Origin of the sequence: Streptomyces qinglanensis, assembly GCF_900111245.1 — a bacterium.
Lineage (GTDB): Bacteria > Actinomycetota > Actinomycetes > Streptomycetales > Streptomycetaceae > Streptomyces > Streptomyces qinglanensis.
Genome location: NZ_FOGO01000001.1, coordinates 1 through 55,209 on the forward strand (window position 1 = coordinate 1; position 55,209 = coordinate 55,209).

Sequence of the window (55,209 nt, forward strand, 5' to 3'; positions counted from 1 at the left end):
CTAATCCACCACCGAAGCGGCTTCATCGTTCGACTTGCATGTGTTAAGCACGCCGCCAGCGTTCGTCCTGAGCCAGGATCAAACTCTCCGTGAATGCTTCCATCCACAGGAAGAGCGGAACCGGAGGAGGAATAATCCCCCGGTTCACAGCGTCCTCGCTGTTGTGTATTTCAAAGGAACCTCAACCCGCCGAACACTCGGCAGGTCGGGGTATCAACATATCTGGCGTTGACTTTTGGCACGCTGTTGAGTTCTCAAGGAACGGACGCTTCCTTCGAAACAAATCGGTTCTGACGATGCAGTACCGGTTTCTCCGGACGTTTGCCCTTTCGGTGTTCACTACTTTAGCGGATTCCCCTGGAGACTCATAATCGAGTCCTCGGCGTCAGATTTCGGCGTGCCGAAATCGACCCCGATTCCGGGGTACATCGTAGGTAGTGAGTGGCCGCTTCCGGGGGAGCTCTCACCGGACCTGAGGTCCGTGGCAAGCCGTCCCGTTTTCAGCGACTCGTACAACGTTAGGGGGTCGACGGCCCTGCGTCAAGCGAGGTCCTGCGGTTCCGCGGCTTGTGTGCGCGGTAGGGGCTCACCGTCGGGTCGTCCGCGAACCAGAAGCGCCAGGGGAAGTGTGCGCCGTCGCCTCCCACACCGGTGCGCGGACCGCTCCGGATGCCGGGCCTCGGGCCCGCCGCCTCCACCGCACCGTCGAGGATGCCGAGCGGCGCGGCGGGGTCGCGGGTGCACAGGTCGGTGCCGTTCAGCTCGCGGTCCACCGCGAGCGCGGTGGCGAGGCGGGCCGGGCCCCTGGCCAGTTCCGAGTCCCTGCTCGCCTTGGGCCGGCGGTGCCGCGCCTGCTCCGTCCCCTCCAGCACCTCGCCCGCACGGATCAGTACTCCGCTCGCCTGCCCCTCCGGTCCGCAGACGAGGTTGAGGCTGAACCACATGCCGTAGATGAAGTAGACGTAGGCGTGCCCCGGCGGGCCGAACATCGAGGCGTTGCGTTGCGTCCGGCCCCGGTAGGCGTGCGACCCCGGATCGGCCTCTCCCGCGTATGCCTCGACCTCGGTGATGCGCAACCGCATGCGGCCCTCGCTCGTCGTGCGTACCAGGACGTGGCCGAGAAGGTCGGGGGCGACATCCAGGACAGGACGGTCGAAGAAGTCCCGGGACAGGTGCGGGTCGCCGCCGGTCGTGCTGGGCTTGCGGTCTCGGCCTGCGATCATGCCGTCCGAGCGTACAAGAACCGCGTACGGGAGAGTCCGGTACGTGAACGGTTCCCGTGCTTCCCGGCGGAAGGCGGAACCGGAGTGAACAGGGGAGGACAAGGGGATGGGCTTCAAGAAGCTGTTCGCGAGCATGGGCATGGGCAGCGCCTCGGTCGACACCGTGCTGCACGAGCCGCACGCGGTCCCGGGCGGTGTGGTGCAGGGCGAGGTGCGGATCGAGGGCGGCTCGGTCACCCAGGAGATCCAGGCGCTCTCCGTGGGTCTGCAGGCGCGGGTCGAGGTGGAGACCGACGACGGCGAGATGCACCAGAACATCGAGTTCGGTACCCAGCGGCTCGGTGGGGAGCTCACCCTGCACGAGGGTGACTCGCACGTGGTGCCCTTCGCGCTGGAGGTGCCGTGGGAGACGCCGGTCACCGCGTTCATGGGCCAGCAGCTGCGGGGCATGCAGATCGGTGTGACGACGGAGCTGGCGATCGCGCGGGCACTGGACTCCAGCGACCTGGACCCGGTGGACATCCACCCGCTCCCGGCGCAGCAGGCGATCCTGGACGCCTTCGGGCAGCTCGGGTTCCGGTTCAAGTCGGCGGACATGGAGAAGGGGCACATCCGCAACACCCGGCAGCAGCTCCCCTTCTACCAGGAGATCGAGTTCTACGCGCCGGAGCAGTACCGCGGGCTCAACCAGGTCGAGCTCTCGTTCGTCGCGGACGCGCGCGGCATGGACGTGGTGCTGGAGATGGACAAGAAGGGCGGCCTGTTCTCGGAGGGCAGTGACACCTTCCGGGCCTTCCCGATGGACTTCGACTCCTACCAGCAGACCGACTGGGCGGGGTACCTCAACCAGTGGCTGGCCGAGGTCGGCGGCAAGCGGAACTGGTTCTGAGCCCGCGTCGCACCACTCTGCGGCGGAGACCCCGCTCAGCCGAGCAGGATGCTGAGCGGGGTCTCGCGTACCGCCCAGAAGCCGACCGCCGCGGTGAAGACCTCCGCCGCGGCGGCGGCATCCGCCGGATCCGCGTGTTCGAACCCGGACCAGCCGGTGGCCAGCAGCAGGTAGCCGTCCGGCTTCCCGTACCAGGACAGGTCGGTGAGCAGGTCGGCGAGCGCGTCCCAGTTGCGGCCGAAGTAGTCGGGGAGCTCCAGTCCGGTGGCGCAACGCTCCATGAACTCCGCTTTGTTGTCGACGCCGGTCAGGTCCACGACCGCGCCGAACCAGCCCGCCGCGTCCGCCTGCATCAGCGCGTCGGGGCCCACCGAGGGCAACCGGTAGACGCCGGGGGGCACCGAGTCGTCGAAGAGGCCGGGGAGGTCGGCCTGGGGCAGCTCGGGCAGGTCCACGGGGCTGGTCATGGTCGCACCACCGCTTCGGGGTCTCGTCGTGGTCAGTCACCTGATGGCGTTGACTCCTGCGGGCACAGGGCTGGGATGTACGGGGTGTGCTGTCGCACCCCGTCATGGTGGCAAAGAGAGGCGGTCAGGATCGTTAGGCTGGCCGTTACAGCGATTCGCGTGACGAGGAGGTTCACGACGTGACCGACCAGCAACGGCGCCCGCTCCCCCATGACTTCCACCCCCCGGTGCCGTCGATTCGCGTGCTGAGCGACGATCTGCCGGACGGCGGCCATCTGGGTACCGCACAGGTGTACGCGGAAGGGAACACCTCTCCGCAGCTTCGCTGGGAGGGCTTCCCCGAAGGGACGAAGAGCTTCGCGGTGACCTGCTTCGACCCGGACGCGCCGACGGGCAGCGGGTTCTGGCACTGGTCCGTCTTCGACATCCCCGCCACGGTGACCGAGCTGCCCGAGGGCGCCGGAACGGGCGGGATGAAGGGGCTCCCCGAAGGGGCCGTGCACGTGCGCAACGACTTCGGGACGCGCGACTTCGGCGGGGCCGCGCCGCCGCCCGGGGACGGCCCGCACCGCTATGTGTTCACCGTGTACGCCGTGGACACCGAGAAGCTCGGCCCGGACGCCGACGCCTCCCCCGCCGTCGTCGGGTTCAACCTGCGCTTCCACACTCTGGCGCGGGGCCGGCTCATCGGCGAGTACGAGATCCCCGCCGAGGGCTGAGCACGCCGCCGTCCGGGATCCCGGGCTCCCGGTCCTCCTCGGGTACCGGGAACCCGGGACCGGGTGCCTGGCCCCGGACCGGGTACCGCGATCCGGGTCCGGGGCCCGGTTGGGCCGAAAGAATTCCGTTGCGCCGCGCCGAGTGCGCGGCGCACCGTATACGGGGCAGTCGGCACCGTGGCGCGGTCCATCACCGCGAACGGGGGCGGCGGGCACTCTGCGAGTGCTGCCGTTCGCCGGAGTCCGGCCGGGGGCCGGACGACCGCGCCGACTGCCTGCTGCCTCCGCCTTGCCCGGGACGGCCGCTGCTCTCCTCATCCTCCGGGCTCCGGGAGCCGGTCTCCGTCTCCTCTCCCCCTCCGGTCTCCTCGGTCTCCCTCGGTCTCCCTCGGTCTCTCTCCCCGTCTCCTCCGTCCCTCTCTCCCCGTCTCCCGTCTCCCCGTCTCCCCGTCTCCCCGTCTCCCTCCGGAGCCGGCGGCACCTGCCCCGACGCTCCTCCGCGACCTGGCGTTCCCGGGCCCTTCACGTGCCGTACCTCCTGGGGAAATTGCGTTGTCGGCCCGGGTGGACAGCGGCACAGTGGGTGCCACCCGGCGCGAGCGGTCCGGGACGGGAGAAGGGGAGGCGGTCGGGATGCGGGAGACGCTGGTACTGAACGCGAGCTTCGAGCCGCTGTCGACGGTGTCGCTGCGGCGTGCGGTGGTGCTCGTGATGCGGGACAAGGCCGTCGTCGAACAGGCGCATTCCGGGTTGCTGGTGCGTGCGGCGCAGGTGGAGCTGCCGGTGCCGCAGGTGATCAGGCTCCGCCGGTACGTCCGGGTGCCGTTCCGACAACGGGCACCGTGGTCGCGGCGGGGCGTCCTGGTGCGGGACCGGCACCGGTGCGCGTACTGCGGACGCCGGGCGACCACGGTGGACCACATCGTCCCGCGGTCGCACGGCGGCGGGGACACCTGGCTGAACACGGTGGCGGCGTGCGCGGCCGACAACCATCGCAAGGCGGCCAGGACACCGGGCCAGGCGGGGATGAAACTGCTGGTCAAGCCGTTCGAGCCGACTCCGGCCGACGCGCTGCTGCTGGCGCTGGGACTCACGGAGGGGGAGTCGCTCCCGGAGTGGCTGACGCTGCCGGCCACGGCCTGAGGGCAAGCGGCGGGGCGGACCCGTTCACCGCAGCAGGAGCTGCACGATCGCGGCGAGGCCGACGACGACGATGACGCCCCGGAGTACGCCGGGGGCCAGCTTGCGCCCGACTCGCGCGCCGAGCTGGCCCCCGGCCGCCGAGCCGAGGGCGATCAGCACCACGGCAGTCCAGTCGAAGTCGGCGACGAAGAGGAAGAAGACGGCGGCCGTGCCGTTGACCACGGCGCCCAGGACGTTCTTCACGGCGTTGATGCGCTGCAGGTCGTCGGGGATGAGCAGCCCCATCAGAGCCAGATAGATGACGCCCTGGGCCGCCCCGAAGTAGCCGCCGTAGGCACTGGCGAACAGGATGCCGCCCTGGAGCGGCACACCGCCGTGCGGATGGCCGCCGCTGCTGTCCCGCTCGCGGCGCCGGCGGACGGCCGCGGCCAGCCGGGGCTGGAGGACGACGAGGACCAGGGCGAGCGCGATCAGTACCGGGACGATCGTGTCGAAGGCGCTGGAGGGCAGGGTGAGCAGCAGGATGGCGCCCGCCAGCCCTCCGAGGAGGGCGACGAGGCCGAGCCGCAGGACACGGCGGCCCTGGCCGCGCAGCTCCCGGCGGTAGCCGATCGCTCCGCTGATCGAGCCGGGGACGAGCCCGAGCGAGTTGGAGACGTTGGCGGTCACCGGTGGCAGGCCGACGGCCAGCAGCACGGGAAAGGTCAGGAGCGTGCCGGAGCCGACGACGGTGTTGATGCCTCCGGCGCCGATGCCTGCCGCGCAGACGGCCACGGCTTCCCATATGGTCACGCGTCAGCCCCTCCGGTGTTCGCTTCCAGTGGAACCGATCATGCCCGAAGGGGCTGCGGCTGTGTACCGGGGTCCGGCTGGTGGACGGCGCCGTCCGGGTTCGCGGACCGGACGGCAGACGGGTCAGGAGTCCAGCGGGGGCTGCTCGCGCGGGGGCCGCGGGGGCTTGGCGACGCTGGGCGGAGCGGGGGTGCCGCCGCCGTTGCCGCCGGAGTCCGGGCGGAAGGTGTCCAGGGCGCCGCCGAGGCCCTTGAGCGCGTCGCCGATCTCGCTGGGGACGATCCAGAGCTTGTTGGCGTCGCCCTCGGCGATCTTCGGGAGCATCTGGAGGTACTGGTAGGAGAGCAGCTTCTGGTCCGGGTCGCCGGCGTGGATGGACTCGAAGACGGTGCGGATGGCCTGGGCCTCACCCTCGGCGCGCAGGGCCGCGGAGCGGGACTCGCCCTCGGCGCGCAGGATGGCCGACTGCTTCTCGCCCTCGGCGGTGAGGATCTGCGACTGACGGACACCCTCGGCCTGGAGGATCGCGGCGCGCTTGTCGCGGTCGGCCCGCATCTGCTTCTCCATCGAGTCCTGGATGGAGGTCGGCGGCTCGATGGCCTTGAGTTCGACGCGGTTGACGCGGATGCCCCACTTGCCGGTCGCCTCGTCCAGCACTCCGCGCAGCGCCGCGTTGATCTCCTCGCGGGAGGTGAGGGTGCGCTCCAGGTCCATCCCGCCGATGATGTTGCGCAACGTGGTGACGGTGAGCTGTTCGATGGCCTGGATGTAGCTGGCGACCTCGTAGGTGGCGGCGCGGGCGTCGGTCACCTGGTAGTAGATGACGGTGTCGATGTTCACCACGAGGTTGTCCTGGGTGATCACCGGCTGCGGGGGGAAGGGGACGACCTGCTCCCGGAGGTCGACACGGTTGCGGACGGTGTCGATGAACGGGACGACGATGTTCAGGCCCGCGTTGAGCGTGCGGGTGTACCGGCCGAAGCGCTCCACGATCGCCGCACTGGCCTGCGGAATGACCTGGATCGTCTTGATGAGTGCGATGAAGACAAGCACCACCAGGATGATCAGGACGATGATGATGGCGTCCATGGCCTTGCCCCCTGCATGATCTCAGAAGTCGCTGACTGAAGAATCACTGCCCGTGTTCGGCTGCTCATAGCCATCACATCACGACAGCCGTAGCTCCGTCGATCTCGACCACGTCCACCTGGCTGCCCGGCTCGAAGGCGGTGTCGGTGTCCAGCGCCCGCGCGGACCAGACCTCCCCGGCGAGCTTGATGCGGCCGTTGTCCCCGTCGACGCGCTCCAGCACCACGGCCCGCCGTCCCTTGAGGGCGTCGACGCCGCTGGCCAGCGCGGGGCGTTCGGTGCGCATCCGCCGTGCGACCGGCCGTACGACCAGGATCAGCGCCGTGGAGACGAGGGCGAAGACGACGACCTGGGCCACCGGCCCCCCGCCGATCCCCGCCGCTCCGGCGGCCGCCACCGCGCCCACCGCCAGCATGCCGAACTCCGGCATGGCCGTGATGATGAGCGGGATCCCCAGCGCTGCGGCGGCTACGAGCCACCAGACCCATGCGTCCACACGGCCATGGTAGGCGCCCGCTCAGCGCAGTGGCAGGCCCTGTGCGGTCCAGCGCCCGTTCTGCTCCTCGACGACCAGCGGCAGGCCGAAGCACAGGGAGAGGTTCCGGGAGGTCAGCTCGGTCTCCAACGGCCCGGCGGCCAGTACCTGGCCCTGGCGGATCATCAGGACGTGGGTGAAGCCCGGCGGGATCTCCTCGACGTGGTGGGTGACCATCAGCATCGAAGGCGCATACGGGTCGCGGGCCAGTCGGCCGAGGCGCCGGACGAGGTCCTCGCGGCCGCCCAGGTCGAGTCCGGCCGCGGGCTCGTCCAGCAGCAGCAGTTCGGGGTCGGTCATCATGGCGCGCGCGATCATGGTGCGCTTGCGCTCGCCCTCGGAGAGGGTGCCGAACCTGCGGTCCAGGTAGTCGGACATGCCGAGCCTGTCGAGGAAGGCCCGAGCGCGGTCCTCGTCGACCTTGTCGTAGCTCTCCTGCCAGTGCGCCGTCATGCCGTAGGCGGCGGTGAGCACGGTCTCCAGCACGGTCTGGCGGCGCGGCAGCTTCTCGGCCATCGCGATGCTGGCCATTCCCACCCGGGGGCGCAGCTCGAACACGTCGACGCTGCCGAGGCGTTCGCCCAGGACGCCGACGGTGCCGGAGGTCGGGAAGAGGTAGCTGGAGGCGAGGTTGAGCAGTGTGGTCTTGCCCGCGCCGTTGGGGCCGAGGATGACCCAGCGTTCGCCCTCCTTGACCGACCAGGAGACATCTTCCACCAGAGCACGTCCGTCGCGGACCACGGATACGTCCACCAGCTCCAGTACTTCGCTCATGAGCGCGTTGTCTCCTATTGCAGTCGCGTCGAGGTGCCTATGGGCACATTCCCCAGGGGAAAACCTACGCCACCGTGTGCGAAGCCCGTTCCCTAGGCTTGGTCCATGCTCACAGAACCTCGTTCAGGGCGGCTGGCCGCCTGGGGAAACGCACTGCTCGCCGGACTCGTCGCGCCCGACGAGGCGGCCGAGCGCATCGTGGCCGAGGACGCCCGGCACCGCGTCGCGCTGCCGGGGGACGACGGCGATCCGGTCGGGCTGACGCTGGCGCTGGGGAAGCTGCGGTCGCTGGGTGCCGCGGGGCTGCGGGTCGCGCTGCCGGTGCCGGGACATCCGCTGGGGCTGAGCGGGCCGCCGGAGTTCAACGCGCGGGCGATGGAGGCCGAGGAGGCCGTGCTGGTGCACGGGACGGCGCTGGGCCTGGTGCCGGAGGTGCACGCGGCGGGGCCCGCGGACGGGGACCCGGAGGACGTGCACACGGAGGTGCGCTGGGAGTGCCTGCCGGTGCGGGAGGCGCCGCCGGCCGATGTTCCGTCGCTGGCGGAGGCCGAGCGGGAGCTGGCGGAGGCCATGCGGGAGGCGACCGAGGTGCTGACGCGGCTCGACGTCGCGGGTTCGGGGCCGGTGGCCGACGCGGCCCTGGAGGCGTACCGGGCGCGGATGGAGGCGGGCCGGCAGTTGCTGGCCCCGGGCTATCCGCCGCGTGCGGTGCGGGTGCTGGAGCTCGGGCAGCGGGTCGCGGCGCTGGTCTCCATCGCGTACGGGGAGGGCGGGGGCGACGGACGGGAGCACGGCGGCGCGGTGAGCGCCGCGGAGATGGCGTCCCGCGCCGAGGCGCTGCGGCCGGTGGAGCGCACGGCCCGCCGCGCGCAGGTGGCGGCCTACAACGCCTACGCGGAGGAGCTGGAGCGGCGCCGGGAGGGCGGACGGGCCTGACCGGCGCCGCCCGCCTCCCGGCGTCCGGCCGCCTGCCTCAGCTGTTGTGGGTGAGGTTGCCGAAGGCGGGGTTGAGGACGCCGACCACGTTGACGGAGTTGCCCGTCACGTTCGCGGGCACGTGGACCGGGGCCTGCACGAGGTTGCCCGAGCCGACGCCCGGCGAGTTGGCGGTCTGGCCCTGCGCACCGCTCTGGGCGAACGCGGAGCCGGCGGAGGCCCCGGCGGCGACACCGGCGGCGGCGAGGACGAGGGCGGCCTTCTTGGCAGTGTTCATGGGGTGTTCTCCCTGTGGGTCTGCGGAACCGTGCCGCGGCCGACCGCCGCGGGCACGCCATGGAGAACGGGGCATCAGCCGGGAGGGTGCGCCGAAAAGATGACGACCACACGACAGTATGAAATTCGACCCGCAGGGAACGGATGCCCGATTCCCGACTGCCGGCGAGGGGCGGGAGTTCGGGCCGTCACCCGGTTCGCCCCGTCACCCCGTCACCCCGTCACCCCGTGGCGGACCGCCCACAGGGCTGCCTGGGTCCGGTCGGCCAGGTCGAGCTTCATCAGGATGTTGGAGACGTGCGTCTTGACCGTCTTCTCCGACAGCACGAGCGAGCGGGCGATCTCGCGGTTGGAGCGGCCGTCCGCTATCAGCCCGAGCACCTCGCGCTCGCGCTCGGTCAGCGCGGGACCGCGCCCGGCGGACGGGCTCTGGTCGTCGGAGAGCAGCGCCCCGGCGACCTCGGACTGCAGCAGCACATGGCCCGCGTGCACGGAGCGGATGGCGCCGGCCAGCGCCTCGGGGTCGACGTCCTTGTAGACGTAACCCGCGGCCCCCGCGCGCAGGGCCGGTACGACGGTGCGCTGCTCGGTGAAGCTGGTGACGATCAGCACTCGCGCCGGGTTGTCCCGCTCACGGAGCGTGCGCAGCGCCTCGACGCCGTCGGTCCCGGGCATCTTGACGTCCATCAGGACGACGTCCGGGTGCAGCTCCTCGGCGCGTGCCACCCCCTCGGAGCCGTCCGCGGCCTCCCCCACGACCTCGATGTCGTCCTGCACCTCCAGGAATGTGCGCAGCCCGCGCCGTACGACCTGGTGGTCGTCGACGAGCAGCACACGGATCGGCTCAGCCACCGGGCACCTCCAGAGCGACAGCGGTGCCCTTGCCGGGCTCCGATCGGACAGTCAACGTGCCACCGACGCCGGAGGCCCGGTCGCGCATCGAGACGAGGCCCAGATGGCGGCCCGCCGAGCGCACGGCGTCGGGGTCGAACCCTTTGCCGTCGTCGGTGACGGTGAGGACGGCGGACGGGCCGCGGCGCACCAGGGCCACTCGGACGTGTTCCGCGTCCGCATGCCGCAGTGCGTTGTGCAGGGCCTCCTGTGCGACCCGCAGCAGGGCCTCCTCCTGCGCCGCGGGGAGGGCCCGCACGCCCTCGCACACGAAGTCCACCTCCGCACTGTGCGCCCGGTCCAGGACCTGGGCCTGGGTGCGCAGCGTGGCGACGAGGCCGTCCTCGTCCAACGCCGCGGGACGCAGTTCGACCACGGCGGCGCGCAGCTCGTCGGCCGCCTCTCCGGAGAGCCGGGCCACCTCGTGCAGTTCGGCCTTGGCGCGCGCGGGATCGCGGTCGACGAGGGCCGTGGCCGCCTGGGCCGTCAGACGCAGCGAGAAGAGCTTCTGGGCCACCGCGTCGTGCAGTTCGTGGCCGATACGGGTGCGCTCCTCGGCAATGGTCAGCTCGCGGCTGCGTTCGTAGAGCCGCGCGTTGGTCAGCGCGATGGCGGCATGCTGTGCGAGCAGCCGCAGCAGTTCCTCGTCGTCCTCGGTGAAGGCGCAGGACCGCTCCCGCGACGCCGGACGGCTCTGCTCGCCCGGGGACGGGCAGCGCTTGTTGGCGAGGAAGAACGCGCCCAGTACCTGCTCGCCGTCGGCGATGGGCATGCCGAGGAAGTCGGCCATCGTGGGGTGCGCGGCGGGCCAGCCGCCGAACCGGGAGTCCTTGCGGACGTCGGCGAGCCGCTGGGGAGTGGCGTCCTGCAGCATCGCGGCGAGGATGCCGTGCTGCCGCGGCAGCGGGCCGATGGCCTTCCACTGCTCGTCGCTCACTCCGGCGACGACGAACTGTGCGAAGCCGCCCTGGTGGTCGGGGACGCCCAGCGCCGCGTACTCGGCGCCGAGCAGATCGCGGGCCGAGGCGACGATCGTCTGGAGGACGTCGCGCACCTCGAGCCGGCGGTTCATGGCGAGCAGTGCCGCGCTGACCGCGGCGAGCCCTGTGCGGGGGACCATGCCGATCACGGTACCCGGCGGCCCCGGGGCACGGATCGGGCCCGGGCCAGGTGCGGGACGGTCCGGAGGTCCTAGGTCCGGCGACGCGCGGGCCGACGTGCGGGGCGGGGCGGGGGCCGGGCGGCGGGGCGGACCCCGGACCCGCCCCGCCCACCGGAGGAGCGGAGACACGGAGAAGGGGCCCCGGCAGAGGGACCCCTTCTCCGTGCGGACCGCGCGGTCAGGCGCTCACTTGCGCATGATCTCCGGTTCGTGGCGGCGCAGCAGCCGGATGATGACGAAGTAGCACAGGACGCCCATCAGGACGAGGACACCGACGTCCATCACCCACTGGCCCAGCGAGTGGTCCCACAGCGGGTCGGTGTTGGTCGGGTCCTTCTTGTCCTGGGGCATCAGCCGGCCGAGCTCGACGGTCGCGCCGAGGGCCGCCATCGCCCACCGGGACGGCATCAGCCAGGCGAACTGCTCCACGCCGGGGCTGTCGAAGAGCTTGAAGAGCACACCGGTGAAGACGACCTGCACGACGGCGAAGAGCACGAGCAGGATCATCGTCTTCTCCGAGGTCTTCACCAGGGAGGAGATGATCAGGCCGAACATCATCGAGGTGCCGCCGAGCGCGATGGCCACCAGCGTCATCTCGATGGCCGGGTTGGAGGCGAGCAGGCCCTCCTCGGGAAGGTCGCGCGGGTAGAAGCCGACGATGCACATCAGGACGCCCTGGACGGCCGCGACCAGGCCCAGCACGATCACCTTGGACATCAGGTAGGCCGACCGGGAGAGGCCGGTGGCCCGTTCCCGTTCGTAGATGACCCGTTCCTTGATCAGCTCACGGACCGAGTTGGCCGCGCCCGAGAAGCAGGCGCCGATGGCGAGGATCAGCAGGATGGGTCCCGCGTCGCCGTTGGTCTTGCCCGGTGGCGCCGTCAGTCCGTAGTCGGACGGCATCAGGGTGCTGACCAGGCCCAGGAGCAGCGGGGTGACGAAGGACAGCACCAGGAAGGAGCGGTCCGCGGAGATCACCGAGAGGTAGCGTCTCATCAGCGTCCACAGCTGGCTGCCCCAGCTCTGCGGCTTCTGCAGCCGTGTGGGCTGCATGGCCTGCTGCTGGGCCGCGTACGGGTCCTGCTGCGGGTGCTGAGCGTCGATCTCGGCCGCGTACATCTGGTAGTGCTGGGAGCCCTGCCAGCGGCCCATCCAGTCGTAGTCGCGGTAGTTCTCGAAGGCGGAGAAGACGTCCGCCCACGAGTCGTAGCCGAAGAAGTTCAGCGCCTCCTCGGGCGGGCCGAAGTAGGCCACGCCGCCGCCCGGCGCCATCACCAGGAGCTTGTCGCACAGCCCGAGCTCGGCCACCGAGTGGGTGACGACCAGCACCGTGCGCCCGTCGTCGGCCATGCCGCGCAGCAGCTGCATCACGTCACGGTCCATGCCCGGGTCGAGGCCCGAGGTGGGCTCGTCCAGGAATATCAGCGAGGGCTTGGTGAGCAGCTCCAGGGCGACGGAGACGCGCTTGCGCTGGCCGCCGGAGAGGGAGGTGACCCGCTTGTCCGCGTGGATGTCGAGCTTGAGCTCGGCGAGCACCTCCTCGACCCGGGCGTTGCGCTCGGCCTCCGCGACGTCGCCGGGGAAGCGGAGCTTGGCCGCGTAGCGCAGCGCGGTGCGGACCTTCAGTTCCTTGTGCAGGATGTCGTCCTGCGGGACGAGGCCGATGCGCTGCCGCAGTTCGGCGAACTGCTTGTAGAGGTTCCGGTTGTCGTAGAGGACCTCGCCGACGTCGGCGGGACGGTAGCCGGTCAGCGCCCGCAGCAGAGTGGACTTGCCGGAGCCGGACGGGCCGATCACGCCGATCAGCGACTTCTCGGGGACGCCGAAGGTGACGTTGTTGAGGATGACCTTGCCGCCGTCGACCTTGACGGTCAGGTGGCGGGCCGAGAAGGACACGTCGCCGGTGTCGACGAACTCCTCCAGCCGGTCCCCGACCAGCCGGAAGGTGGAGTGGCCGATGCCGACGATGTCCTGCGGGGAGATGGCGACCGTGCCGGACCGCGGGATCGGCTGGCCGTTGACGTAGGTGCCGTTGTGGCTGCCCAGGTCGTGGATCTCGCACCGGCCGTCGGGCGAGGAGTGGAACTCCGCGTGGTGCCGCGAGACCTGGAGGTCGGAGACGACCAGCTCGTTCTCCAGCGCACGGCCGATGCGCATCACCCGGCCGAGCGAGAGCTGGTGGAAGGTGGTCGGACTGCGGTCACCCGCGCCCTGCGGCGGCGCTCCGCCCTGGCCGCCGGCGCCGGGAGCGCCCGTCCCCGCTGCCTGGCCGCCCATGCCGTGCGCTCCGGGGCCGCCCTGGGGACCGCCCTGCGGCGGCATGTGCTGCTGCGGCATCTGCTGCTGGGGCGGTTGCTGCGCGTACTGCGGCGGGGCCGCGTGCTGCATCTGCTGCGGCATCTGCGGGGCCTGCTGCTGCCAGCCGGGGTGCGGCTGCTGGGGCTGCTGGCCCCAGCCGGGCTGCCCCCCGACCTGCGGCTGCTGGGTCGGAGCGCTGTGCTGGGCTGCGGCCTGCGCCGCCTGGGGCTGCCCCTGCTGCTGGGGCGCGGTCTGTCCGCCGTACATCCCGCCCGCCGGAGCCTGCCCGGCGGGCGTCCCGCCGGAGAAGCCGAGCCGCGGGCCGTCGGTGGCGTTGCCCAGATGGACGCTCATGCCGGGCGCCAGTTCCAACTGCTGGATCCGCCGCCCCTGCACATACGTACCGTTGGTACTGCCGTGGTCCTCGATGACCCAGGCGCGCCCTCCCCAGCGCACCGTGGCGTGCCGCCAGGAGACCCTGGCGTCCTCGATCGCCACGTCCCCCTGGGGATCGCGGCCGAGGGTGTAGGCCCTGGACGGATCGAGCGTCCAGGTCTGTCCGTTCAATTCCAGTACGAGTTCCGGCACTCCATGCCCCACAAAGTTGTCCCCCGAGGTACCCCCTGCAGCGAGGGAGTCTAGGGATGGCGAACATCGTGAGGAACTATTTCAGGCTCGGCCGCCCGACAGGAAGCCGGGCCAGCGGTAGGGACCAGGCTGTGACCGTTCCGTTCGGGGAACACCGGGGAACCCGCGCACGCCTGCCGCGAAGGGAGCGGGAAATCGGGGGAGAACCGCGGGAAATCCGCAGGAAATCCGCAGCAGAGAACTTTCGGCGCGGATGTGGGCACGCACCGGAGCCGACCGTGACTGATCCCGACTGATCCCGAGTGATCCCGACCGGTCGTGGCGAGGCGACGGAGGTGATGGAGGGGGACGGGAGCGGTACCCCGCGTGGCGGCCCGCGGCACTCGCACCGCCCCGGCGAGGTTCGGCAGCCGTGCGGCGGTAATGTGAGAGAACCATGAGCACACCTGTGGCCCAGCCTCCGTCGTACGCCGACACCCCGACCCTGCTGGTCAAGATCTTCGGCAAGGACCGGCCCGGCATCACCGCCGGCCTCTTCGACACCCTCGCGGCCTTCGCCGTCGAGGTGGTCGACATCGAGCAATTGGTCACCCGCGGCCGCATCACCCTGTGCGCCCTGGTGACCGCGCCCACCACCGGTACCGGCTCCGAGGGCGAGCTGCGCGCGACCGTGCACAGCTGGGCCGAGTCGATGGGCATGACCGCCGAGATCATCTCCGGCACGGGCGACAACCGCCCCCGCGGCACCGGACGTTCGCACGTCACCGTGCTGGGGCATCCGCTCACCGCGGAGTCGACCGCCGCCATAGCGGCCAGCATCACCTCCACCGGCGGCAACATCGACCGCATCTTCCGGCTCGCCAAGTATCCCGTGCTGGCGGTCGAGTTCGACGTCTCGGGCACCGAGACGGCGCTGCTGCGCACGTCGCTGGCGCTGGAGGCGGCGAAGTACGGCATCGACGTCGCCGTCGTCGCCTCGGGGCTCCAGCGGCGGGCTCAGCGGCTGGTGGTGATGGACGTGGACTCCACCCTCATCCAGGACGAGGTGATCGAGCTGTTCGCCGCCCACGCGGGCTGCGAGGAGCAGGTCGCCGAGGTGACGACCCGGGCGATGCGCGGCGAACTGGATTTCGAGCAGTCGCTGCACGCCCGGGTCGAGCTGCTGGCCGGGCTCGACGCCTCGGTCGTCGACCGGGTGCGCGAGGCGGTGCAGCTCACCCCCGGGGCCCGCACACTGATCCGCACGCTCAAACGGCTCGGCTACCAGGTCGGCGTCGTCTCCGGCGGCTTCACCCAGGTCACGGACGCGCTGCAGGAGGAGCTGGGACTGGACTTCGCCTCCGCCAACACGCTGGAGATCGTCGACGGCAAGCTGACCGGGCGGGTCACCGGCGAGATCGTCGACCGGGCGGGCAAAGCGCGGCTGCTGCGCCGGTTCGCCGACGAGGCGGGCGTGCCGCTCGCACAGACCGTGGCCATCGGCGACGGCGCCAACGACCTGGACATGCTGAACACGGCGGGGCTCGGCGTCGCCTTCAACGCCAAGCCCCTGGTCCGGGAGGCCGCGCACGCCGCGGTGAACGTGCCGTTCCTGGACACCGTGCTCTATCTGCTGGGAATCACGCGCGAAGAGGTGGAGGCCGCGGACGGGACCGGCGCCGGGCGGCCCGAGGCCCTCTGACCACGCCGGTCCGCGGGGTGCGCCTCGCTCGGGGGCGCCTCACCGTCTCACTCGTGGGGCGCCCAGAACCGGGTCAGCTCCGCGCTTCCGGGCTCCACCGACTTCCAGGACCCGGTGTACCGCAGGACGGCGACGGCCGCCGTCGGGAAGCCGCGGGCCAGCCGCTCCTGTGCCTCCCGGTCGGCCTCCCCGGCGAGCACCTCGGCGACCGACTGCATGCCGGGGTTGTGGCCGATGATCAGCAAGTCGTGCACGTCGTCGGGGACTTCGTTGATGACTTCGATGATCGCACCGGGCGGCGCCTCGTAGAGGCGCTCCTCGTACACCGTCTTGGGGCGTTGCGGCAGGTGCGAGACGGCCAGCTTCCAGGTGTCGCGGGTCCGGGTGGCGGTCGAGCAGAGGGTGAGTTGCGGAGTGATGCCCTGACCGGCGAGCCATTCGCCCGCCGCCGGGGCGTCCAGGCGGCCGCGCTCCGCGAGGGGCCGCTCGTGATCCGCCACCTGCGGCCAGTCCGCCTTGGCGTGCCGGAGAAGGACGATACTGCGGGGCACATCGACGCTCATGTGTCCCAGCTTCGCACGAAACCCGCTGCCGGTCGCGGGGTGTTGACGGGTCGGTCCGGCACGGTCGACGGACGGTGACCCGCCGCACACCGGCCGCCCGGCCCCGCGCGGCGGCTCACCCCAGGACGGAACCCCACAGATGGGTGAGGAAGGACAGCAACGGACTGTCGGCGGCGCGCTGGGCGGCGTCCGCCTGCCCCCCGCCCACCAGGAGGACCAGCAGCAGCGCGAAGCCGAGCACCGGCAGCAGCGCACCCCACCAGGGCAGCCGGGTCTGCGGCGCGTCGTGTGCCCGGCGCGGCAGTGCGGCGCCCTGGGCCGGGCGGTGGTTCCTGCTCCGGTCCGGCATGGGGTGCGCGGGGGACGTCATGGGGCTCGCCTCCGGGATTCTTCGGCCTTCCTTCTCCTGGCCTCCGACACTACGGAGCACGGGACCCCCGACCCATCCGGCAAGCCCCCCACTCGCCCCTGACGCAGGGCCCCTAGGGGACGGTGGTGCCAGCACCACCCCCGCGGGGTGCGCCGCGGGGGTGGTGGAGACGTCAGCCGGCGGCGATGCTGGCGATCACGCCGATGACGACGGTGACCGCCAGCATGGCGCCGAAGATCAGCAGCAGCTTCTTCCGCGGTTCCGGGGGATTCGGTTCGAGCACTGGCATGTGGGCCAGTCTCCCACTCAGCGCCCCTCCTCGATGACCCGGTCCCTGCCCGCCAGCAGGCCGGTCGCCATCTGGGCCAGCATCAGCGCGGCCATCAGCAGCAGCGGAGCGTGCCAGCCTCCGCTGAGGTCGTGCAGCGAGCCGACCAGCAGCGGGCCGGGAATCGAGAGCAGATAGCCGGTGCTCTGCGCGAAGGCGGAGAGCTTGACCACGCCGGAGTGGGACCGGGACCGCATCCCGATCATGGTGAGGGCCAGCGGGAAGGCGCAGTTGGAGACGCCCAGCACCAGGGCCCACACCCAGGCGCCGGCGGCGGGGGCCAGCCACAGCCCCGCGTAACCCACCAGGCCGCACAGACCCAGCGCGACCACCAGCGGCCCCTGGTGCCGCATCCGGGCGGCCACCTTGGGCAGGACGAAGGAGAGCGGCACCCCCATGCCCATGGTCACCGCGAGCAGCACACCGGCCGCCGAGGCGGAGACCCCGGCGTCGCGGAAGATCTGCGGAAGCCAGCCCATGGTGATGTAGGCGGCGGACGCCTGGAGGCCGAAGAAGACAGCGAGGGCCCACGCGGTGGGTGACGCGGCGATCCGCAGCCCCGGCGCGGTCTCCGAGGGAGCTGCCGGGCCGGGCGCCGTGCCGGCCGGCCCGGTGCGGCCCCGGTCGCGGGACTGCCCGGCGGCCTCGCCCTCGGCGGTGCGCGCGGGGACGGCTTCCTCCGCGGCCTGCGGTTCGGGGGCGCGAGCCGAGCGGTTGCGGGAGATCGCCGCCCACGGGACGAGGGCGACCGCCGCCGGCACCGCCCACGCACCCAGTCCGGCCCGCCAGCCGCCGCCGAGCGCGTCGGTCAGCGGCACCGTGACGGCGGCGGCGCCCGCCGTGCCCAGCGCGAGCGCCATGGAGTACAGCCCGGTCATGGAGCCGACCCGGTCGGGGAACCAGTGCTTGACGATCACGGGCATCAGCACGTTGCTCACCGCGATCCCGGCCAGGGCCAGCGCGGTGGCGGCGAGGAACGTGCCCGTACCGCCGGCCAGCGGCCGCAGCGCGAGCCCGAGGGTGATGGCGGCCATGCCGGCCAGCACGACGGGCGCGGGGCCGCGGCGCCGGGCCAGCCGCGGGGCGAGGCCGCCGAAGACGGCGAAACACAGCGGCGGTACCGAGGTCAGCAGCCCGGCCACGGTGCCGTTCATGTGCAGACCGCGCCGTACCTCCTCCAGCAGCGGACCGAGTCCGGATATGGCGGGGCGCAGGTTCAGGGCCGCGATGACGAGTCCGGCGGCGACGAGACCGAGCAGCCGGCGGGAGACCGCCGGCGTTGCGGCACCGGGTTCGGGCGGGGCCGCCGGGGTGTCGGCGGAGCGCGCGGGGGCGGTGCGGGTCCCCAGGTCGGTGGAAGGTGCGGAGTTCCTGCTGTCGTCGTCTGCCGATGCCATGCGGCCCATCATAGAATCATGGGATGAATACTGCCCAACCGCTTTCCCCTGCCTCGGCTGCCTCAGCCTCCTCGGCCCCCTCGCCGCCCCCGCTCTCGGCTCCCCAGCGCACACCCCTGGCCGCCCAGGTGATCGCGACGCTGCGCCAGCAGATCACCTCGGGCCGGTGGCCGGTGGGCAGCCGTATCCCCACCGAACCGGAGCTGGTCGAGCAGCTCGGGGTGGCCCGGAACACGGTGCGCGAGGCGGTGCGCGCCCTCGCGCACAACGGGCTGCTGGACATCCGGCAGGGCTCGGGCACCTACGTGCTGGCCACCAGCGAGCTGGCCGGGGTGATGCACCGCCGATTCGCCGGCGCTGATCTGCGGCACGTGGCGGAGCTGCGGTCCGCGCTGGAGACGGCAGGCGCCCGGCTGGCCGCACGGCGGCGCACGGAAGCGGACCTGCGGGAGCTCGACGGCATGCTGGAGCGCCGGGAGACGGCGTGGGACTCCGGCGATGTCGAACGCTTCATCGACGCCGACCGGAGTCTGCACATGGGGGTGCTCTCCGCCTCCCACAACGAGGTGCTGACCGGGGTGTACGCCGACCTCGGCGAGGTGCTGCGGTCCTATCTGCGGCAGGACGTGGGTGAGGAACTGCGCCCGGAGAACCACATGGACCACACCCGGCTGCTGGACGCCATCCGGGCGCAGGACGCGGAGGCCGCCTCCGAGGAGGCGGCCTCGCACACGGCGGAGTGGGGACACGGGGCGCTGTAGCGGACCGCCCCGCCGCGGGCCGGGGGCCGTGCAGCGGGGCGGAGCCCGGCGGCCGGGCCCGCCACGGGGCCGGGGGCGGCCCCGGCCGCGCCCCGGCGGGGGGTCAGGCCCCCATCATGTGCACGCCGCCGTCGACGTGCACGATCTCGCCCGTGGTGCGGGGGAAGAAGTCCGACAGCAGGGCGACGACACCGCGGCCGGCCGGCTCCGGGTCGGTCAGCTCCCAGCCGATCGGGGCACGGTGGTTCCACACGTCGGCCAGCTCCTCGAAGCCCGGGATGGACTTGGCCGCCATGGACTTGATGGGCCCGGCCGAGACCAGGTTGCAGCGGATGCCCCGGGGGCCCAGGTCCCGCGCCAGGTAGCGGCTGGTGGACTCCAGGGCCGCCTTGGCCACGCCCATCCAGTCGTACTTGGGCCAGGCGATCTGCGCGTCGAAGGTGAGGCCGACGACCGAGCTGCCCTCGTGCAGCAGCGGCAGGCAGGCCATGGTGAGCGACTTGAGCGAGTACGCCGAGACGTGCACGGCGGTGCTGACGTCCTCCCAGGCCGCGCCGAGGAAGTCGAAGGCGCCCTGCGGACCGAAGGCGATCGAGTGCACGACCCCGTCCACCCGCGCGTCCGGACCCCAGTGCTCGCGGATCCGGTCGGCGAGCCCGTCCAGGTGCTCCTGGTTGCTGACGTCCAGCTCGATGACGGGCACGGCCTCGGGCAGCCGCTTGGCGATGCGCTCGACCAGGGAGAGCCGGCCGAAGCCGGTGAGGATGACCTCGGCACCCTGCTCCTGTGCGACCTTCGCCGCGTGGAAGGCGATCGACCCGTCGGTGATGACGCCCGTGACCAGGACGCGCTTTCCAGCGAGGATTCCGCTCATGTTCAGTGACCCATGCCCAATCCGCCGTCCACGGGAATGACGGCTCCGGTGATGTACGCGGCCTCGTCGGACGCCAGGAAGCGGACCGAGGAGGCGACCTCCTCCGCGGTCGCGTAACGGCCCAGCGGTACCTGCTTGACGATGTCGGCGCGCTGCTCGTCGGTGAGCGCACGGGTCATGTCGGTGTCGACGAAGCCGGGCGAGACGACGTTGCAGGTGATGTTGCGGGAGCCGAGCTCGCGGGAGAGCGAGCGGGCGAAACCGACGAGCCCGGCCTTGGAGGCCGCGTAGTTGGCCTGCCCGGCCTGGCCCATCAGCCCGACGACCGAGGAGATCAGCACGATGCGGCCCTTGCGGGCCCGCAGCATGGCGCGGGAAGCGCGCTTGACCACCCGGTAGGTGCCAGTGAGGTTGGTGTCGACGACCGAGGTGAAGTCCTCCTCGGACATGCGCAGCAGGAGCTGGTCACGGGTGACGCCCGCGTTGGCGACGAGCACCTCGACCGCGCCCTGCTTCTCCTCGATCTCCTTGTACGCCTGCTCCACCTGCTCCGGCTCGGTGATGTCGCACTTGACGCCGAGGAAACCCTCGGGCGGCTCTCCGGAGCGGTAGGTGACGGCGACCTTGTCGCCTGCCTCGGCGAAGGCACGGGCGATGGCGAGGCCGATGCCGCGGTTCCCTCCGGTCACGAGCACTGAGCGGCTCACTGTGCGCCCACCCTTCCTGCTTCTGCTGTCGCGGTCTGTCGCAAACAGACTGCCGTCGCGGTCTGTCGCAAACAGAACCTATCCGGCGCCACCGGGCCGCGAGCACTCGGGCACGGACAGGGGCATCCGCGGCCTCCTGTGGGGTCCCTACAGAAACGCCCGTTCCCCGGCGGGGGTGAACTGCCCCGGCCACCGGCGCGGGTACGGGCGCATAGACTTTCCCGTGACCGTATCGAGCACCCACCACACCAGGACAGTGACGTGACACGCCTCGGCGACTCCGTACAGCGCGCCAGCGAGCTGCTGGCCCAGGACCTCTCCACCGACACGAACGTCGAGCGGCTGCTCGCGGAGACCGGGGCGCGGCGCTGTCTGGACCTGAGCGACCTGTCCGCCGAGGAGCAGGCCGAGCTGATCGGGGCGCGGTCGGTCGACCTGCTGCCGTCGGTGGAGAAGCTGGCCGAGCGGATCGAGGAGCGGGCGGCCCAGGGCAAGGGCCTGCACATCAAGCTGGGCATCGACCCCACGATGCCGGACGTGCACCTGGGGCACGCGGTGCCGGTCATCGTGCTCAGCCGCTTCCAGCGGATGGGCCACGACGTCACACTGATCATCGGCGACTTCACCGCCAAGATCGGCGACCCCTCGGGCCGCACGGCCGAGCGTCCCCCGCTGACCGACGAGGACATCGCGCGGAACCTCTCCGGATACCAGGAGCAGGTGCGGCCGTTCTTCGACTTCGAGAAGGTGCGCTTCGCACGCAACAGCGACTGGCTGGCCCCCTTCACGCTGCCGGAGCTGCTGGGCCTGCTGACACAGGTGCCGGTCTCCGCGCTGCTCCAGCGGGAGGACTTCCGCAACCGGCTCTCGGAGGGCTCCGGCCTGACGATGTCCGAGCTGCTCTACCCCGTCGCCCAGGCCCTCGACTCGGTCGAGCTGGACTGCGACGTGGAGCTGGGCGGCGTCGACCAGCTCCTCAACCTCCAGATGGGCCGCCGGATGATGGAGGTACGCGGGCAGCAGCCGCAGCTCGTGGTCACCATGCCGCTGGTCGAGGGCACCGACGGCTCGGGCGCCAAGATGTCCAAGTCCAAGGGCAACTACGTGGGGCTCGGCAGCGCTCCCGACGAGATCTTCGGCAAGATCATGTCGATTCCGGACCGGCTGATGGCCCCCTACCTGCGCGCCTGGACGGAGTGGACCGACGCCGAGATCGACCAGGTGACGGCCCGCATCGACGCGGGTGCGCTGCACCCCATGGACCTGAAGAAGGTGCTGGCCGGCGAGGTCGTGGCAGCCCTGCACGGAGTGCCCGCCGCGATGGCGGCCCGCACGCACTTCGTGGCCCAGTTCTCCAAGAAGTCCTTCTCCGATCTGGAGACGCTCCCCTGCGTCGCGCTGGACGAGCACGGCGAGGAGGGCGTCGCCGCGGTGCTGACCAAGGTCCTGGAGTTCACACCGAGCGCGTCGGCCGCCCGCCGCATCGCGAAGCAGAACGGGCTGCGGCTGATCGTCGAGAAGGCGGGCCAGAAGCAGCAGTCCGTGGTGCTCTCCGAGACGGAGGCGCTGCGCCCGCTCGCGGAGGTCGCCCGCGAGGCGGTCGCCGCGCAGGCCGACGGGCTCGCGGACACGCTGTACCTGAAGGCGGGGCGCAAGGTGGCCGAGATCCGCGGGCTGTGACCGGACCGCGGGCCGCCCGGTTCGGTGCCCCGCCCGGAGACGGCACACGGGGGCGGCGCCGGGGAGCCGGCACACTCCGCGAGCCCCGGCGCGCGGCCCGGGTACGCCCCCTGCCGGATCCGCCGCACCGCCGTCCTGCGCAGGGCGGCCGGTCCGGCCCGCGCGGCGCCCCGGTCTCGTGGCGGACGCATCCGAGGCGTACCGTGGAAAGCGTCCGGATCTCCGCGCACGGCCGCGGGGAACGGCAGGTGAGCAGGTGGTGAAGAGTGACGCGGAAGCAGCACCAGCCCGAGGTTTTCCGGATCACCGGGGCCCGCCAGGGCCTGCAGGAGGACGTGCGCGGAAGGCAGCGGCGCTATGTGATCTCCATGCTGGTCCGCACCCTCGCCGTCATCCTCACCGTGGTGCTGTGGAACGTGGAGCGCCCACTGGCAGTGGCCACCCTGGTGATCGGACTGATCCTGCCCTACATCGCGGTGGTGATCGCCAACGCGGGCCGCGAGAACGCGCCTTCGGCTCCCCCGGCCGCTCCTCCGCCGGAACCTCCGCAGCGGGCGGTGGAGGGCTCCCGGGTGACGAAAGCGGGCGACAGAACCACGCCGGACGACGCGGATCGGGCCTCGAACGAGGCCGCGAGCGGCCGCAGTTGATCTGGTTCTTCGCACAAACCTCAAGAAAACCTCAGATCAATCCTGCGGTTCCGGTGCACCACGGCCGCCCCCGCATGCCATACTTCATGTGCGCTCCGCATCCCCCGTCGGAGCGATGGACCGACGCCGGGCGGCTCCCCCCGTGGCTGCCCGGCGTCGCTTAATATCCGGACCGTGAGGCAGGATGAAGCGGTGATCCCCTCCGCCTCCCCCTCCGAAGAGGGACCCGAGACCCCGATCTGCTCCGCCAAGGGCTGCCGCGAGCCGGCCGTGTGGGTGCTCGCCTGGAACAACCCCAAGCTGCACACCCCCGACCGCCGCAAGACCTGGCTGGCCTGCGAGGAACACCGCGAACACCTGTCGAAGTTCCTGGGCGCCCGCGGCTTCCTGAAGGACACCGTGCCGCTCGCAGAATGGCACGCGCCCGACGACGGCTGACCCCGCAGTGCCGCCCCGCCCGGGTCAGCCCCCGATGGCCGACATCGGGCGCTGCGGCTGGACGAACGACGGGTCGTCGATACCGGCACCCGCCTTCTTGCCCCACATCGCCTTCCGCCACCGCTCCGCGATCTCCGCGTCGGACGCCCCGCCGCGCAGCGCGCCCCGCAGATCGGACTCCTCGGTGGCGAACAGACAGGTGCGCACCTGCCCGTCCGCGGTCAGCCGGGTACGGTCGCAGGCCCGGCAGAAGGGGCGGGTGACCGAGGCGATCACCCCGACCCGCTGCGGGCCGCCGTCCACCAGCCAGCGCTCCGCGGGCGCCGAGCCGCGCTCCTCCTGCTGCTCCGGAGTCAGCGTGAAACGGGTGCGCAGCGACGCCAGGATGTCCCCGGCGGTGATCATGCCCTCGCGCTGCCAGCCGTGCTGCGCGTCCAACGGCATCTGCTCGATGAACCGCAGCTCATAGCCCTCCTCCAGCGCCCAGGACAGCAGCTCGGGAGCCTCCTGGTCGTTGAGACCGGGCATCAGCACCGCGTTGACCTTCACCGGCGTCAGCCCCGCCGCCCGCGCCGCGGCCAGCCCGCGCAGCACGTCCGCGTGGCGCTTGCGGCGGGTCATCCGCCGGAACGTCTCGGGGTCGAGCGTGTCCAGCGAGACGTTCACCCGGTCCAGCCCGGCCTCCCGCAGCGCCTCCGCCGTGCGCTCCAGCCCGATGCCATTGGTGGTCAGCGACATTCTGGGACGGGCCGGCAGCTCGGCGCAGCGCGCCACGACACCGGCCAGCCCCGGACGCAGCAGCGGCTCACCTCCGGTGAACCGCACCTCGGTGACCCCGAGCTTGGCGGTGGCGATCCGGACCAGCCGGACGATCTCGTCGTCGGTCAGCAGCTCGGGCTTGGCGAGCCACTGCAGTCCTTCTTCCGGCATGCAGTACGTGCAGCGCAGATTGCAGCGGTCGGTCAGCGAAACGCGCAGGTCGGTGGCGACCCGCCCATAGGTGTCCAGCAGCATGCTGACAGCCCTCCCAAGTGCGTGATCTGCTTCGCAGCGTAAGTCACGTATGTGACATCCGACAGCTTCCGCTGTTGCGGGGTCGCACCTGCGAGGGCGCTGGCGCGCCGGCCCCCGCATCCGCGACTCCCTTCGCGGGGGGCGTCTTCGCGGGGTCGGTTCCCCTCCGCGGGTGGCCCGGCTCCGTGGGGGCACGCCCCCTGACGTCCCGGCCCTCCCCTTCGCGGGGGGCGCAATGTGGGGGCACGCCCCCTGGCGTTTTCGGCTGCCGCCGAGCGGTCGTGTCGGGGGGCGCTGCCCCCCAACGGCCCCCCGCTAAGTGGGCTCCGCCCCCTTAGAAACCCCCAGGCACCACAACTTCTCCCTCCCCCTCCCGTATCCGGCAACCGCCGGGGGCCTCTCGACTGCGGGAGCGCTCTTGTGCTGTGACGGACGGCATCAGGACACTTCCCGCACCCGACGGACCAAAGGCTGGCGCGGAACACACGTACGCAAGGTCTTGCGTGGGTGCGGCTGGGGGTCCTAGGGGGCGAAGCCCCCTAGCGGGGGGCTGTTGGGGGGCGGAGCCGCCCCAACGCCCGTCCGGCGAGGACAAAGGGGGCTCGGGGGCGAAGCCCCCGACAACGGCGCCGCACCGAGGCAAACAACGGACGGGGGCACCCAGCGAAGGGGGGAGGCGGCGCCCCCGCGAAGGGGGCGCCCGGCGTCAGTGGGCGCCTACTCCTGTCATGGAGCGGACCTCGAGCTCCGCGTACTTGGCGCCTCCGGCGCCCTCGTCCTTGGAGACGAGAGAACCGATCCAGCCGAGCAGAAAGCCCAGCGGAATGGAGATGAGGCCAGGATTCTGCAGCGGGAACCAGGCGAAGTCGGCGTCGGGGAACATGGAGGTCTCCTTGCCGGTGACCACTGGCGAGAAGAACACCAGGACCACCGAGGAGACCAGCCCGCCGTAGATCGACCACAGCGCGCCCGTGGTGGTGAAGCGCTTCCAGAAGAGGCTGTAGAGGAGGGTGGGCAGGTTCGCGGAGGCGGCGACCGCGAAGGCGAGGGCGACGAGTCCGGCGACGTTGAGCTTGCCGGCGAAGATCCCCAGGCCGATGGCGACGCCGCCGATGATGACCGCCGAGACGCGGGCCGCCTTGACCTCTTCCTTCTCGGTGGCCTTGCCCCTGCGGATGACGTTGGCGTACAGGTCGTGCGCGAAGGAGGACGAGGAGGCGAGGGTCAGTCCGGCGACGACGGCGAGGATGGTGGCGAAGGCGACCGCGGAGATCATCGCCAGCAGGACGGCACCGCCGGTGGAGTCCGCTCCGCCGCCGATCTCCTGGGCGAGCAGCGGGGCGGCGGTGTTGCCCGCGGCGTTCGAATCGGTGATCGTCTTGCGGCTGAGCAGCGCGGCGGCGCCGAAGCCGAGCGCGATGGTCATCAGGTAGAAGACGCCGATGATGCCGATGGCCCAGTTGACGGATTTCCGGGCGGCTTTGGCGGTGGGCACGGTGTAGAAGCGGATGAGGATGTGCGGCAGCCCGGCGGTGCCGAGCACGAGTGCGATGCCCAGGGAGAGGAAGTCGATCCGCGAGGTCGTCGAGACGCCGTACTTGAGTCCGGGTTCCAGGAACGACGCGCCCTTGCCGCTGTTCTCGGCGGCGGCGCCGAGCAGGGCGGAGAGGTTGTAGTTGAACTTGTGGAACACCAGCACGGTGATCACGACCGTGCCGCCGATCAGCAGGCACGCCTTGATCATCTGCACCCAGGTGGTGCCCTTCATGCCGCCCACCGTCACGTAGAGGATCATGACGATGCCGACGAAGACGACGATCAGGTTCTTGCCGGCCTCGCCGGTGATGCCCAGCAGCAGTGCGACGAGGGCGCCGGCGCCGACCATCTGGGCGAGCAGGTAGAAGATCGAGACGATGATGGTGGAGACGCCCGCCGCGGTCCGTACGGGGCGCTGCCGCATCCGGTAGGCCAGGACGTCGCCCATGGTGTAGCGCCCGGAGTTCCGCAGCGGTTCGGCGACCAGCAGCAGCGCCACCAGCCAGGCGACGAGGAAGCCGATGGAGTAGAGGAATCCGTCGTACCCGGACAGCGCGATGGCTCCCGCGATGCCGAGGAAGGACGCGGCGGACATGTAGTCGCCGGAGATGGCCAGGCCGTTCTGGAAGCCGCTGAACTGGCGTCCGCCCGCGTAGAAGTCGGTGGCGTCCTTGGTCCGGCGGCCTGCCCAGACGGTGACGCCGAGAGTGATGGCGACGAAGACCGAGAAGAGTGTGATGATCAGCGTGCGGTGCTCGCCGGCGCCCTCGGCGGCGAGCTGGGTGGCAGGCGCTGCGAGTTGCTGGGTGAGACTCATGCGTCGTCCTCCTGACCGGCGAGCTCGCCCTTGTCCTCGGCACGGGGTGTGGCCTGGTGGCCGATTTCGGCCCCGGTGGCCCGCTGCAGGTTCTCCGCCTCCAGCCGCGTCTTGAGCGCTTCCGCCTTGGGGTCGAGCTTCACTGCGGCGAACCGCGAGTACCACCAGGCGATCAGAAAGGTCGTCAGGAACTGCGCCAGCCCGAAGACGAAGGCGACGTTGATGTTCCCGACGACCTCGGTGCCCATGAACCCGCCCGCGTAGTTCGAGAGCAGGACGTAGAGCAGGTACCAGACGATGAACCCGACGGTCAGCGGGAAGACGAACGAGCGGTAGCCGCGCCGGAGTTCACCGAACTCGGCACTGTGCTGGACGTCCGTGTAGTCGCGGGGGCCCGGTGGGCCGGAGTGCGCGTGCTCTGGGGCGGTGTCCACAGTGACTCCTGAGGGAACGTGAGGGGGACGGAGCGTTCAAAGAGTGTGACCCACGTCTCAATGACGAGCAGTGCGCGCATCGTAGATCGTGCGTCGCGCCCGCAACAGGGGTCGGTAGTTGAAACAGATAAGACCGATCACGCTTGCGTACAGCCTTCAGCCTTTCTCCATCAATCCATTGCAGTTACCTGGCTCCCAGAGATAACTTCCGTCGTCTGTGGACAACTTCAGACGACATGGAGACCCCATGCATGTGAGACCATCCAGGCGGCGACGTGCTGTAGCGGTGCCGCTGGGACTGGTGTTGACCGCCACCCTCGGCCTGGCGGGCGCGGCCTCCGCGAACGCGCAGACCACCGAGCGGGCCGCGGCCGAGGCCGCGACACCCAAGGCGAAGGCCGGCGAGAAGCTCAGCTACATCGTCAACACCGAAACCAGTGGCCGTACCGTCAAACGTGTCAAGAAGGAAATACGCGAGGCTGACGGCAAGGTCATAGCCACTTACCGGAAAATAGGCGTCATCGTCGCGCACTCCAGCAACCCGGAGTTCGGCGAGACCCTGCGCAACGTCGACGGTGTCGACTCGGCGGGCGCCACCCGCACGGCTCCGCTCAAGGCGGCGACCACCACCGAGGTGGGCAAGCCGCACTTCGTCAAGGAGCCCAAGGCCAAGTCGTCGCTGACCGCGGCGCGGGCCAAGGACCAGGAGCCGCTGGAGTCCCTGCAGTGGGACAAGCGGGCCATCAAGGCCGACAAGGCCGCCGAGGTCAACGAGGGCAGCAGGAAGGTCACCGTCGGCGTCATCGACACCGGCGTGGACGACACCCACCCGGACCTGAAGGCCAACTTCTCCAAGAAGCAGTCCGCGAACTGCGTCGGCGGCAAGGCCGACACCTCGCCCGGCGCCTGGCGTCCGTACGACCCGAGCGAGGACTACCACGGCACCCACGTGGCGGGCATCATCGCCGCGCCCCGCAACGGTGTCGGCATCGCGGGCACCGCGCCCAACGTGAAGGTCGCCTCCCTCAAGGTGAGCGAGCCCGAGACGGCGCTGTTCTACAGCGAGGCCGTGGTCTGCGCCATGGTGTTCGCGGCCGACCACGGCATCGAGGTCACCAACAACAGCTACTACGTCGACCCGTGGCTCTACAACTGCGACGACCAGGTCGACCAGAAGGCCATCACCGAGTCGGTGCAGCGCGCCATCCGGTACGCGCAGCGCAAGGGCGTCACCACGGTCACCTCGGCGGGCAACTCGTCGAACGACCTGGCCGCGGACGAGATCAAGGACGACAGCAGCCCGGACGACGGCACCCCGGTCGAGCGGACCATCGACCCGGAGCACTGCAAGGACGTGCCGGCGATGCTGGACGGGACCACCTCCGTCTCGGCGACCGGCCCGGAGAACCTGAAGTCGTACTACTCCAACTACGGCCGGTACGAGATCGACGTGACGGCACCCGGTGGTGACCGCGCGTTCCAGACCCCGGAGGAGCCCGCCAAGGACGGTGGCGTGCTGTCCACCATGCCGAACGGCGAGTACGCCTACCTCCAGGGCACCTCGATGGCCGGTCCGCAGGTCGCGGGTGTGGCGGCGCTGATCAAGAGCACCCACCCCAAGTCCAGCGCCCAGGAGGTCTCCTGGCTGCTGAAGGCGCAGGCGCAGACCCTGCCCTGCCCGGAGAGCTACGACCCGGGCAACCGCGGCACCTACGCCGCCACCTGCACCGGCGTGCGGGGCAACAACAGCTTCTACGGCCACGGACTCGTGGACGCGCTGGCGGCCGTCACCAAGTGACGGCGGGGCGGCGTGACAGCGTGACGAAGTGACGGAGTGCCGACCGCACCGGCCCGCTCGACGGCCCGGGGCGGTCGGCAGAAGGGGCCGGACCGCGTATCCAGCGGTCCGGCCCCTTTCCGTCTTCCGTTGCCGGGTCGGTTACCGGTCGGCGAGTTCCGGCGCGGGCCGGGACGGCTCGACGGGCTGTCCGGCGGGCTGCCAGCCGGGGCCGCGGAAGATCCGGCCGCCGCGCTCCCGCCAGCTGCGCGCCGCGCGCACGTCACGGGCGATGGCCGCGTACTCGTGCGTGGCGACGCGCAGCGGGTTGTAGGAGTCGACGTTCTTGGTCAGACCGAAGACGCAGGAGTCGGTCTCCGGCACGAACGAGCCGAAGAGCCGGTCCCAGACGATCAGGATGCCGCCGAAGTTGCGGTCGAGATAGCTGCCCTGGGACGCGTGGTGCACACGGTGGTGCGAGGGTGTGTTGAAGACGAACTCGACGGGGCGCGGCAGCTTCCCGATCCGCTCGGTGTGGATCCAGAACTGGTAGACGAGGTTGGTGGCGGAGCAGAACGCGAGGGCCGCCGGATGGACGCCGCAGGCGATCATCGGTACGTAGAACGGCCACACGGTCCAGGTCGTCCAGGGCTGGCGGAGCGCCGTGGTGAGGTTGAACTTCCGGCTGGAGTGGTGCACGACGTGGCAGGCCCACAGGATGCGGATCACGTGGTGGCCACGGTGCGACCAGTAGTAGAAGAAGTCCTGCGCGAGCAGCATCAGGGGCAGGGTCCACCAGAGGATCGGCACGCGGAGCGGGGTGAGTTCGTAGAGCGCCGCGTACACGGCGACGATCGGGATCTTCCACAGCGCGTCGAACACCAGGCTGCCGAGCCCCATGGTGATGCTCGTCGCGGCGTCCTTCGCGGCGTATCCAGCGGCGTCCTCGTCCGGATGCAGGCGGTAACTCACCATTTCGATGACGGTGAGCAGGACGAACGCGGGGATGGACCAGAGGACCACATCGGGCAGGCTAGACGGCATGTCAGCAAGGTAAGGCCGCCGGAAGCCCCGCGCCAGAGGTTGTTACCGCTTGGTATGGAATCCCGGCCGCAGCACACCCGCCCCTTCCCTCCCGGAGCGGGTATCACGCGGACGGGTGCCGTCCGGGCTCCGGCCCGGCGCCCGTCCGCTCCCCCGTCCGCTCCCCCGGCCGTCGGCGCGCGGGCACCGGAGACGTCGTCGGCCGTACCGTACGGGAGTTGAGCGCTTTGCGGACGGAGTCGGACGCCGCAAGGCCGCACGTTCCGCCGGCACGCACGTCGCCCCGCCGCCCGCGCCCGGACGCGCTCACCCGCGAACGGGGCCCGGCGGCAGGGACTTTCCCGGCCGCGGCGACGGGCGTCGGCCCCGGCGCCGCCGCCCGGCCGCGCCGGGACACGGGACGCGGCCGGGAGAGGCGACGGTCCGGCCCCGGCCGCGGGCGCCGGTCCGTGCGCCGTCTGGGCACGGACCGGCGGCCTGAGCGGAACGTCCGATCCGCCCGCACCGCTGGGGGTTTGGCGGCTTTCCGCAGTGCCGGGGCCGGACCCGCCGGGAGTGCGGAGCGGACGCTGCGGTGCGGGCACGGCGTGCGGCGCTGTCAGTAGCGACCCGTATTCTCTGTGACCATGCTCGAAGACCAGACGGCACGCACGGACGGGACCTCCCCGCGCATCCCCGCGCAGCCCGCCGCCGACTCCCAGCCGCCCTCCGACTGGCCCACCGGATATCCGGACGGCTACGCGGTGGTGGACGTGGAGACCACGGGCCTCGCGCGGGACGACCGGATCGTGTCCGCGGCCGTCTACCGCCTCGACGCACGCGGCGAGGTCGAGGACCACTGGTACACGCCGGTCAATCCGCAGCGCGATCCCGGCCCCACCTGGATCCACGGGCTGACCGCCGAGGCGCTGGCCGACGCGCCGCTCTTCGGGCAGATCGCCGACGAGTTCGCCACCCGGCTGGCGGGCCGCGTGCTGGTCGCACACAACGCCGTCTTCGACTGGTCGATGATCGCGCGGGAGTACGCGCGGGCGGAGCGCGAGGCGCCGGTGCGCCAGCGGCTGTGCACCATCGCCCTGTCCAAGGAGCTGTCGCTGCCGCTGCCCAACCACAAGCTGGAGTCCCTCGCCGCGCACTACGGCGTGGTCCAGCAGCGGGCGCACCACGCGCTGGACGACGCGCGGGTGCTGGCCGAGGCGTTCCGCCCCAGTCTGCATCTGGCGGCGCGGCAGCGGGTGCGGCTGCCGCTGCTGGCGTGCCAGCCGCTGACCGAGTGGTCGGACGCGGTGGTCCCGCGCCGCCCGGGAGGCGGGCCGGGTGCCGGGTACCGCGCCTACGGCAGCGGGTACGGCACCTGGCGGCCCTCGCGCAAACGGCCGGCCTGTCCGTACCCCAACCCGGGACGCTACGAACCGGAGGGGCGCCTGGTGCAGGGGATGCGGGTGGCCATCTCCGGAGACACCTCGGTGGACCGGGACCTGCTGGAGGACCGGGCGATCGAGGCGGGCCTCCACATCGCCACCAGCGTCTCGCGGCTGACCAGTCTCCTGGTCACCAATGACCCGGACTCCCCCACCTCGAAGGTGGTGAAGGCCCGCAGCCACGGCACGCCCGTCGTCGACGAGGCCGCCTTCACCCAGCTCCTGCAGGACGTGGCCCCCGCACCGGAGGGGTGAACCGCCGGGGGGTACCGTCGGTAGACGTGTACCGCTTCCTGCTGTCCCGGCAATGGGTGATCCTCACCCTGCTCGGCCTCGTGCTGATCCCCGCGATGATCAAGCTGGGCTTCTGGCAGCTGCACCGCCACGAGAGCCGGGTCGCGCGCAACGAGGAGGTGGCCGCGAGCCTGGCGGCGCCCACCGTGCCGGTCACCGAACTGACCGGGAGGGGCCGGGAGCCCGCGGACCGCGACAAGTTCCGCACGGTCACCGCGCACGGCACCTACGACACCGAGCACGAGGTCGTCGTCCGGCACCGCACCGGCCCGGACCGCGACACCATCGGCTATTTCGTCGTCACTCCGCTCGTCCTCGACGACGGTTCGGCGATCCTGGTCAACCGCGGCTGGATCCGCGCGGACCGCGACCTGACGGCCTTCCCCGAGGTACCCGAGCCGCCCCGGGGCCGGGTCGGAGTCGTCGGACGGATGATGCCGGACGAGACCACCGAGGCCAGCGGGATCAAGGACACCCAGGGCCTGCCCGACCGCCAGGTCATGCTGATCAACAGCCGGAAGCAGGCCCCGGAGGTGGACCGCCCGCTGCTGGGGGGCTACGTCCAGCTCACGAAGACCTCGCCCCGGCCCGGCGGGCAGCAGCCGGAGGTCCTGCCCGAGCCCGACCACAGCGGGATCGGGCCGCACATGGCCTACGCCGTGCAGTGGTGGCTGTTCACCGCCGCGGTCCCGGTCGGCTGGGTCGTCCTGGTGCGCCGCGAGGTCAAGGAGCGGCGCGCGGCGGCCCAAGCCCCGGAGCGGCCGGAGCCGGTGGCCGAACCCGTCTGAGACCGGCGGGATCCGGGGCACCGCACCCTCCGGGGCCGCACCGCGGTCAGGCAGACTGCTCCCCATGGACCTTGGACTTTCAGAGCGCGTCTACGTCATCACCGGGGGCACCCGCGGGCTCGGGTTCGCCACCGCCGCACAACTGCTCGCCGAAGGGGCGCGCGTCGTCGTCACCGGCCGCTCGGAGAAGTCGGCCGAGGAGGCGGCGGCGCAGCTCGGGGTGGAGGCGTCGGGCGCCGAGGGCCGGGCGCTGGGCATCGGCGCGGACAACGCCGACCCGGGGACCCCGGCTCGGGTGATCGCCGCCGCGCGGGAGCGGTTCGGGCGGTTCGACGGCCTCCTCGTCAGCGTCGGCGGCCCCCAGGCGGGCGTACCCGCCGACCAGCTCACCGACGAGCAGTGGCAGACGGCCTTCGACGACGTCTTCCTGGGCGCCGTGCGGCTGGCCCGCACGGCAGCCGGCGAGCTGGGCGAGGGCGGAGTGGTCGGCTTCGTGCTCTCCGGGTCCGTGCGCGAGCCGATCCCCGGGCTGACCCTCTCCAACGGGCTGCGTCCGGGGCTGGCGGGGTTCGCCAAGAGCCTCGCGAACGAGCTGGGCCCGCGCGGCATCCGGGTGCTGGGGCTGATGCCCGGCCGGATCGGCACCGAGCGGATGCAGTATCTCGACTCCCTCTCCGGGGACGGGGACGCCGCCCGCGAGCGCAACTGCGCGGGCATCCCGCTGCGCCGCTACGGCACACCGGAGGAGTTCGGCCGGACGGCCGCCTTCGCCCTCTCCCCCGCCGCCTCGTATCTGACCGGGGTGATGCTGCCGGTTGACGGCGGAGCGCTGCACGGGTTCTGAGCGCCCGGTGCCGCCCGGAGCCGGCCCGCTGCGGGGATCAGCTCACCCGTTCCGCACGGTGCCGGGCGGCCCGCATCCTCACCTCGGCCGGCAGCTCCTGGAGCCCGGCCGAGGTCACCGCGTGGGCCAGCGCCTCGCGGTACAGCCGGTGCACTGCGGGGCCCGGCTTGGCGTGCGCGGTCAGCACCAGCCCGACGCGGGCCCGCGGGCGGCCGCGCTTCCCCGTCAGGACGACGCGCGCCCGGTCGATGCCCGGCTGGGACTCCGCCTCCGCGGCGACGGCGTCCTCCAGGGCCCGCCCCCGGAGGACGGCGCCCTCGCCGTCCCTGCTGTCGACCTCGACTCCGTCCAGCCGCTGCCACCGCAACTGCGCCAGCAGCCACCACAGGAACAGCAGGAACAGCACCGCCAGGACGGCGAGAGCCACCGGCCACCACCAGCCCTCGTCGGTCCACCGGGTGCGCTCGGCGTCGGTCAGCACCACGTCCTCGGGCCCGCTCCACGGCCAGTCCGCCGGCATGGTGACCCCCCAGCGGCGGGGCAGGTCGAAGCCCGCGAAGAGCACCGCCAGGCCGAGTGCGAGCAGCACCAGCCCGACCAGCGCGAGCAGCACCCGGTCAACAGTCCGCAGCATCGTCCTCGCCTCACCGTCGTTTCGGCGGCCGCCGCACCTGGACGGCCAGTCCCGGTCGGCCGGCCAGTCCCAGCTCCGCGATGCCGGCGCGCAGCGCGCCGTCCAGATCGCCGCGCACCTCGGCCAGGTCGCGGAAGTGCGCCGTCGCCCGGGCCCGGACCCTGCGGCGGGAGACGGTGACCCGCACCGCCTGCACGCCCGAGACCTCCATGGCCCGGTCCCGCAGCACCAGCGCGGCGGCGGAGCGTTCGAGTCCGGCGCGCACCCCGGGGACGTCCGGCCGCATCGTCAGCAGCGACCGCTTGCCGGGAGTGAGTGCCAGCACCAGCAGCCACAGGCCGAGTGCGGCGAGCACGGCGGCGCCCGCCAGCATGAGGACGTCGTCGAGGCGGCGGGAGGCCAGCTCGTCGGTGAGTGTCCGGCGCCAGGCCATACCGGTGCGACCGGCCCGCACGGAGGCCGCGTCGTAGAGCAGGATCCCGGTGCCGGCGAACAGCAGCAGCGCGACGACACCGGCCGGCACCCTGCGGACCGACCAGAACCGGCCCGCCTTCCCTGCGCCCGCGCCGGGCCCGTCGGCCTCCTCCGGGGGAGCGGCCCCGGAGCCGGACGGCCCGGACGCGGAGGGCGGGGTCGGCCCGGCGGCCTCCGGATCCGAGGGTCCCTCCGGAGTCTCGGGGGTCTCCGGGAGCTCGGTGGATCCGGGGGCCCCGGGGGTCTGCGGGGCCTTCTCCGACGTGGTGCCCGCTCCTCGCCGGCCGGCCCCGTTCGGGTGCGGGGCGCCCGTGTCGCCTGCTGGGGTCACTGCACCCTCCCGGAGCGTTCGCCCCGCAACTGCGCCGAGGTCAGCCGCTCGATGTCCAGTGCCACGTCCGGCACATCCATGCCGACGAGTTCGCCCAGCCGTGCGATGACGCGGCGGCGTACGGCGCCGCACTGCGCACCGAGGTCCGAGGGGTAGCCGAGTTCCAGTCCGAGCCGTACCCGCGCGGTCCGCTCCCGCACAGTGACCGCGGTGCGGCGCACCGGCCGGCCCACCGGGAGCCGGCCCGCCGCCGGGTCCTCCCCGGCCGGGACCTGGCGCAGCGCCTCACGCGCGGCCTGGGCGGCTACTTTGGCGACCACCCGGTCGGCGATCCTGGTCGCCCCCCGCTCTCCCGCGGAGATCTGGGCATCCGTCACGGAGTCACCTGCGGCGCTCGCCGTCCCGGCCGCGGAAGAAGTCTCCCGCCTCCAGGTCTCCGTCCGCGAACCGGCCCACCAGGAAGCCGACGGCCCCCAGCGCCGCGACCAGCACGAAGGCTCCGAATCCGCCGAAGTATCCGGCGAAGCCCAGTGCCAGTCCGGCGATCAGGCCGGCAAAGGCCATACTCATCCTGCGCTCCTTCGGTCGGCGCCGGGACGGGGCTCCCGGCGCTCGAGCACGTTCCCTGGTGTGCCGCGGCGGCTCACTGCACGCGGGTGCGGTCGGAGTCCTCGTCCTCGTCGTCCTCCTCGTCCGGCAGCTTGACGTCGCTCACCGCGATGTTGACCTCGACCACCTCGAGGCCGGTCATCCGCTCGACGGACGAGACGACGTTCTCCCGGACCGCGCGCGCCACATCCGAGATCGACACGCCGTAGTCGACGACGATCTCCAGATCGAGCGCCGTCTGCACCTCGCCGACCTCGGCCTTGACGCCCCGGCTGACCGACCGGCCCCCGCCGGGGACCCGGTCGCGGACGGCGCCGAAGGTCCGGGCCATACCGCCGCCCATCGCATGGACACCGACCACGTCGCGGGCCGCCATGCCCGCGATCTTCTCGACCACGCCGTCGGCGATGGTGGTGCGGCCCCGGGTGCCCGCCGCCCCCGACCCGCGGCGCCCCTGTTCGGCTCCCCCGCCGGTCTGCCGTCCGGTGGCCCCGCTGCGGTTCTCGGAGCGGTTGGACGTACTGGTCTCGGACATCTCTGCGCCCCTCTCGGAGGTTCGAAGCGGCCTGCCGCTCCGCGCCTCACCGTAGGCACAACCCGCCCGGCGCCGCGCGCGCAGATCCGCTGCACTCCTCCGTGCGGGTGACCCTTGCCGCCCGTACGCCCCGCGGTCCGCGCGGGCACGCCGTCGGCACGGAAGGTTCTCTCACGGGCGACGGGAACGGCGGCGGACGCGGAAGGGAAGTGCGCGCCATGGCGGCGGAACGGCTGACCACGGAGGTACGGCAGCAGCTCGGGCTGGGGCGGATCCTGCCGCTGGGAGAGGCGGCGGACGGCGTCTGGGTGACGGAGGAGGTCGCGTTGGGGGTGCTCCACCGGTCGGTACCCGGCGCCCGGCTGAGCGCGGTGCGGCTGGACCCCTCCGGTCCGCGCTCAGCCGCCGAGTCCGCCGTACCGGCACCCGCCGGTGCGCTGCCGCCGGGCCCGCTGACGCTGACCGCACATCTGGCGGTGGACGCCGACCGGCCGGTTCCGGCCGCGGCCGACGAGGTGCGGCGCACCCTGCTGGCAGCCGCCGAGCGGGAGCTGGGCCTGCCGCTGGAGTACGTGGACCTGCGGGTCACCGAGCTGGTGGAGGCGGGCAGCGCCGGACGCGTCCGCCGGGAGGAGGGGTCCGGCCCCCGGGAGGGCGCGGAGGAGCCGGCGCCCGGGCGGGAGCCCGCGGCGCGGGGCGCCGGCCCGGGCGGGCGGACGGAGGAGCCGGGGACGGAGCAGGCGGAGGCGGCCGACCGGGTCGCCCGGGCCGTGCTCGCGGTGCCGGGCGTGGTCCGGCTCGCCCCCGCGCAGGGCCCGGCCTTCTCGCATGTCGCCGCGGGGCCGCGGTTCAGCGCCGTCCGGATCGAGGGCGACCCGGCGGCGGGACCCTGCCATGTGCTGCTCAGGGTGACCGTCTCGCCCGAGCACCGCGTCCTGGACACCGCGCGCGCCGCGGGTGCCGCGGCGCGCGGGGCGCTCGGTACCCCCGACGGGGTGACCGCGGCGGTCCTGGTGGCCGCCGTCGACCGGAGGTGAGCCGCCGACCGGAGGTGAGCGGCTAGTCGCCGAGCCCGGCGAGGTCGCGGAGCCGGCGGGCCTGGGCGGCGCGCTCGGCGGCGCGCTGCTCGTCGTAGCTGCGCGTGCCGGCACCGGCGAGCAGCGCCTTGGTCTCGACGACGGCGCCCCGCGGTGCGGCCAGCAGCGCGGCTGCCAGGTCGGTGACGGCGCCGTCCAGCTCGTCGGCGGGCACCACCAGGTTGGCGAGCCCGACGCGTTCGGCCTCCTCGGCGTGGACGAAGCGGCCGGTGGCGCAGATCTCCAGGGCGCGCGCCTGGCCGACCAGGCTCACCAGCGGGTGCGTGCCGGTCAGGTCGGGCACCAGCCCGAGGCTGGTCTCGCGCATGGCGAACTGCACGTCCCGCGCGCAGACCCGCAGGTCGCAGGCGAGCGCGAGCTGGAACCCGGCGCCGATGGCGTGCCCCTGGACCGCCGCGACACTGATCAGGTCGGGGCGGCGCCACCACGTGAACGCCTCCTGGTACTCCGCGATGGCGGCGTCCAGTTCCTCGTCGCCACCGCGTGCGAGATCCAGGAACGACGGTTCGCCGTCGAAGCCCTCGGGCTCGAAAGCCTGTCGGTCGAGCCCGGCGGAGAAGGACTTGCCCTCGCCGCGCAGCACGACGACCCGCACCGTGCCCGGCAGCACGCGCCCCGCCTCGGCCAGTGCCCGCCAGGTGGCGGGCGTCTGCGCATTGCGCTTGGCCGGGTTGGTGAGGGTGACCGTGGCCACCTCGCCGTCGGCGGCGACATGTACGCCGTCCTGGTTGAGCAGGGTCATCGAGGTCCTCCGGTGGTTACCCAGCAGTATTGCCAACTGAAGAGTAACTACCGGAGGGTCTGCTCGAAAGCCTCCTCAGGAGGAGCTCGGCTTCTTGCCTCGGGTCGCTCCGCCGCGTCCGCGCAGAGTCACACCCGACTCGCTGAGCATCCGGTGCACAAACCCGTAGGAACGCCCGGTCTCTTCGGCCAGCGCCCTGATGCTCGCTCCGGAGTCGTATTTCTTCTTCAGGTCTGCCGCGAGCTTCTCGCGCGCGGCGCCGGTCACCCGGCTGCCCTTCTTCAGAGTCTCGGCCACCCGTGCCTCCTCATGGGAAGTGCGCTCTGTGCCTCTCATGATCACCCCTCCCCCCACATCTGGCCACCCATTCGGCAAGGTCTTCATGGGCGGCTCGGGAACATGTGCACGCCGGGAGCGCCCGGCGGACACCGCTTCCCTCCCTGTGCAGATGCACGTGCATGTCGGATTCCGGAGCGCACACACGAGAAAAACAGCAGGTCAGCGACGTTTCGGAGGAATCGGTCCGGACCGCCGCCGACTCCTGCCACGGGGACCCGGCCCGGCCGTCGGGCCGCGCCGGGGTACCAGCCGCACTCACTCAGATGAAGGATCAACCGTCGGCCGAATGATCCATCCCGGATGGATCAAGCAAGGGCCACGAGGTCCGCGTACTCCTGCCCCCACAGGTCCTCGACACCGTCCGGCAGCATGATGATCCGCTCCGGCTCCAGCGCCGCGACGGCGCCCTCGTCGTGGGTGACCAGTACGACCGCCCCGGTGAAGGTGTGCAGGGCGCCCAGGATCTCCTCGCGGCTGGCCGGGTCGAGGTTGTTGGTCGGCTCGTCCAGCAGCAGCACATTGGCCGAGGAGACGACCAGCGTGGCCAGGGCCAGCCGGGTCTTCTCCCCACCGGAGAGCACCCCGGCGGGCTTGTCCACGTCGTCGCCGGAGAAGAGGAAGGAGCCCAGCGTCTTGCGGATCTCGACCAGATCCATGTCCGGCGCCGCCGAGCGCATGTTCTCCAGCACCGTGCGCGCGGGATCCAGCGTCTCGTGCTCCTGCGCGTAGTAGCCGAGCTTCAGCCCGTGACCGGGGACGACCTTGCCGGTGTCCGGTTCCTCGACCCCGGCCAGCAGCCGCAGCAGCGTCGTCTTGCCCGCGCCGTTGAGGCCGAGGATGACGACGCGGGAGCCCCGGTCGACGGCCAGGTCGACGCCGGTGAAGATCTCCAGCGAGCCGTAGGACTTCGACAGGTCCTCGGCCATCAGCGGGGTCTTGCCGCAGGGCGCCGGATCGGGGAAGCGCAGCTTGGCGACCTTGTCGCTCTGCCGCTCGCCCTCCAGCCCGGACAGCAGCTTCTCGGCGCGGCGCGCCATGTTCTTCGCGGCGACGGCCTTGGTGGCCTTGGCCCGCATCTTGTCGGCCTGCGAATTGAGGGCCGCCGCCTTCTTCTCGGCGTTGGCCCGCTCCCGGCGGCGGCGCTTCTCGTCGTCCTCGCGCTGGGTGAGGTACTGCTTCCAGCCCATGTTGTAGATGTCGATGGCCGACCGGTTGGCGTCCAGGTAGAAGACCTTGTTGACCACCGTCTCCACCAGGTCGACGTCGTGGGAGATGACGATGAGACCGCCGCGGTAGGTCTTGAGGAAGTCGCGCAGCCAGACGATCGAGTCGGCGTCCAGGTGGTTGGTCGGCTCGTCCAGCAGCAGGATGTCGGCGTCCGAGAAGAGGATGCGGGCCAGTTCGACGCGGCGCCGCTGACCGCCGGAGAGAGTGTGCAGCGGCTGGCCCAGCACCCGGTCGGGCAGGCCGAGGCTGGCGGCGATGGTCGCCGCCTCCGCCTCGGCGGCATAGCCGCCCTTGGTGAGGAACTCGGTCTCCAGGCGCTCGTACTTCTTCATCGCCTTCTCGCGCGTGGCGCCCTTGCCGCCCGCGATGCGCTCCTCGTTCTCCTGCATCTTGCGCAGCACCACGTCCAGGCCGCGTGCGGAGAGGATGCGGTCGCGCGCGAGCACGTCGAGGTCTCCGGTGCGCGGGTCCTGCGGGAGGTAGCCGACCTCGCCGCTGCTGGTGACGGAGCCGGCGGCGGGCGTGCCCTCACCCGCCAGGCACTTGGTGAGGGTGGTCTTGCCCGCGCCGTTGCGCCCCACCAGACCGATGCGGTCGCCCTTGGCGATGCGGAAGGTGGCGGACTCGATGAGGACGCGTGCTCCGGCGCGCAGCTCAAGACCGGTTGCGGTGATCACTGGAAGACTCCAAGGCAGGGCTGTGGACGTGCGTACGGGAGAAGTGCGGAAGCGGCGTACGCACGCCTAATGCACGAGGAGATGAGGCATGCGGGCCAGTCTACCGGCGGAAGGCAAACGCTTTTCCGGTGCGCTGCCGGACACCGCCCCGCCGCCGCGGGCCCGCCGGGCGCAGCCGGAGAGCCGACGTGCCCCGCGTCACTCCCCGCCGGTGTGCACCTGGAAGGCGGCCCGGCGCACGGCCTTGGCCAGTGCGGGGTCCGGATGCGCGGCGGCGAGCGCGACCAGGACCTGCACCGTGCGCGGATGGCCCGTCGCCCGGACCTCCTCCAGCAGCTTGGGCACCGAGCCCTGTACGGCGGTGCCCAGGTGGTCGACCAGCAGGCGCTCCTCGCCGTGGTCGGTGACGGCGGCCGCGGTGTCCACCCACAGCCAGGTCGCCTCCTGCCGGGTGAGCACACCGGGGGCGCCGCCCGAGAGGTCCTCCGGATCGGTGCCCGCCTGCTCGGCCAGCCACAGCAGCGCGTAGGGCCGCAGGGTGGGCTCCTCCGCGGCCTCCTGCACCGCCTCCTCGGCGGGCGCCCCCACCACGCGCAGCGCCTCGAAGGCCAGCCCCCGGATGAGCGCGTCCTCGCCCCGGGCCGCCTCCAGCAGTTCGGTGACCGCGGGTGAGGTGGGGCGCGCGGCGAGCCAGGCGCGGTACTCGTCCCGGGCCGGGCCCGGGGTCATCCGGGCGCAGCCGCGGAGCATCTCGCCGGCGGACTGCTCGATGTTCCCGGCCGGGCTCTGCGCCGCGACGCAGATCTGTTCCAGCTTGGTCCACACCGCCCAGTTGCCGAGCGGGGTGAGGACGGCGGACCCCTGCCGCACGCCGGTCTCCGGAGCGGGTTCCTCGTCCGCGCAGCGGGTCAGCGCGCCGACGGCGCAGAGCCCGTCCAGCGCCCAGTCCAGCAGTCCGGGCAGGGCGACGCCGACCGTCGCGCGGTTCGGCTCCTGGTCGCGTTCGGCCCGCAGTTCGGCGATGCGCTGGGCGAGCAGGTCGTGCAGCAGGTCGAAGGTGACGGGACCGCCGGAGAGGTGCATCACGGACAGGAACTGCGGCACCGCCTCGACGATCTCCGCGACCAGGCTCTGCTCGTGCGGCAGCGGAGCGGGGTGTGCGAGCGACCAGGCGTCGAAGAGGGCGACCCAGCCCCGCAGCACGGCGCTGTCGTCCTGGTCCCAGGCCCGCAGCCGCCATCCGGCGCGTGCGGTCTCCCCGTGGAGTTCGATGAGGCCGGCCAGCTTGGCCCGGTCCCAGTGGGCGCGCAGCACCGGGACGGTCAACCGCAGCTCTTCGGCCGCGCGTTCGGTCTCGGTGCCGGACTGCGGGGAGCGGCCGGTCCCGGCCGCCCAGCGGGCCACGCGGACGGCCTCGGCGAGGCAGGCGCGGGCATACCGGGCGAGCTGGTCGCGGGGCAGCACACCGTCCGGGGGCGGTGGCGTCCTGGCGGAGCGCCTGGTCGTCACAGTGCGCCGGGCGGCGGCGACGGGCTGTCGGGGAACGAGCCGGAGCCGGTTGTCCCCCGGGGTACGGGACGTCGTCACAGGAGCAGTCTTCACGCTGTGCCGCGGAAACCCAAACCTGGGGTGCCGATTCTGGTCGTTCACGCCCTCCTGCCGACCGCACGGGGAGGGCTGAGGAGGACTCAGGGTGACGCGGCCTCACCCGGACGGCGCGTCCCCGGAGCTGCGGTGCGCCGGCTCGGCGCGGCCCGGATCGGCAGCCCCCGGACCCGCGGGGCCTCGGACCGACGGGGCCTCGGACCGACGGGGCCTCGGACCGACGGGGTCCCGGAGCAGCCCGACGGGGTCCCGGAGCAGCGGGGCCTCAGATCAGTGGGGTGATGAAGCGGCGCAGCGCCTCTTCGTAGCCGTGCGGGTCGGCGTTCCACATGGCGGCGTGCGGGGCGTCCGGGACCTCGCGCAGGGAGATCAGCCGGGGGCGGCGCGCGGCCAGTGCCCGGGAGCTGTCCACCGGCGCGACGGTGTCGGCGGGTCCGTGCAGCACCAGGGTGGGCACTGTCAGCTTGGCGGAGTCCACCACCGCGACGTCCCGTCCCTCGGGGAGGCCGGCGCGTCCCTGGACGGCGCGCACGACGAGCGGCAGCAGCGCGCGCGGGGTGCCCCGGAGGGCGGCCAGCGCGCGCACGGTGGCGGGCCAGTCCAGTACGGGCGAGTCCAGCACCAGGCCGGCCACCCGGTCCCGCAGCGGGGAGTTCGCGGCGGTGTGCAGCGCCATCGTGGCACCGCTGGACCAGCCGTGCAGGATCACCCGTCGGGCGCCGTGCTGCACGGCGTAGCGGAGGGCGGCGTCCAGGTCGCGCCACTCGGAGTTGCCCAGGTGCCCGATGCCGTCGGGGTACGGGGGCGCGCCGGGGTCCCCGCGGTAGGCGATGTCGAGCACCGGGACGCTGAACCGCCGGTAGAAGGGGACGAGTGCCAGGGGGTGCTCACGGGTGGCGCCGAGGCCGTGCACGGCGATCACCCAGACGCCGCGGTCGCCGGGGACGAACCAGGCGGGCAGCGGACCGAGTTCGCCGGGGATCTCGGCGTCGGCGTACGCCGTCCCGAGCGCCTCGCCGGGGTTCCCGACGTACACCTGCGGGGTGAGGCGGACGGTGGTGCCGGCGCTCAGCCGCCCCCGGTCGACGCGGCGCAGCTCCCGTACGACGGCGTGCGGGCGGGGCCGCGCCGCGGTCGCGTCCGCCAGCACCGGGCCGACGACGGCGTGCACCCCGCGCCCGGTCAGCCCGTAGACCCCGGGCAGTCCGGCGGCCAGGGAGCGGGTGACGGCGATCCTGTCGTCGTCGTGCGAGTGCACCGTCAGCCGGGTGCCCTCGAACCCCGCGGTGGGCCCGCTGCCGGCGTCGCCCCGGGGCCGCGGCGGGCGCAGCGCGGCATCGGCTGCGTACCGTCCGGCCGCCAGGGTGGCCGCGCCGGTACCGAGCACGGTGGTGGCGGCCAGGGCCGCGGTTCGCAGGCGCATCCTCCACAGTGTTGACGCGATCGGAGGCCGGAAACCAGCAGGGCGGGCCGGGAGGGTGACACCCGACCGGCGGAACCGGGACGGAAGCGCCAGCATGGGCCGGGGTGTTGGCGGGCGGGCGGCCGCGTCGCGTTGGCTCCGTGCAGCCCGCTGACTACGGTGTGACCTGGCCCACACAACAGGTGTCAGGGGGCGACACTTCGATGCCCGCCCCAGTTCACCTTCCGTTCACTCGCCGTCTTTACGTTCACGACGTCATTGCCCCTCGAACTGATTGTGCCTGGTGAATGGAACACATCACGCTTCTCATCGGGATCGTGATCGTCACGGCCTTGGTGTTCGACTTCACGAACGGCTTCCACGACACGGCCAACGCCATGGCCACGACCATCTCCACCGGGGCACTGGCTCCGCGGGCGGCGGTCGCCATGTCGGCGGTCCTCAACCTCCTCGGCGCCTTCCTGTCCATCGAGGTGGCCAAGACCATTTCCTCGGGAATCATCGACGAAGGTTCCGGCATCCGGCCCGAAGTGATCTTCGCGGGGCTGGTGGGCGCGATCATCTGGAACCTGCTGACCTGGCTCGCCGGGCTGCCCTCCAGCTCCTCGCACGCCCTGATGGGCGGACTGATCGGCGCGACGCTCGCCGCCGTCGGCACCGGCGCGGTCAACGGTGACATCGTCGTCATGAAGGTCCTCATCCCGGCGCTGGCCGCACCCGTGGTCGCGGGCCTGGCCTCCCTGTGCGCCACCCGGCTGACCTACCGGGTCGCCCGGAACGCCGACGAGGAGCGGACCGCCAAGGGCTACCGCGCCGGGCAGATCACCTCCGCCGCGCTGGTCTCCCTCGCCCACGGCACCAACGACGCGCAGAAGACCATGGGCGTCATCACTCTGGCGCTGGTCACCGGCGGCGCGCTGGCGCCCGGCTCCGACCCGCCGGTGTGGGTCATCGCCTCGGCCGGGCTCGCCATCGCGCTGGGCACCTACCTGGGCGGCTGGCGCATCATCCGCACCATGGGCAAGGGCATCACCGACATCCAGCCGCCGCAGGGCTTCGCCGCCCAGACCAGCGCGGCGGCGACGATTCTGGCCTCCTCGCACATCGGCTTCTCCCTCTCCACCACCCACGTGTGCTCGGGCGCCGTGATGGGCTCCGGCCTCGGCCGCAAGGGCGGCGTGGTGCGGTGGGGAACGGCCGGCCGGATGGTCGTCGGCTGGGCACTGACCCTCCCCGCCGCCGGCGGGATCGCGGCGGGTGCCGCGCTCCTGGCCGAGCAGGGCGACTGGGGCGTGACGACGGTCGCCGTCCTCGCCCTCGCGCTGTGCGGCGCCATCTGGGTCCGCTCGCGGCGCGCGCCGGTGGACCACACCAACGTCAACGGCGACTCCCCCGCCACGGCGGAGCCCACCGGGGTCCCCGGCCCGACCGCCGAACCGGCGGCGGAACCCGCACCCGTGTCCGTGCCCGCCGGCGTGGTCACCACCGCCGTCCGGGCCGTCGCCCCGCCCCCGCCGCCCGCGGGAGTGACGGTCGGCTCCGCCGCCGAGGAGGCAGCCGCCTCCGAGACCCCGCACCCGACCGGCCGCCCCGCGTCGGCGAGCAGCCTCAGCTAGGCAGAAGGGACGACCGCATGCACATCGACTGGGCCGCGCTCGGCCAGGTCTTCGGCGTCAGCCTGGTGGCGACGGTGGGACTCGTCGGCATCTTCACTCTCGGCATCGTCGCCGGCTCGCCGCGCACCGCCGGCACCGCTCCCTCGGCGCTGGCCCGCACCGGTGCCTACGCCTGCTACGCACTGTGCCTGGCAGCGGTGGCGTACGGGATCTTCCTGATCGCGGGCTGAGCCCGCTCCCGTCCGGCCGCGGCAGCCCTGGCAGGGCTGCCGCGGCCGGACGAACCGCTTCGGTGAGGGGGCACGGGAGCATCCCGTGCCCCCTCACCGATGGTGCTGCCCGCCGCCCCCGTCGCAGGTCAAGGGCGAGTTGACGGGGCCGGACCGGCGTGGTGGACTTCCCGTGCCAAACGGCGGCACGGAGAGGAAGCCGGTGCGAATCCGGCGCGGTCCCGCCACTGTCACCGGGGAGCGCCACCCCAACGAAGCCACGGCCCGCACGGGCTGGAAGGCGGGGGCGGTGTGGATCCGGGAGCCAGGAGACTCTCGCCGCCGGTCGAGTCGAGCCAGGGCGAGGACCCTGAGTGAGGACGCCGAGATGCGTGGCTGTGCCGCCATATCCGCCGCCGACATGCCCTCCGCTGCCGCGGGGAGCGCTGTCGTGGGGACCGCTGCCGTGGGTGAGTGCGCCGGATCCGTCCGCTGATGGGCGCCGCTGACGTCCGGATGCGCGGGATCCTGCTGGGGTTCGCCGCCGACGCGCTGCTGGGCGACCCGCGGCGCGGGCACCCGGTGGCCGTCTTCGGCCGGGCCGCCGGAGCGCTGGAGCGCCGGCTGTGGCGCGACCACCGGGGTGCGGGTGCGCTGCACACCGTCCTCGCCGCGGGCGGCGCCGTCGCCGCGGCCGGTGCCGCGTGCCGTGCCGCGCGCAGCCGGGCGGCCGCACCGCTCCCCGAACTCGTCCTGACCGCGGCCGCCACCTGGGCCGTCCTCGGAGGGACGTCGCTGACCCGGGAGGCGCAGGCGGTCCGCGGCGCGCTGGAGACCGGGGACCTGGAGCTGGCACGCGAGCGGCTGCCCGCGCTGTGCGGGCGCGATCCGCAGCGGCTGGAGGCACCGGAAGTGGCCCGCGCCGTGGTCGAGTCGGTCGCGGAGAACACCTCGGACGCCGTGGTGGGGGCCCTGGTCTGGGGGGCGCTGGCCGGTGTCCCCGGCCTGGTGGGCTTCCGCGCCGTCAACACGCTGGACGCGATGGTGGGCCACCGCTCCCCGCGGCACCGCCGCTTCGGCTGGGCCGCCGCGCGGCTGGACGACGCGGCGGGCGGGCCGGGAGCGCGGCTGACCGCCGTGCTCGCCGCGCTCGCCGGACCCGATCCGCGCGGCGCCCTGCGCGCCTGGCGGGCCGACGCGCACCGGCACCCCAGCCCCAACGCGGGCCCGGTGGAGGCGTCGTTCGCGGGCGCCCTCGGGGTGCGGCTGGGCGGCACGCTCGCCTACGGCGGGCGGGTGGAGCACCGGCCCGTCCTCAACGCTTCCGGCCGCGCCGTACGCACCGCCGACATCGAGCGGGCCGTGCGGCTGTCGCGCCGGGTGGGGCAACTGGCCCTGGTGACGAGCTGTCTGACGGGAGCGGCGGTGCGCCGCCTGCGGCGGGGCCGCACGGTGGGAGGAGCACGGTGAGCGGGCGCGGAACGGGCGGGCGCGGAACGGGCGGGCTGCTGGTCGCGGGGACGACCTCGGACGCGGGCAAGAGCGTGGTGACGGCGGGCATCTGCCGCTGGCTGGCCCGCAAGGGGATCCGGGTCGCGCCGTTCAAGGCGCAGAACATGTCGCTCAACTCCTATGTCACCTCCGACGGGGCGGAGATCGGCCGCGCCCAGGCGATGCAGGCGGCAGCGGCCCGGGTGGAGCCGAGCGCGCTGATGAACCCGGTGCTGCTGAAGCCGGGCGGTGACCGCACCAGCCAGGTCGTCCTGCTGGGCAAGGCGGTCGGCGAGATGTCGGCGCGGGGCTACTTCGGGCGGCACCCGGGCGACGGGGGGCCGGCCGGGGACGGGGCGGACGGCGAGGGTGCGCCGCCCGTGGGGCGCGCGGAGCTGCTGGAGACGGTCGCGGGCTGCCTGGAGGAGCTGCGGCGCACCCACGACGCGGTCGTCTGCGAGGGCGCGGGCAGTCCCGCCGAGATCAACCTGCGGCGCAGCGACATCGTCAACATGGGGCTGGCCCGGGCCTGCCGGCTGCCGGTGCTGGTCGTCGGCGACATCGACCGGGGCGGAGTGTTCGCCTCGCTCTTCGGTACGACGGCGCTGCTGGCGCCGGAGGACCAGGCGCTGCTCGCCGGCTACCTGGTCAACAAGTTCCGCGGCGACGGCTCGCTGCTGGAGCCCGGCCTGGAGATGCTGCGGAAGCTGACGGGGCGCCCCACGCTCGGCGTGCTGCCCTACCGGCACGGGCTGGGCATCGACGAGGAGGACGGGCTGCGGGTGTCGCTGCGCGGGACCGTGCGCGAGTCCGCCGTCGCGGGCCCGTACGGCGCCGATGTGCTGCGGGTGGCCGTGCTGCCGGTGCCGCTGATGTCCAACTTCACCGATGTCGACGCGCTGGCGGCCGAACCCGGCGTGGTGGTGCGGTTCAGCGACCGCCCCGAGGAACTGGCCGACGCGGACCTGGTGGTGGTGCCCGGCACCCGCGGGACGGTCAAGGCCCTGGAGTGGGTGCGGGCACGGGGGCTGGCAGCGGCGCTGGCGCGGCGCGCGGCCGAGGGGCGGCCCGTGCTGGGCATCTGCGGCGGCTACCAACTGCTGGGTGAGCACATCGAGGACGACGTCGAGTCGCGGGCGGGCGCGGTCGAGGGCCTCGGGCTGCTGCCGGTGCGGGTGCGGTTCGCGCCGGAGAAGACGCTGGCACGCCCGCACGGGCTGGCGCTGGGCGAGCCGGTGGAGGGGTACGAGATCCACCACGGAGTGGCCGATGTGCGGGGCGGCGAGCCGTTTCTGCGCACCGCTGACGGCGCTGACGGCGCTCCCGTGGACGGCTGCCGGGTCGGCAGCGTGTGGGGCACCCACTGGCACGGCTCGCTGGAGTCGGACGGTTTCCGCCGTGCCTTTCTGCGGCGGGTCGCCGCCGACGCGGGCCGCGCGTTCGAACCGGCGCCGGACACCCGGTTCGCGGCGCTGCGCGAGGAGCAACTCGACCGGCTGGGCGATCTGATCGAGGAGCACGCGGACACGGACGCGCTGCTGCGGCTCATCGAGCACGGCGTGCCGGAGGGGCTGCCGTTCGTACCGCCGGGGGCGCCGTGAGAAGCCCCGGGTCCGGGCGGCGGGGCACGGCACGCGGCACAGCAGGCGCGGCACCCGGCGCGCGCTGCTCGGCGGGCCCGGCCGGCAGACCCGGCTCGACCGCCTCAGCCGGTCCGACCGGCCCGATCGATCCGACCAGCCCGACCAGCCCGACCAGCCCGACCAGCACAGCACGAAAGCCACTCGAAGGAGTGATCAGCGCATGAGCGCCCGGTATCCGTTCACCGCGGTCGTCGGCATGGCCGACCTGCGGCTGGCCCTGCTGCTCAACGCCGTCAGCCCGGCCGTGGGCGGTGTGCTGGTGCGCGGTGAGAAGGGCACCGCCAAGAGCACCGCCGTCCGGGCCCTGGCGGATCTGCTGCCGGAGGTGCCCGTGGTGGCGGGCTGCCGGTTCAGCTGCGACCCCGCGGCGCCGGACCCGAAGTGCCCCGACGGGCCGCACGAGCCGGCCGCCGCGCAGGCCCGCGCGGCGCGCATGGTCGAGCTGCCCGTCGGCGCCTCGGAGGACCGGCTGGTGGGCGCGCTGGACATCGAGCGGGCGCTCGCGGAGGGCGTGAAGGCGTTCGAGCCGGGACTGCTGGCGGACGCGCACCGCGGCATCCTGTACGTGGACGAGGTCAATCTGCTCCACGACCACCTGATCGACGTCCTGCTGGACGCCGCCGCCATGGGCGCCTCCTACGTGGAGCGCGAAGGCGTCTCCGTCCGGCACGCCTCGCGGTTCCTGCTGGTCGGCACCATGAACCCGGAAGAGGGTGAGCTGCGCCCCCAGTTGCTCGACAGGTTCGGGCTGACGGTCGAGGTGGCGGCCTCCCGGGAGCCGGAGGAACGGGTGGAGGTGGTGCGGCGGCGGCTCGCCTACGACGACGACCCGGCGGGCTTCGCGGCCCGCTGGGCGGAGGACGAGCGCGAGCTGCGCGAGCGCGTCGCGGCGGCCCGGGCGCTGCTGCCCGCCGTCGAACTCGACGACGCGGCACTGCGGCAGATCGCCGCCGCGTGCGCCGCGTTCGAGGTGGACGGCATGCGGGCCGACATCGTGATGGCGCGCACCGCGGTGGCGCTCGCCGCGTGGGCGGGCCGGACCCGGGTCGAGTCCGCGGATGTCCGGCAGGCGGCGCTGCTGGCGCTCCCGCACCGGCGCAGGCGCAATCCGTTCGACGCGCCGGGCCTGGACGAGGACAAGCTGGACCGCACGCTGGAGGAGAACAGCGACCCCGGCGGCGGTCCCGGACCGGACGGCCCGGAGGGACCCGGCGGGCCGGACGGAACCGACGGCCCGGACGGCCCGGACGACGGTGGCGGCCCGGACGACGGCGGCGGCCCCGGCGGCGGTGGCGCGGCGCCTCCGCGGGAAGAGGCGCGGGACGGCGCCGGCGGCGAGCCGTCCGTCCCCGAGCAGGCGCAGCCGGATCCCGCCGAGCAGACCACCGGGCAGTCCGGCCCGCAGCCCTCGCCCCGGCCCTCGGCGGAAACACCCGACTCCGGGCAGGGCGCACCCGACCCCGACGCACCCGCGGCGTCCCAGGGCACCGCATCCTCCGGCGAGCCGTTCGCGGCGCGCACCCTGACCGTTCCCGGACTCGGCGAGGGCGCGGCGGGCCGGCGATCGCGGGCCCGGACCTCGCACGGCCGCACCACAGGGTCGCGCCGTCCGCAGGGGACGTTGGGCAAGCTGCATCTGGCCGCCACCGTGCAGGCGGCGGCCCCGCACCAGCACGCCCGCGGCCGCCGCGGCAGCGGCCTCGTGCTGCGCCGGGACGATCTGCGGGAGGCCGTGCGGGAGGGCCGCGAGGGCAATCTGGTGCTGTTCGTGGTGGACGCCTCCGGCTCGATGGCGGCCCGGCAGCGGATGGGCGCGGTCAAGGGCGCGGTGCTGTCGCTGCTGCTGGACGCCTACCAGCGGCGGGACAAGGTGGGCCTGGTGACGTTCCGGCGCGGTGCGGCCGAGGTGGCGCTGCCGCCCACCTCGTCGGTGGACGCGGCGGCGGCCCGGCTGGAGTCGCTGCCGACCGGCGGACGCACCCCGCTGGCGGCGGGGCTGCTGCGGGCGCGGGAGGTGCTGCGGGTCGAGCGGCTGCGGGACCCGGCCCGGCGGCCGCTGCTGGTCACCGTCACGGACGGGCGCGCGACGGGCGGCCCGGAGCCGCTGGTGCGGGCGCGGCAGGCGGCGCGGCTGCTGGCGGCGGACGGCACCGCCTCGGTGGTCGTGGACTGCGAGGCGGGGCACGTGCGGCTGGGGCTGGCCCGGGAGCTGGCCGCCGAACTGGGCGGCGAGGCAGTCACATTGGAGGAGCTGCGCGCGGACGCGGTGACGGACCTGGTCCGGCACACGACGGACGCACGGAGCGCACGGCAGGCAGGCAAGCACACAGGGAGGGCCGCATAGTGCCGAAGGGACAGCCGGAGGTCGTGCCCCAGGACGGTCTCACCACCCGCCAGCGGCGCAACAGGCCGCTGGTGGCGGTCCACACCGGCGTCGGCAAGGGCAAGTCGACGGCTGCCTTCGGGCTGGCGCTGCGCGCCTGGAACCAGGGGTGGCCGATCGGGGTGTTCCAGTTCGTCAAGTCCGCGAAGTGGCGGGTCGGCGAGGAGCGTGCCCTGAAGGTGCTCGGCGACTCGGGCGAGGGCGGCAGCGTGACCTGGCACAAGATGGGCGAGGGCTGGTCCTGGATCCAGCGCAACGTCCAGGACGGCGAGATGGGCAGCGAGGCGGCGGCCCGGGAGGGCTGGGAGCAGGTCAAGCGGGATCTGGCGGCCGAGACCTACCGGCTGCTGGTGCTGGACGAGTTCGCCTATCCGATGCACTGGGGCTGGGTGGACCCGGCGGAGGTCGTGGCCGTGCTGCGGGACCGCCCCGGCACCCAGCACGTGGTGATCACCGGCCGGAACGCGCCGCAGCAGTTGATCGACGCGGCAGACCTGGTCACCGACATGTCGAAGGTCAAGCACCCCATGGACGCGGGTCAGAAGGGGCAGAAGGGCATCGAGTGGTGAGCAGCACCGCTGCCGGGCGGCCGGGAGCCGCCGCGTGATCCGTACCCCGCGTCTGGTCGTCGCCGCGCCGTCCTCCGGCAGCGGGAAGACGACCGTGGCCACCGGGCTGATGGCCGCGTTCACCGCGCGGGGGCTGGCCGTCTCGCCGCACAAGGTCGGACCCGACTACATCGACCCCGGCTACCACGCGCTGGCGACCGGCCGCCCGGGCCGCAACCTGGACGCCTATCTGTGCGGCCCGGAGCGGATCGCCCCGCTGCTGGGCCATGCCGCCGCCGGCGCCGATCTCGCGGTCGTCGAGGGTGTGATGGGGCTGTACGACGGTGCCGCCGGGCAGGGCGAGCTGGCGTCGACCGCGCATGTCGCCAAACTGCTGCGGGCCCCGGTGGTGCTGGTGGTGGACGGCTCCTCGCAGTCGCGCTCGGTGGCCGCGCTGGTGCACGGCTTCGCCTCCTGGGACCCGCAGGTGCGGGTCGCGGGGGTGGTGCTCAACAAGGTGGGCTCGGACCGGCACGAGGAGTTGCTGCGGGACGCCCTGGAGGGTTCGGGCGTGCCGGTGCTGGGGGTGCTGCGCCGTACCGAGGCGGTCCGTGCGCCCTCCCGGCACCTGGGGCTGGTGCCGGTCGCGGAGCGGCGCGCGGAGGCGGTGGAGTCGGTGGCGGCCCTCGCGGATCAGGTGCGCACCGGCTGCGATCTGGACGCGCTGCTGGCGCTCGCGCGGCAGGCGCCGCCGCTGCCCGAGGAGGCGTGGGACCCGGCCGCCGCGCTGGAGGCGCGGCCGGTGGCCCGGGCGCCGCGGGTGGCGGTGGCCGGCGGCGAGGCGTTCACCTTCTCCTACGCCGAGCACAGCGAACTGCTGCGGGCCGCGGGAGCCGAGGTCGTCCCCTTCGATCCGCTGCGGGACCCGGCGCTGCCGCACGGCACGGCGGGACTGGTCGTCGGTGGCGGCTTCCCCGAGGTGTACGCACCGGAGTTGGCCGAAAACCGCCCCCTGCGGGAGCAGATCGCGGCCTTCCGCGGACCGATAGCCGCCGAGTGCGCCGGGCTCCTCTATCTCGCGCGGGAGCTGGACGGCAAGCCGATGTGCGGAGTGCTCGACGCGCGCGGCCGGATGGCCGACCGGCTGACACTGGGCTACCGCGAAGCGGTCGCCGTGGCCGACAGCGCCCTGGCCGAGGCGGGCACCCGGGTGCGCGGGCACGAGTTCCACCGCACCGAACTGCTGCCGGGCGCCGGGCAGGTGCCCGCCTGGGGACTGGTACGCCCCGAACGCCGCACCGAGGGCTTCGTCCAGGGCCATGTGCACGCCTCCTACCTGCATGTGCACTGGGCCGCCGCTCCGCGGATGGCGGCCCGGTTCACGGCGCGCTGCGCGGCGCGGCGGGAGGCCGGGAGCCCGGCGGGAAGCGCCGTATGAGCGCTCTGGGCACGGGCGCCGGGCCCCGGCTCGTCACCGTCGGCGTGGGCACCTGCGCGGGGGTGCACGCGGAGGAGGTGCTGGACGTGGTGGTGAGTGTGCTGGCAGCCGTGCGCACGGCTGCCGGGACCGGCGGCCGGGAGCCGTTCCCGGCGGACGGCGCCGCCTCCGGCGGGGCGACGGCGCTGGCGACGGTCCAGGCGCGGGCCGCCGAGCCCGGACTGCTGGCGGCGGCCCGGCGGCTGGACCTGCCGCTGATCGCCTACGACGCGCGGACACTGGCCCGGGTGCGGGTACCGCACCCCTCGGACTTCTCCCGCACGGCCGTGGGCACGCCCTCGGTCGCCGAGGCGGCGGCCCTGCTGGCCTGCGGGGGAGGCAGCGGGACGACCGTGCAGGGCGGCGCCCCGGTGCTGCTGGTGCCGAAGACGAAGTCGCGTCCGGCGGCGGGCGCCCCGGTGCGCGCCACCGCCGCGGTCGCCGCCCTGGCCGTCCCGGGGCGGGAGCGGTGAGCGCGCACGGGCCCGGCACGTCCGGGGACGCACCGGCGGCCGCGGACGCGCTGCGGCACCACGGGGACGCGGAAGTGCGCGGCGACGGAGCCGGGTTGACCGACCTGGCCGTCAACGTGCGCACCGGCACGCCCCCGGCGTGGCTGCGGGAGCGGCTGGCGGCCTCGCTGGCGACACTGGCCGCCTACCCCGACGGCGGGCCCGCGCGCGCCGCGGTGGCCGCGCGGCACGGGCTGCCCGCGGACCGGGTACTGCTGACGGCGGGAGCCGCGGAGGCGTTCGTCCTGCTCGCCCGGGCCCTTCCGGCCCGCCGCCCGGTCGTGGTGCACCCGCAGTTCACCGAGCCGGAGGCGGCTCTGCGGGACGCGGGCCACCGGGTGGAGCGGGTGCTGCTGCGGCCGGAGGACGGGTTCCGGCTGGCGGCGGACGCCGTGCCGGCCGAGGCCGATCTGGTGGTGGTCGGCAACCCCACCAACCCGACGTCGGTGCTGCACCCCGCCGCGGTACTGGCGCAACTCGCCCGCGAGGGGCGCACGCTGGTCGTCGACGAGGCGTTCATGGACGCGGTCCCCGAGGAGCGGGACTCGCTGGTGCCGCTGCTCGCCCGGCTGCCGGGGCGGACGGTCGTGCTGCGCAGCCTGACCAAGACCTGGGGGCTGGCCGGACTGCGGATCGGCTACGTGCTCAGCGACCGGTCGACCGTGGCCGCCCTGGCCCGTCAGCAGCCGCTGTGGCCCGTCTCCACCCCGGCACTGGTCGCGGCACAGGCGTGCACCGGCCCCGAGGCGCTGGCCGAGGCGCAGGCGGCGGCCCTCGGGTTCGCGGCGGACCGCGACCGGTTGCGGAAGCGGCTGGCGCCGCTGGCCGCGGCCGGGGTGCGGGAGGCCACCCCGGCACCGCAGGGCCCGTTCCTGCTGGTGCGGCACCCCCGCGCCGCCGCGCTGCGCGACCGGCTGCGGGAGCTGGGGTTCGCCGTGCGGCGCGGGGACACCTTCCCCGGGCTCGGCCCGGAGTGGTTCCGGGTCGCGGTGCGCGACCCGGCGACGACCGACCGGTTCGCGGCGGCGCTGGAGCGGGCGCTGGAGACACTGGACGCCGCGGGCGCACGCTGAGCCGCACCGCACGTGGAACGACCGAAGGAGGAAGGCCATGCCCACCGTGCTGCGGCACCCCGGCACCGTGCTGCGGGACCACGTCTTCGCCGTACCGCTGGACCACGCGCGGCCGGACGGCGAGCAGGTCGAGGTGTTCGCCCGCGAGGTGGCCGCCACGGGCCGCCAGGACGAGGATCTGCCCTGGCTGCTGTTCCTCCAGGGCGGGCCCGGCAACGGTGCGCCGCGTCCGGTCGGCCGGGCCGACTGGCTCCAGGTGGCGCTGCGGCACTACCGGGTGCTGCTGCTCGACCAGCGCGGCACCGGGCGCTCCTCCCCCGCCAACCGGCAGTCCCTCGCGGCACGCGGCACCGCGCGGCAGCAGGCCGCCCATCTGGCGCACTTCCGGGCCGACTCGATCGTCCGGGACGCGGAACTGATCAGGAGGCGGCTGCTGGGCGAGGACGTGCCGTGGTCGACGCTCGGGCAGAGCTTCGGCGGCTTCTGGACCCTCACCTACCTCTCGCTCGCGCCCGAGGGGATCCGGGAAGCGTTCGTGACGGGCGGTCTGCCGGGGCTGCGCACCGGCCCGGAGGACGCCTACCGCGCGGCCTACCCGCGGGTGGCCGCCAAGAACGCGGCGCACTATGCGCGCTACCCGCAGGACGTGGCGGCGGCGCGGCGGATCGCGGCCCACCTGGCGGAGCACGAGGTGCGGCTCCCGGACGGGAGTCCGCTGACGGTGGAGCGGTTCCAGTACCTGGGCATGCTGCTGGGCGAGGGCTCGGGCTCGCACCGGCTGCACTACCTGCTGGAGGACGCCTGGATCGGCGGCGCGGCGGGGCCGGAGCTGTCGGACGGCTTCCTGGAGGGGGTGCGGGCGCAGGTCTCGCTGGCGGCCAATCCGCTCTTCGCCGCGCTGCACGAACCGATCTGGGCGCAGCGCTCGGTGAGCGCCGGCGGTACCCGGTGGGCCGCACAGCGGGTGCGTGCGGAATTCCCCGAGTTCGACGCGGGGCGCGCGCTGTCCGCGGACGAGCCGGTGCTCTTCACCGGGGAGATGATCTACCCGTGGATGTTCGACCTCGACCCGGCGCTGGTGCCGCTGCGCGAGGCGGCGCTGCTGCTGGCGGAGCGGGGCGACTGGCCGGACCTGTACGACACACGGCGACTGGCCCGCAACGAGGTGCCGGTGTACGCGGCCGTCTACCACGACGACATGTACGTCGACCGCGACGACTCGCTGGCCACCGCGCACGCCGTGGCCGGGGTGCGCACCTGGGTGACCGACGAGTGGGAGCACGACGGGCTGCGGGTCAGCGGGGGCGCGGTGCTGGAGCGCCTGGTGGCGATGGCCCGCGGCGAGGTGTGAGGCATCGCGCACC

General features: G+C 73.0%; 53 protein-coding genes, 1 rRNA gene, 1 pseudogene and 1 riboswitch. Of the genes and pseudogenes, 24 read left to right on the forward strand and 31 right to left on the reverse strand.

Annotation, left to right across the window (positions count from 1 at the left end):
- Positions 1-94, reverse strand: a 16S ribosomal RNA gene (locus BMX65_RS00005); the annotation flags it as partial.
- A gap of 424 nt (positions 95-518) precedes the next feature.
- Positions 519-1,223: a DNA-3-methyladenine glycosylase gene (locus BMX65_RS00010; protein WP_074998025.1), complete on the reverse strand. Its 705-nt coding sequence runs from the start codon at positions 1,221-1,223 to the stop codon at positions 519-521.
- A gap of 106 nt (positions 1,224-1,329) precedes the next feature.
- Here BMX65_RS00010 and BMX65_RS00015 point away from each other — a divergent pair, with 106 nt between their 5' ends.
- Positions 1,330-2,112 (forward strand): sporulation protein, encoded by a 783-nt coding sequence (locus BMX65_RS00015; protein WP_074998026.1) that lies wholly within the window; start codon positions 1,330-1,332, stop codon positions 2,110-2,112.
- Positions 2,113-2,147: 35 nt separating this feature from the next.
- On the opposite strand, the gene BMX65_RS00020 is transcribed toward BMX65_RS00015, so the two are convergent.
- A complete protein-coding gene (locus tag BMX65_RS00020; RefSeq protein ID WP_074998027.1) occupies positions 2,148-2,579 on the reverse strand; it encodes a barstar family protein in 432 nt (143 codons plus the stop codon).
- A gap of 179 nt (positions 2,580-2,758) precedes the next feature.
- Here BMX65_RS00020 and BMX65_RS00025 point away from each other — a divergent pair, with 179 nt between their 5' ends.
- Positions 2,759-3,298, forward strand: a complete 540-nt coding sequence (locus BMX65_RS00025) for a YbhB/YbcL family Raf kinase inhibitor-like protein (protein ID WP_074998028.1) — start codon at positions 2,759-2,761, stop codon at positions 3,296-3,298.
- Between the two features lie 633 nt (positions 3,299-3,931).
- On the forward strand, positions 3,932-4,441 hold the full coding sequence (locus BMX65_RS00030; RefSeq protein ID WP_074998029.1) for an HNH endonuclease: 510 nt from the start codon (positions 3,932-3,934) through the stop codon (positions 4,439-4,441).
- Between the two features lie 24 nt (positions 4,442-4,465).
- Here the strand turns inward: BMX65_RS00030 and BMX65_RS00035 are convergent, their stop codons facing one another.
- The 4 genes from BMX65_RS00035 to BMX65_RS00050 form a co-directional block, all read right to left on the reverse strand.
- Complete coding sequence (locus tag BMX65_RS00035; protein ID WP_074998030.1) at positions 4,466-5,233, reverse strand: sulfite exporter TauE/SafE family protein; 768 nt, start codon at positions 5,231-5,233, stop codon at positions 4,466-4,468.
- A 123-nt stretch (positions 5,234-5,356) separates the two neighbouring features.
- Positions 5,357-6,322 carry an SPFH domain-containing protein gene (locus BMX65_RS00040; protein ID WP_019358248.1) on the reverse strand — a complete coding sequence of 322 codons (966 nt, stop codon included), beginning with the start codon at positions 6,320-6,322 and terminating at the stop codon, positions 5,357-5,359.
- A 73-nt stretch (positions 6,323-6,395) separates the two neighbouring features.
- Entirely contained in the window at positions 6,396-6,818 is a 423-nt protein-coding gene (locus BMX65_RS00045; protein ID WP_074998031.1) for an NfeD family protein, read from the reverse strand.
- 21 nt (positions 6,819-6,839) lie between these two features.
- Complete coding sequence (locus tag BMX65_RS00050; RefSeq protein ID WP_074998032.1) at positions 6,840-7,631, reverse strand: ABC transporter ATP-binding protein; 792 nt, start codon at positions 7,629-7,631, stop codon at positions 6,840-6,842.
- A gap of 105 nt (positions 7,632-7,736) precedes the next feature.
- Between BMX65_RS00050 and BMX65_RS00055 the strand changes: the two genes are divergently transcribed.
- Positions 7,737-8,567 (forward strand): hypothetical protein, encoded by an 831-nt coding sequence (locus tag BMX65_RS00055; RefSeq protein ID WP_074998033.1) that lies wholly within the window; start codon positions 7,737-7,739, stop codon positions 8,565-8,567.
- Positions 8,568-8,604: 37 nt separating this feature from the next.
- On the opposite strand, the gene BMX65_RS00060 is transcribed toward BMX65_RS00055, so the two are convergent.
- The 4 genes from BMX65_RS00060 to BMX65_RS00075 all read right to left on the reverse strand — a co-directional run bounded on the left by BMX65_RS00060 (position 8,605) and on the right by BMX65_RS00075 (position 13,794).
- Complete coding sequence (locus BMX65_RS00060) at positions 8,605-8,844, reverse strand: chaplin (RefSeq protein WP_074998034.1); 240 nt, start codon at positions 8,842-8,844, stop codon at positions 8,605-8,607.
- 212 nt (positions 8,845-9,056) lie between these two features.
- Entirely contained in the window at positions 9,057-9,695 is a 639-nt protein-coding gene (locus BMX65_RS00065; protein ID WP_074998035.1) for a response regulator, read from the reverse strand.
- Positions 9,688-10,854, reverse strand: coding sequence for a GAF domain-containing sensor histidine kinase (locus BMX65_RS00070; RefSeq protein WP_074998693.1), 1,167 nt, complete (start codon positions 10,852-10,854; stop codon positions 9,688-9,690). The genes BMX65_RS00065 and BMX65_RS00070 overlap by 8 nt, the downstream gene beginning before the upstream one ends.
- 228 nt (positions 10,855-11,082) lie before the next feature.
- Positions 11,083-13,794, reverse strand: a complete 2,712-nt coding sequence (locus BMX65_RS00075; RefSeq protein ID WP_074998036.1) for an ABC transporter ATP-binding protein/permease — start codon at positions 13,792-13,794, stop codon at positions 11,083-11,085.
- Between the two features lie 424 nt (positions 13,795-14,218).
- On the opposite strand from BMX65_RS00075, the gene serB reads away from it, so the two are divergent.
- Positions 14,219-15,463 carry a phosphoserine phosphatase SerB gene (gene serB / locus BMX65_RS00080; protein WP_074998037.1) on the forward strand — a complete coding sequence of 415 codons (1,245 nt, stop codon included), beginning with the start codon at positions 14,219-14,221 and terminating at the stop codon, positions 15,461-15,463.
- Between the two features lie 47 nt (positions 15,464-15,510).
- Here serB and BMX65_RS00085 read toward each other — a convergent pair whose 3' ends face one another.
- The 4 genes from BMX65_RS00085 to BMX65_RS00095 all read right to left on the reverse strand — a co-directional run bounded on the left by BMX65_RS00085 (position 15,511) and on the right by BMX65_RS00095 (position 18,121).
- Complete coding sequence (locus BMX65_RS00085) at positions 15,511-16,026, reverse strand: SixA phosphatase family protein (protein WP_074998038.1); 516 nt, start codon at positions 16,024-16,026, stop codon at positions 15,511-15,513.
- Positions 16,027-16,141: 115 nt separating this feature from the next.
- On the reverse strand, positions 16,142-16,396 hold the full coding sequence (locus BMX65_RS00090; protein WP_074998039.1) for a hypothetical protein: 255 nt from the start codon (positions 16,394-16,396) through the stop codon (positions 16,142-16,144).
- A 172-nt stretch (positions 16,397-16,568) separates the two neighbouring features.
- A complete protein-coding gene (locus tag BMX65_RS33900; protein WP_275435257.1) occupies positions 16,569-16,685 on the reverse strand; it encodes an SGM_5486 family transporter-associated protein in 117 nt (38 codons plus the stop codon).
- 17 nt (positions 16,686-16,702) lie between these two features.
- The gene (locus tag BMX65_RS00095) at positions 16,703-18,121 is read right to left on the reverse strand and encodes a CynX/NimT family MFS transporter (RefSeq protein ID WP_074998694.1); all 1,419 of its coding nucleotides are present in this window, start codon (positions 18,119-18,121) and stop codon (positions 16,703-16,705) included.
- A gap of 23 nt (positions 18,122-18,144) precedes the next feature.
- Here BMX65_RS00095 and BMX65_RS00100 point away from each other — a divergent pair, with 23 nt between their 5' ends.
- Positions 18,145-18,882, forward strand: coding sequence for a FadR/GntR family transcriptional regulator (locus BMX65_RS00100; RefSeq protein WP_239502313.1), 738 nt, complete (start codon positions 18,145-18,147; stop codon positions 18,880-18,882).
- Positions 18,883-18,985: 103 nt separating this feature from the next.
- Here the strand turns inward: BMX65_RS00100 and fabI are convergent, their stop codons facing one another.
- The gene (fabI, locus tag BMX65_RS00105) at positions 18,986-19,756 is read right to left on the reverse strand and encodes an enoyl-ACP reductase FabI (protein ID WP_074998040.1); all 771 of its coding nucleotides are present in this window, start codon (positions 19,754-19,756) and stop codon (positions 18,986-18,988) included.
- A 2-nt stretch (positions 19,757-19,758) separates the two neighbouring features.
- Positions 19,759-20,463, reverse strand: a complete 705-nt coding sequence (gene fabG, locus BMX65_RS00110) for a 3-oxoacyl-[acyl-carrier-protein] reductase (RefSeq protein WP_074998041.1) — start codon at positions 20,461-20,463, stop codon at positions 19,759-19,761.
- A 261-nt stretch (positions 20,464-20,724) separates the two neighbouring features.
- Here fabG and tyrS point away from each other — a divergent pair, with 261 nt between their 5' ends.
- The 3 genes from tyrS (at position 20,725) to BMX65_RS00125 (ending at position 23,231) form a co-directional block, all read left to right on the forward strand.
- Positions 20,725-22,143, forward strand: coding sequence for a tyrosine--tRNA ligase (gene tyrS / locus BMX65_RS00115; RefSeq protein ID WP_074998042.1), 1,419 nt, complete (start codon positions 20,725-20,727; stop codon positions 22,141-22,143).
- A 266-nt stretch (positions 22,144-22,409) separates the two neighbouring features.
- On the forward strand, positions 22,410-22,793 hold the full coding sequence (locus BMX65_RS00120; RefSeq protein WP_074998043.1) for a DUF3099 domain-containing protein: 384 nt from the start codon (positions 22,410-22,412) through the stop codon (positions 22,791-22,793).
- 174 nt (positions 22,794-22,967) lie between these two features.
- The gene (locus BMX65_RS00125; RefSeq protein WP_398765027.1) at positions 22,968-23,231 is read left to right on the forward strand and encodes a hypothetical protein; all 264 of its coding nucleotides are present in this window, start codon (positions 22,968-22,970) and stop codon (positions 23,229-23,231) included.
- A 24-nt stretch (positions 23,232-23,255) separates the two neighbouring features.
- Here the strand turns inward: BMX65_RS00125 and moaA are convergent, their stop codons facing one another.
- From moaA to BMX65_RS00140, 3 genes and pseudogenes are all read right to left on the reverse strand, one after another.
- Complete coding sequence (moaA, locus tag BMX65_RS00130) at positions 23,256-24,245, reverse strand: GTP 3',8-cyclase MoaA (RefSeq protein WP_177214162.1); 990 nt, start codon at positions 24,243-24,245, stop codon at positions 23,256-23,258.
- Positions 24,246-24,951: 706 nt separating this feature from the next.
- Positions 24,952-26,598, reverse strand: a complete 1,647-nt coding sequence (locus tag BMX65_RS00135) for a solute symporter family protein (protein ID WP_074998045.1) — start codon at positions 26,596-26,598, stop codon at positions 24,952-24,954.
- A 98-nt stretch (positions 26,599-26,696) separates the two neighbouring features.
- A pseudogene (locus BMX65_RS00140) lies at positions 26,697-27,032 on the reverse strand (DUF485 domain-containing protein); the annotation flags it as partial.
- A gap of 247 nt (positions 27,033-27,279) precedes the next feature.
- Between BMX65_RS00140 and BMX65_RS00145 the strand changes: the two are divergent.
- Complete coding sequence (locus tag BMX65_RS00145) at positions 27,280-28,830, forward strand: S8 family peptidase (RefSeq protein WP_177214163.1); 1,551 nt, start codon at positions 27,280-27,282, stop codon at positions 28,828-28,830.
- 141 nt (positions 28,831-28,971) lie between these two features.
- On the opposite strand, the gene BMX65_RS00150 is transcribed toward BMX65_RS00145, so the two are convergent.
- A complete protein-coding gene (locus BMX65_RS00150) occupies positions 28,972-29,853 on the reverse strand; it encodes a sterol desaturase family protein (RefSeq protein ID WP_074998048.1) in 882 nt (293 codons plus the stop codon).
- 626 nt (positions 29,854-30,479) lie between these two features.
- On the opposite strand from BMX65_RS00150, the gene BMX65_RS00155 reads away from it, so the two are divergent.
- From BMX65_RS00155 to BMX65_RS00165, 3 genes are all read left to right on the forward strand, one after another.
- Positions 30,480-31,529 (forward strand): DEDDh family exonuclease, encoded by a 1,050-nt coding sequence (locus BMX65_RS00155; protein WP_177214164.1) that lies wholly within the window; start codon positions 30,480-30,482, stop codon positions 31,527-31,529.
- A 26-nt stretch (positions 31,530-31,555) separates the two neighbouring features.
- Positions 31,556-32,356 (forward strand): SURF1 family cytochrome oxidase biogenesis protein, encoded by an 801-nt coding sequence (locus BMX65_RS00160; RefSeq protein WP_074998049.1) that lies wholly within the window; start codon positions 31,556-31,558, stop codon positions 32,354-32,356.
- Positions 32,357-32,420: 64 nt separating this feature from the next.
- A complete protein-coding gene (locus BMX65_RS00165; protein ID WP_074998050.1) occupies positions 32,421-33,200 on the forward strand; it encodes an SDR family oxidoreductase in 780 nt (259 codons plus the stop codon).
- 37 nt (positions 33,201-33,237) lie between these two features.
- On the opposite strand, the gene amaP is transcribed toward BMX65_RS00165, so the two are convergent.
- The 5 genes from amaP to BMX65_RS00190 all read right to left on the reverse strand — a co-directional run bounded on the left by amaP (position 33,238) and on the right by BMX65_RS00190 (position 35,783).
- Entirely contained in the window at positions 33,238-33,834 is a 597-nt protein-coding gene (gene amaP, locus BMX65_RS00170; RefSeq protein ID WP_074998051.1) for an alkaline shock response membrane anchor protein AmaP, read from the reverse strand.
- 10 nt (positions 33,835-33,844) lie between these two features.
- Positions 33,845-34,639, reverse strand: a complete 795-nt coding sequence (locus BMX65_RS33215; protein ID WP_079171620.1) for a DUF6286 domain-containing protein — start codon at positions 34,637-34,639, stop codon at positions 33,845-33,847.
- Positions 34,636-35,016: a hypothetical protein gene (locus BMX65_RS00180; protein ID WP_074998052.1), complete on the reverse strand. Its 381-nt coding sequence runs from the start codon at positions 35,014-35,016 to the stop codon at positions 34,636-34,638. The genes BMX65_RS33215 and BMX65_RS00180 overlap by 4 nt, the downstream gene beginning before the upstream one ends.
- 4 nt (positions 35,017-35,020) lie before the next feature.
- Positions 35,021-35,209 (reverse strand): hypothetical protein, encoded by a 189-nt coding sequence (locus tag BMX65_RS00185; protein ID WP_026004925.1) that lies wholly within the window; start codon positions 35,207-35,209, stop codon positions 35,021-35,023.
- Positions 35,210-35,282: 73 nt separating this feature from the next.
- Positions 35,283-35,783 (reverse strand): Asp23/Gls24 family envelope stress response protein, encoded by a 501-nt coding sequence (locus BMX65_RS00190; RefSeq protein WP_074998053.1) that lies wholly within the window; start codon positions 35,781-35,783, stop codon positions 35,283-35,285.
- Positions 35,784-36,001: 218 nt separating this feature from the next.
- On the opposite strand from BMX65_RS00190, the gene BMX65_RS00195 reads away from it, so the two are divergent.
- Positions 36,002-36,820: a hypothetical protein gene (locus tag BMX65_RS00195; protein ID WP_074998054.1), complete on the forward strand. Its 819-nt coding sequence runs from the start codon at positions 36,002-36,004 to the stop codon at positions 36,818-36,820.
- Between the two features lie 22 nt (positions 36,821-36,842).
- Here the strand turns inward: BMX65_RS00195 and BMX65_RS00200 are convergent, their stop codons facing one another.
- From BMX65_RS00200 to BMX65_RS00220, 5 genes are all read right to left on the reverse strand, one after another.
- Positions 36,843-37,622 carry an enoyl-CoA hydratase/isomerase family protein gene (locus BMX65_RS00200; RefSeq protein WP_074998055.1) on the reverse strand — a complete coding sequence of 260 codons (780 nt, stop codon included), beginning with the start codon at positions 37,620-37,622 and terminating at the stop codon, positions 36,843-36,845.
- A 75-nt stretch (positions 37,623-37,697) separates the two neighbouring features.
- On the reverse strand, positions 37,698-37,919 hold the full coding sequence (locus BMX65_RS00205) for a helix-turn-helix domain-containing protein (RefSeq protein WP_177214165.1): 222 nt from the start codon (positions 37,917-37,919) through the stop codon (positions 37,698-37,700).
- Between the two features lie 347 nt (positions 37,920-38,266).
- The gene (locus BMX65_RS00210) at positions 38,267-39,865 is read right to left on the reverse strand and encodes an ABC-F family ATP-binding cassette domain-containing protein (protein ID WP_074998057.1); all 1,599 of its coding nucleotides are present in this window, start codon (positions 39,863-39,865) and stop codon (positions 38,267-38,269) included.
- Between the two features lie 198 nt (positions 39,866-40,063).
- The gene (locus tag BMX65_RS00215) at positions 40,064-41,329 is read right to left on the reverse strand and encodes a hypothetical protein (protein ID WP_074998058.1); all 1,266 of its coding nucleotides are present in this window, start codon (positions 41,327-41,329) and stop codon (positions 40,064-40,066) included.
- Positions 41,330-41,735: 406 nt separating this feature from the next.
- Positions 41,736-42,893 carry an alpha/beta hydrolase family protein gene (locus tag BMX65_RS00220; protein ID WP_074998059.1) on the reverse strand — a complete coding sequence of 386 codons (1,158 nt, stop codon included), beginning with the start codon at positions 42,891-42,893 and terminating at the stop codon, positions 41,736-41,738.
- A 287-nt stretch (positions 42,894-43,180) separates the two neighbouring features.
- Here BMX65_RS00220 and BMX65_RS00225 point away from each other — a divergent pair, with 287 nt between their 5' ends.
- The 10 genes from BMX65_RS00225 to BMX65_RS00270 all read left to right on the forward strand — a co-directional run bounded on the left by BMX65_RS00225 (position 43,181) and on the right by BMX65_RS00270 (position 55,196).
- Positions 43,181-44,509: an inorganic phosphate transporter gene (locus tag BMX65_RS00225; protein WP_074998060.1), complete on the forward strand. Its 1,329-nt coding sequence runs from the start codon at positions 43,181-43,183 to the stop codon at positions 44,507-44,509.
- Positions 44,510-44,526: 17 nt separating this feature from the next.
- Positions 44,527-44,739 carry a hypothetical protein gene (locus BMX65_RS00230; protein WP_074998061.1) on the forward strand — a complete coding sequence of 71 codons (213 nt, stop codon included), beginning with the start codon at positions 44,527-44,529 and terminating at the stop codon, positions 44,737-44,739.
- 193 nt (positions 44,740-44,932) lie between these two features.
- A riboswitch (cobalamin riboswitch) is annotated at positions 44,933-45,053 on the forward strand.
- Between the two features lie 160 nt (positions 45,054-45,213).
- On the forward strand, positions 45,214-46,188 hold the full coding sequence (locus BMX65_RS00235) for a cobalamin biosynthesis protein (protein ID WP_074998062.1): 975 nt from the start codon (positions 45,214-45,216) through the stop codon (positions 46,186-46,188).
- Entirely contained in the window at positions 46,185-47,810 is a 1,626-nt protein-coding gene (locus tag BMX65_RS00240) for a cobyric acid synthase (protein WP_074998063.1), read from the forward strand. Before BMX65_RS00235 ends, BMX65_RS00240 begins: the two co-directional genes overlap by 4 nt.
- Before the next feature lie 202 nt (positions 47,811-48,012).
- Positions 48,013-50,196: a putative cobaltochelatase gene (locus BMX65_RS00245; protein ID WP_074998064.1), complete on the forward strand. Its 2,184-nt coding sequence runs from the start codon at positions 48,013-48,015 to the stop codon at positions 50,194-50,196.
- On the forward strand, positions 50,196-50,804 hold the full coding sequence (gene cobO, locus BMX65_RS00250; RefSeq protein ID WP_074998065.1) for a cob(I)yrinic acid a,c-diamide adenosyltransferase: 609 nt from the start codon (positions 50,196-50,198) through the stop codon (positions 50,802-50,804). The genes BMX65_RS00245 and cobO overlap by 1 nt, the downstream gene beginning before the upstream one ends.
- 34 nt (positions 50,805-50,838) lie before the next feature.
- A complete protein-coding gene (locus BMX65_RS00255) occupies positions 50,839-52,221 on the forward strand; it encodes a cobyrinic acid a,c-diamide synthase CobB (RefSeq protein WP_074998066.1) in 1,383 nt (460 codons plus the stop codon).
- Positions 52,218-52,733: a cobalamin biosynthesis protein gene (locus tag BMX65_RS00260; RefSeq protein ID WP_074998067.1), complete on the forward strand. Its 516-nt coding sequence runs from the start codon at positions 52,218-52,220 to the stop codon at positions 52,731-52,733. The genes BMX65_RS00255 and BMX65_RS00260 overlap by 4 nt, the downstream gene beginning before the upstream one ends.
- On the forward strand, positions 52,730-53,845 hold the full coding sequence (gene cobC, locus BMX65_RS00265) for an Rv2231c family histidinol phosphate aminotransferase CobC (RefSeq protein ID WP_074998068.1): 1,116 nt from the start codon (positions 52,730-52,732) through the stop codon (positions 53,843-53,845). The genes BMX65_RS00260 and cobC overlap by 4 nt, the downstream gene beginning before the upstream one ends.
- A 37-nt stretch (positions 53,846-53,882) precedes the next feature.
- Positions 53,883-55,196, forward strand: coding sequence for an alpha/beta fold hydrolase (locus tag BMX65_RS00270; RefSeq protein WP_074998069.1), 1,314 nt, complete (start codon positions 53,883-53,885; stop codon positions 55,194-55,196).
- The last annotated feature ends 13 nt before the right edge of the window (positions 55,197-55,209 follow it).

Excerpts from the sequence above, each read along its gene's own strand:
- BMX65_RS00010 (WP_074998025.1), bottom strand. The coding sequence starts at position 1,223 with ATGATCGCAGGCCGAGACCGCAAGCCCAGCACGACCGGCGGCGACCCG.
- BMX65_RS00015 (WP_074998026.1), top strand. The coding sequence starts at position 1,330 with ATGGGCTTCAAGAAGCTGTTCGCGAGCATGGGCATGGGCAGCGCCTCG.
- BMX65_RS00020 (WP_074998027.1), bottom strand. The coding sequence starts at position 2,579 with ATGACCAGCCCCGTGGACCTGCCCGAGCTGCCCCAGGCCGACCTCCCC.
- BMX65_RS00030 (WP_074998029.1), top strand. The coding sequence starts at position 3,932 with ATGCGGGAGACGCTGGTACTGAACGCGAGCTTCGAGCCGCTGTCGACG.
- BMX65_RS00040 (WP_019358248.1), bottom strand. The coding sequence starts at position 6,322 with ATGGACGCCATCATCATCGTCCTGATCATCCTGGTGGTGCTTGTCTTC.
- BMX65_RS00050 (WP_074998032.1), bottom strand. The coding sequence starts at position 7,631 with ATGAGCGAAGTACTGGAGCTGGTGGACGTATCCGTGGTCCGCGACGGA.
- BMX65_RS00055 (WP_074998033.1), top strand. The coding sequence starts at position 7,737 with ATGCTCACAGAACCTCGTTCAGGGCGGCTGGCCGCCTGGGGAAACGCA.
- BMX65_RS00060 (WP_074998034.1), bottom strand. The coding sequence starts at position 8,844 with ATGAACACTGCCAAGAAGGCCGCCCTCGTCCTCGCCGCCGCCGGTGTC.
- BMX65_RS00070 (WP_074998693.1), bottom strand. The coding sequence starts at position 10,854 with ATGGTCCCCCGCACAGGGCTCGCCGCGGTCAGCGCGGCACTGCTCGCC.
- serB (WP_074998037.1), top strand. The coding sequence starts at position 14,219 with ATGAGCACACCTGTGGCCCAGCCTCCGTCGTACGCCGACACCCCGACC.
- BMX65_RS00085 (WP_074998038.1), bottom strand. The coding sequence starts at position 16,026 with ATGAGCGTCGATGTGCCCCGCAGTATCGTCCTTCTCCGGCACGCCAAG.
- BMX65_RS00090 (WP_074998039.1), bottom strand. The coding sequence starts at position 16,396 with ATGACGTCCCCCGCGCACCCCATGCCGGACCGGAGCAGGAACCACCGC.
- BMX65_RS33900 (WP_275435257.1), bottom strand. The coding sequence starts at position 16,685 with ATGCCAGTGCTCGAACCGAATCCCCCGGAACCGCGGAAGAAGCTGCTG.
- BMX65_RS00095 (WP_074998694.1), bottom strand. The coding sequence starts at position 18,121 with ATGGCATCGGCAGACGACGACAGCAGGAACTCCGCACCTTCCACCGAC.
- BMX65_RS00100 (WP_239502313.1), top strand. The coding sequence starts at position 18,145 with ATGAATACTGCCCAACCGCTTTCCCCTGCCTCGGCTGCCTCAGCCTCC.
- fabI (WP_074998040.1), bottom strand. The coding sequence starts at position 19,756 with ATGAGCGGAATCCTCGCTGGAAAGCGCGTCCTGGTCACGGGCGTCATC.
- moaA (WP_177214162.1), bottom strand. The coding sequence starts at position 24,245 with ATGCTGCTGGACACCTATGGGCGGGTCGCCACCGACCTGCGCGTTTCG.
- BMX65_RS00135 (WP_074998045.1), bottom strand. The coding sequence starts at position 26,598 with ATGAGTCTCACCCAGCAACTCGCAGCGCCTGCCACCCAGCTCGCCGCC.
- BMX65_RS00145 (WP_177214163.1), top strand. The coding sequence starts at position 27,280 with ATGCATGTGAGACCATCCAGGCGGCGACGTGCTGTAGCGGTGCCGCTG.
- BMX65_RS00150 (WP_074998048.1), bottom strand. The coding sequence starts at position 29,853 with ATGCCGTCTAGCCTGCCCGATGTGGTCCTCTGGTCCATCCCCGCGTTC.
- BMX65_RS00155 (WP_177214164.1), top strand. The coding sequence starts at position 30,480 with ATGCTCGAAGACCAGACGGCACGCACGGACGGGACCTCCCCGCGCATC.
- BMX65_RS00165 (WP_074998050.1), top strand. The coding sequence starts at position 32,421 with ATGGACCTTGGACTTTCAGAGCGCGTCTACGTCATCACCGGGGGCACC.
- amaP (WP_074998051.1), bottom strand. The coding sequence starts at position 33,834 with ATGCTGCGGACTGTTGACCGGGTGCTGCTCGCGCTGGTCGGGCTGGTG.
- BMX65_RS00185 (WP_026004925.1), bottom strand. The coding sequence starts at position 35,209 with ATGAGTATGGCCTTTGCCGGCCTGATCGCCGGACTGGCACTGGGCTTC.
- BMX65_RS00190 (WP_074998053.1), bottom strand. The coding sequence starts at position 35,783 with ATGTCCGAGACCAGTACGTCCAACCGCTCCGAGAACCGCAGCGGGGCC.
- BMX65_RS00195 (WP_074998054.1), top strand. The coding sequence starts at position 36,002 with ATGGCGGCGGAACGGCTGACCACGGAGGTACGGCAGCAGCTCGGGCTG.
- BMX65_RS00200 (WP_074998055.1), bottom strand. The coding sequence starts at position 37,622 with ATGACCCTGCTCAACCAGGACGGCGTACATGTCGCCGCCGACGGCGAG.
- BMX65_RS00220 (WP_074998059.1), bottom strand. The coding sequence starts at position 42,893 with ATGCGCCTGCGAACCGCGGCCCTGGCCGCCACCACCGTGCTCGGTACC.
- BMX65_RS00225 (WP_074998060.1), top strand. The coding sequence starts at position 43,181 with ATGGAACACATCACGCTTCTCATCGGGATCGTGATCGTCACGGCCTTG.
- BMX65_RS00230 (WP_074998061.1), top strand. The coding sequence starts at position 44,527 with ATGCACATCGACTGGGCCGCGCTCGGCCAGGTCTTCGGCGTCAGCCTG.
- BMX65_RS00235 (WP_074998062.1), top strand. The coding sequence starts at position 45,214 with ATGGGCGCCGCTGACGTCCGGATGCGCGGGATCCTGCTGGGGTTCGCC.
- BMX65_RS00245 (WP_074998064.1), top strand. The coding sequence starts at position 48,013 with ATGAGCGCCCGGTATCCGTTCACCGCGGTCGTCGGCATGGCCGACCTG.
- BMX65_RS00260 (WP_074998067.1), top strand. The coding sequence starts at position 52,218 with ATGAGCGCTCTGGGCACGGGCGCCGGGCCCCGGCTCGTCACCGTCGGC.
- BMX65_RS00270 (WP_074998069.1), top strand. The coding sequence starts at position 53,883 with ATGCCCACCGTGCTGCGGCACCCCGGCACCGTGCTGCGGGACCACGTC.